General features: G+C 54.1%; 56 protein-coding genes and 1 riboswitch (1 of these 57 running past the window's edge). Of the genes, 26 read left to right on the plus strand and 30 right to left on the minus strand.

The features are described 5' to 3' along the window. Positions 1-288 precede the first annotated feature (288 nt). On the plus strand, positions 289-480 hold the full coding sequence (locus F3J30_RS06515) for a hypothetical protein (RefSeq protein ID WP_166716705.1): 192 nt from the start codon (positions 289-291) through the stop codon (positions 478-480). Positions 481-623: 143 nt separating this feature from the next. Here F3J30_RS06515 and dcp read toward each other — a convergent pair whose 3' ends face one another. Continuing rightward, the gene (gene dcp, locus F3J30_RS06520; protein WP_166716706.1) at positions 624-2,654 is read right to left on the minus strand and encodes a peptidyl-dipeptidase Dcp; all 2,031 of its coding nucleotides are present in this window, start codon (positions 2,652-2,654) and stop codon (positions 624-626) included. 143 nt (positions 2,655-2,797) lie between these two features. On the opposite strand from dcp, the gene ydfG reads away from it, so the two are divergent. Both ydfG and F3J30_RS06530 read left to right on the plus strand, forming a co-directional pair. Further along, entirely contained in the window at positions 2,798-3,544 is a 747-nt protein-coding gene (ydfG, locus tag F3J30_RS06525; protein WP_014070156.1) for a bifunctional NADP-dependent 3-hydroxy acid dehydrogenase/3-hydroxypropionate dehydrogenase YdfG, read from the plus strand. 92 nt (positions 3,545-3,636) lie between these two features. After that, positions 3,637-4,323, plus strand: a complete 687-nt coding sequence (locus tag F3J30_RS06530; protein ID WP_166716707.1) for a GntR family transcriptional regulator — start codon at positions 3,637-3,639, stop codon at positions 4,321-4,323. A 43-nt stretch (positions 4,324-4,366) separates the two neighbouring features. Here the strand turns inward: F3J30_RS06530 and F3J30_RS06535 are convergent, their stop codons facing one another. Further along, the gene (locus F3J30_RS06535) at positions 4,367-4,798 is read right to left on the minus strand and encodes a universal stress protein (RefSeq protein ID WP_014070154.1); all 432 of its coding nucleotides are present in this window, start codon (positions 4,796-4,798) and stop codon (positions 4,367-4,369) included. A gap of 286 nt (positions 4,799-5,084) precedes the next feature. Between F3J30_RS06535 and ydfZ the strand changes: the two genes are divergently transcribed. After that, on the plus strand, positions 5,085-5,288 hold the full coding sequence (gene ydfZ, locus F3J30_RS06540) for a putative selenium delivery protein YdfZ (protein ID WP_014070153.1): 204 nt from the start codon (positions 5,085-5,087) through the stop codon (positions 5,286-5,288). 42 nt (positions 5,289-5,330) lie between these two features. On the opposite strand, the gene F3J30_RS06545 is transcribed toward ydfZ, so the two are convergent. From F3J30_RS06545 to F3J30_RS06565, 5 genes are all read right to left on the minus strand, one after another. Continuing rightward, positions 5,331-6,794 (minus strand): mannitol dehydrogenase family protein, encoded by a 1,464-nt coding sequence (locus F3J30_RS06545; RefSeq protein ID WP_166716708.1) that lies wholly within the window; start codon positions 6,792-6,794, stop codon positions 5,331-5,333. A gap of 291 nt (positions 6,795-7,085) precedes the next feature. Further along, positions 7,086-8,462: an MFS transporter gene (locus tag F3J30_RS06550; RefSeq protein ID WP_166716709.1), complete on the minus strand. Its 1,377-nt coding sequence runs from the start codon at positions 8,460-8,462 to the stop codon at positions 7,086-7,088. Positions 8,463-8,535: 73 nt separating this feature from the next. Continuing rightward, entirely contained in the window at positions 8,536-9,555 is a 1,020-nt protein-coding gene (locus F3J30_RS06555; protein ID WP_166716710.1) for a Zn-dependent oxidoreductase, read from the minus strand. Positions 9,556-9,569: 14 nt separating this feature from the next. Further along, positions 9,570-10,784: a starvation-sensing protein RspA gene (gene rspA / locus F3J30_RS06560; RefSeq protein WP_166716711.1), complete on the minus strand. Its 1,215-nt coding sequence runs from the start codon at positions 10,782-10,784 to the stop codon at positions 9,570-9,572. Between the two features lie 111 nt (positions 10,785-10,895). Beyond that, positions 10,896-11,222, minus strand: coding sequence for a YnfA family protein (locus tag F3J30_RS06565; RefSeq protein WP_041162057.1), 327 nt, complete (start codon positions 11,220-11,222; stop codon positions 10,896-10,898). Positions 11,223-11,374: 152 nt separating this feature from the next. Between F3J30_RS06565 and F3J30_RS06570 the strand changes: the two genes are divergently transcribed. Then, the gene (locus tag F3J30_RS06570) at positions 11,375-11,713 is read left to right on the plus strand and encodes a DUF1283 family protein (protein ID WP_014070147.1); all 339 of its coding nucleotides are present in this window, start codon (positions 11,375-11,377) and stop codon (positions 11,711-11,713) included. A gap of 15 nt (positions 11,714-11,728) precedes the next feature. After that, positions 11,729-12,289 (plus strand): spermidine N1-acetyltransferase, encoded by a 561-nt coding sequence (gene speG / locus F3J30_RS06575; RefSeq protein WP_014070146.1) that lies wholly within the window; start codon positions 11,729-11,731, stop codon positions 12,287-12,289. A gap of 21 nt (positions 12,290-12,310) precedes the next feature. Here the strand turns inward: speG and F3J30_RS06580 are convergent, their stop codons facing one another. Further along, positions 12,311-13,021 (minus strand): YnfC family lipoprotein, encoded by a 711-nt coding sequence (locus tag F3J30_RS06580; RefSeq protein WP_166716712.1) that lies wholly within the window; start codon positions 13,019-13,021, stop codon positions 12,311-12,313. A gap of 110 nt (positions 13,022-13,131) precedes the next feature. Here F3J30_RS06580 and F3J30_RS06585 point away from each other — a divergent pair, with 110 nt between their 5' ends. The 5 genes from F3J30_RS06585 (at position 13,132) to dmsD (ending at position 18,151) form a co-directional block, all read left to right on the plus strand. Next, positions 13,132-13,425 carry a DUF1161 domain-containing protein gene (locus tag F3J30_RS06585; RefSeq protein WP_014070144.1) on the plus strand — a complete coding sequence of 98 codons (294 nt, stop codon included), beginning with the start codon at positions 13,132-13,134 and terminating at the stop codon, positions 13,423-13,425. A gap of 144 nt (positions 13,426-13,569) precedes the next feature. Further along, complete coding sequence (gene ynfE / locus F3J30_RS06590) at positions 13,570-16,008, plus strand: selenate/tellurate reductase subunit YnfE (protein WP_166716713.1); 2,439 nt, start codon at positions 13,570-13,572, stop codon at positions 16,006-16,008. A gap of 10 nt (positions 16,009-16,018) precedes the next feature. Next, positions 16,019-16,636 (plus strand): DMSO/selenate family reductase complex B subunit, encoded by a 618-nt coding sequence (locus tag F3J30_RS06595; RefSeq protein WP_166716714.1) that lies wholly within the window; start codon positions 16,019-16,021, stop codon positions 16,634-16,636. Position 16,637: 1 nt separating this feature from the next. Next, complete coding sequence (locus F3J30_RS06600; protein WP_166716715.1) at positions 16,638-17,492, plus strand: dimethyl sulfoxide reductase anchor subunit family protein; 855 nt, start codon at positions 16,638-16,640, stop codon at positions 17,490-17,492. A gap of 44 nt (positions 17,493-17,536) precedes the next feature. Then, entirely contained in the window at positions 17,537-18,151 is a 615-nt protein-coding gene (dmsD, locus tag F3J30_RS06605; RefSeq protein ID WP_166716716.1) for a Tat proofreading chaperone DmsD, read from the plus strand. A 43-nt stretch (positions 18,152-18,194) separates the two neighbouring features. Here the strand turns inward: dmsD and atzF are convergent, their stop codons facing one another. The 9 genes from atzF to F3J30_RS06650 all read right to left on the minus strand — a co-directional run bounded on the left by atzF (position 18,195) and on the right by F3J30_RS06650 (position 30,710). Next, positions 18,195-19,997: an allophanate hydrolase gene (atzF, locus tag F3J30_RS06610; protein WP_166716717.1), complete on the minus strand. Its 1,803-nt coding sequence runs from the start codon at positions 19,995-19,997 to the stop codon at positions 18,195-18,197. After that, positions 19,994-23,596 carry an urea carboxylase gene (gene uca / locus F3J30_RS06615; protein WP_166716718.1) on the minus strand — a complete coding sequence of 1,201 codons (3,603 nt, stop codon included), beginning with the start codon at positions 23,594-23,596 and terminating at the stop codon, positions 19,994-19,996. Before uca ends, atzF begins: the two co-directional genes overlap by 4 nt. 152 nt (positions 23,597-23,748) lie before the next feature. Beyond that, on the minus strand, positions 23,749-24,381 hold the full coding sequence (locus F3J30_RS06620) for an urea amidolyase associated protein UAAP2 (protein ID WP_166716719.1): 633 nt from the start codon (positions 24,379-24,381) through the stop codon (positions 23,749-23,751). Between the two features lie 10 nt (positions 24,382-24,391). Further along, positions 24,392-25,105, minus strand: a complete 714-nt coding sequence (locus tag F3J30_RS06625) for an urea amidolyase associated protein UAAP1 (RefSeq protein WP_166716720.1) — start codon at positions 25,103-25,105, stop codon at positions 24,392-24,394. A gap of 4 nt (positions 25,106-25,109) precedes the next feature. Beyond that, positions 25,110-25,886, minus strand: coding sequence for an ABC transporter ATP-binding protein (locus F3J30_RS06630; RefSeq protein WP_166716721.1), 777 nt, complete (start codon positions 25,884-25,886; stop codon positions 25,110-25,112). Next, positions 25,883-26,698: an ABC transporter permease subunit gene (locus F3J30_RS06635; RefSeq protein ID WP_014070135.1), complete on the minus strand. Its 816-nt coding sequence runs from the start codon at positions 26,696-26,698 to the stop codon at positions 25,883-25,885. The genes F3J30_RS06630 and F3J30_RS06635 overlap by 4 nt, the downstream gene beginning before the upstream one ends. Positions 26,699-26,716: 18 nt before the next feature. Next, positions 26,717-27,775, minus strand: coding sequence for a putative urea ABC transporter substrate-binding protein (locus tag F3J30_RS06640; RefSeq protein WP_166716722.1), 1,059 nt, complete (start codon positions 27,773-27,775; stop codon positions 26,717-26,719). A 56-nt stretch (positions 27,776-27,831) separates the two neighbouring features. Next, a riboswitch (guanidine-I (ykkC/yxkD leader) is annotated at positions 27,832-27,930 on the minus strand. Positions 27,931-28,123: 193 nt separating this feature from the next. Further along, on the minus strand, positions 28,124-28,714 hold the full coding sequence (locus F3J30_RS06645) for a hypothetical protein (RefSeq protein ID WP_166717137.1): 591 nt from the start codon (positions 28,712-28,714) through the stop codon (positions 28,124-28,126). 274 nt (positions 28,715-28,988) lie between these two features. Beyond that, positions 28,989-30,710 (minus strand): SulP family inorganic anion transporter, encoded by a 1,722-nt coding sequence (locus F3J30_RS06650; protein WP_166716723.1) that lies wholly within the window; start codon positions 30,708-30,710, stop codon positions 28,989-28,991. 282 nt (positions 30,711-30,992) lie between these two features. Between F3J30_RS06650 and F3J30_RS06655 the strand changes: the two genes are divergently transcribed. Next, positions 30,993-31,472 carry a hypothetical protein gene (locus tag F3J30_RS06655; RefSeq protein WP_166716724.1) on the plus strand — a complete coding sequence of 160 codons (480 nt, stop codon included), beginning with the start codon at positions 30,993-30,995 and terminating at the stop codon, positions 31,470-31,472. A gap of 1 nt (position 31,473) precedes the next feature. Here F3J30_RS06655 and F3J30_RS06660 read toward each other — a convergent pair whose 3' ends face one another. The 3 genes from F3J30_RS06660 to F3J30_RS06670 all read right to left on the minus strand — a co-directional run bounded on the left by F3J30_RS06660 (position 31,474) and on the right by F3J30_RS06670 (position 32,874). After that, positions 31,474-31,914, minus strand: a complete 441-nt coding sequence (locus tag F3J30_RS06660; RefSeq protein ID WP_166716725.1) for a GNAT family N-acetyltransferase — start codon at positions 31,912-31,914, stop codon at positions 31,474-31,476. A 59-nt stretch (positions 31,915-31,973) separates the two neighbouring features. Further along, positions 31,974-32,363 (minus strand): GFA family protein, encoded by a 390-nt coding sequence (locus F3J30_RS06665; RefSeq protein WP_166716726.1) that lies wholly within the window; start codon positions 32,361-32,363, stop codon positions 31,974-31,976. 76 nt (positions 32,364-32,439) lie between these two features. Next, positions 32,440-32,874, minus strand: a complete 435-nt coding sequence (locus F3J30_RS06670; RefSeq protein WP_166716727.1) for a VOC family protein — start codon at positions 32,872-32,874, stop codon at positions 32,440-32,442. Positions 32,875-33,292: 418 nt separating this feature from the next. Here F3J30_RS06670 and F3J30_RS06675 point away from each other — a divergent pair, with 418 nt between their 5' ends. After that, complete coding sequence (locus tag F3J30_RS06675; RefSeq protein WP_247650524.1) at positions 33,293-33,646, plus strand: hypothetical protein; 354 nt, start codon at positions 33,293-33,295, stop codon at positions 33,644-33,646. A 76-nt stretch (positions 33,647-33,722) separates the two neighbouring features. On the opposite strand, the gene F3J30_RS06680 is transcribed toward F3J30_RS06675, so the two are convergent. Together F3J30_RS06680 and F3J30_RS06685 are read right to left on the minus strand one after the other, a co-directional pair. Next, positions 33,723-34,343, minus strand: a complete 621-nt coding sequence (locus tag F3J30_RS06680) for a LysE family translocator (RefSeq protein WP_166716729.1) — start codon at positions 34,341-34,343, stop codon at positions 33,723-33,725. Between the two features lie 166 nt (positions 34,344-34,509). Beyond that, positions 34,510-35,034 carry a phosphoribosyltransferase family protein gene (locus F3J30_RS06685; protein ID WP_166716730.1) on the minus strand — a complete coding sequence of 175 codons (525 nt, stop codon included), beginning with the start codon at positions 35,032-35,034 and terminating at the stop codon, positions 34,510-34,512. Positions 35,035-35,542: 508 nt separating this feature from the next. On the opposite strand from F3J30_RS06685, the gene F3J30_RS06695 reads away from it, so the two are divergent. Further along, complete coding sequence (locus F3J30_RS06695; RefSeq protein WP_166716731.1) at positions 35,543-36,307, plus strand: DeoR/GlpR family DNA-binding transcription regulator; 765 nt, start codon at positions 35,543-35,545, stop codon at positions 36,305-36,307. Positions 36,308-36,359: 52 nt separating this feature from the next. Here the strand turns inward: F3J30_RS06695 and F3J30_RS06700 are convergent, their stop codons facing one another. Then, a complete protein-coding gene (locus tag F3J30_RS06700) occupies positions 36,360-37,160 on the minus strand; it encodes a Cof-type HAD-IIB family hydrolase (RefSeq protein WP_166716732.1) in 801 nt (266 codons plus the stop codon). Between the two features lie 256 nt (positions 37,161-37,416). Here F3J30_RS06700 and F3J30_RS06705 point away from each other — a divergent pair, with 256 nt between their 5' ends. Then, positions 37,417-38,076: a DUF1345 domain-containing protein gene (locus tag F3J30_RS06705; RefSeq protein WP_166716733.1), complete on the plus strand. Its 660-nt coding sequence runs from the start codon at positions 37,417-37,419 to the stop codon at positions 38,074-38,076. A gap of 195 nt (positions 38,077-38,271) precedes the next feature. Further along, positions 38,272-38,751, plus strand: coding sequence for an Rrf2 family transcriptional regulator (locus tag F3J30_RS06710; protein WP_014070110.1), 480 nt, complete (start codon positions 38,272-38,274; stop codon positions 38,749-38,751). A gap of 67 nt (positions 38,752-38,818) precedes the next feature. Here the strand turns inward: F3J30_RS06710 and oqxB are convergent, their stop codons facing one another. Further along, positions 38,819-41,971 carry a multidrug efflux RND transporter permease subunit OqxB gene (gene oqxB, locus F3J30_RS06715; protein WP_166716734.1) on the minus strand — a complete coding sequence of 1,051 codons (3,153 nt, stop codon included), beginning with the start codon at positions 41,969-41,971 and terminating at the stop codon, positions 38,819-38,821. Positions 41,972-41,994: 23 nt separating this feature from the next. Continuing rightward, entirely contained in the window at positions 41,995-43,170 is a 1,176-nt protein-coding gene (locus F3J30_RS06720; protein ID WP_166716735.1) for an efflux RND transporter periplasmic adaptor subunit, read from the minus strand. Between the two features lie 336 nt (positions 43,171-43,506). Between F3J30_RS06720 and F3J30_RS06725 the strand changes: the two genes are divergently transcribed. Beyond that, positions 43,507-43,860, plus strand: coding sequence for a helix-turn-helix domain-containing protein (locus F3J30_RS06725; RefSeq protein WP_166716736.1), 354 nt, complete (start codon positions 43,507-43,509; stop codon positions 43,858-43,860). A 34-nt stretch (positions 43,861-43,894) separates the two neighbouring features. Here F3J30_RS06725 and F3J30_RS06730 read toward each other — a convergent pair whose 3' ends face one another. Further along, positions 43,895-44,770: a LysR family transcriptional regulator gene (locus F3J30_RS06730; protein ID WP_166716737.1), complete on the minus strand. Its 876-nt coding sequence runs from the start codon at positions 44,768-44,770 to the stop codon at positions 43,895-43,897. Positions 44,771-44,870: 100 nt separating this feature from the next. Between F3J30_RS06730 and F3J30_RS06735 the strand changes: the two genes are divergently transcribed. Together F3J30_RS06735 and F3J30_RS06740 are read left to right on the plus strand one after the other, a co-directional pair. Continuing rightward, entirely contained in the window at positions 44,871-45,857 is a 987-nt protein-coding gene (locus F3J30_RS06735) for a nitrilase family protein (protein ID WP_166716738.1), read from the plus strand. Between the two features lie 71 nt (positions 45,858-45,928). Next, the gene (locus F3J30_RS06740; protein ID WP_166716739.1) at positions 45,929-46,246 is read left to right on the plus strand and encodes a YebG family protein; all 318 of its coding nucleotides are present in this window, start codon (positions 45,929-45,931) and stop codon (positions 46,244-46,246) included. Positions 46,247-46,345: 99 nt separating this feature from the next. Here the strand turns inward: F3J30_RS06740 and F3J30_RS06745 are convergent, their stop codons facing one another. The 4 genes from F3J30_RS06745 to F3J30_RS06760 all read right to left on the minus strand — a co-directional run bounded on the left by F3J30_RS06745 (position 46,346) and on the right by F3J30_RS06760 (position 49,064). After that, complete coding sequence (locus F3J30_RS06745; protein ID WP_166716740.1) at positions 46,346-46,930, minus strand: dihydrofolate reductase family protein; 585 nt, start codon at positions 46,928-46,930, stop codon at positions 46,346-46,348. Between the two features lie 44 nt (positions 46,931-46,974). After that, positions 46,975-47,925: a bifunctional helix-turn-helix transcriptional regulator/GNAT family N-acetyltransferase gene (locus F3J30_RS06750; RefSeq protein WP_166716741.1), complete on the minus strand. Its 951-nt coding sequence runs from the start codon at positions 47,923-47,925 to the stop codon at positions 46,975-46,977. 126 nt (positions 47,926-48,051) lie between these two features. After that, on the minus strand, positions 48,052-48,360 hold the full coding sequence (locus tag F3J30_RS06755) for an AzlD domain-containing protein (protein WP_166716742.1): 309 nt from the start codon (positions 48,358-48,360) through the stop codon (positions 48,052-48,054). Continuing rightward, positions 48,357-49,064, minus strand: a complete 708-nt coding sequence (locus tag F3J30_RS06760) for an AzlC family ABC transporter permease (RefSeq protein WP_166716743.1) — start codon at positions 49,062-49,064, stop codon at positions 48,357-48,359. The genes F3J30_RS06755 and F3J30_RS06760 overlap by 4 nt, the downstream gene beginning before the upstream one ends. 122 nt (positions 49,065-49,186) lie before the next feature. On the opposite strand from F3J30_RS06760, the gene F3J30_RS06765 reads away from it, so the two are divergent. The 7 genes from F3J30_RS06765 to fecD all read left to right on the plus strand — a co-directional run. After that, positions 49,187-50,053, plus strand: coding sequence for a LysR family transcriptional regulator (locus F3J30_RS06765; protein ID WP_166716744.1), 867 nt, complete (start codon positions 49,187-49,189; stop codon positions 50,051-50,053). 142 nt (positions 50,054-50,195) lie between these two features. Then, positions 50,196-50,717, plus strand: coding sequence for a ferric citrate uptake sigma factor FecI (gene fecI / locus F3J30_RS06770; RefSeq protein WP_166716745.1), 522 nt, complete (start codon positions 50,196-50,198; stop codon positions 50,715-50,717). Beyond that, entirely contained in the window at positions 50,714-51,667 is a 954-nt protein-coding gene (fecR, locus tag F3J30_RS06775) for a ferric citrate uptake sigma factor regulator FecR (RefSeq protein WP_166716746.1), read from the plus strand. Before fecI ends, fecR begins: the two co-directional genes overlap by 4 nt. Positions 51,668-51,753: 86 nt before the next feature. Continuing rightward, positions 51,754-54,078 (plus strand): TonB-dependent Fe(3+) dicitrate receptor FecA, encoded by a 2,325-nt coding sequence (fecA, locus tag F3J30_RS06780; protein WP_166716747.1) that lies wholly within the window; start codon positions 51,754-51,756, stop codon positions 54,076-54,078. A gap of 58 nt (positions 54,079-54,136) precedes the next feature. After that, positions 54,137-55,039: a Fe(3+) dicitrate ABC transporter substrate-binding protein FecB gene (locus F3J30_RS06785; RefSeq protein WP_166716748.1), complete on the plus strand. Its 903-nt coding sequence runs from the start codon at positions 54,137-54,139 to the stop codon at positions 55,037-55,039. Continuing rightward, positions 55,036-56,034 carry an iron-dicitrate ABC transporter permease FecC gene (fecC, locus tag F3J30_RS06790; protein WP_166716749.1) on the plus strand — a complete coding sequence of 333 codons (999 nt, stop codon included), beginning with the start codon at positions 55,036-55,038 and terminating at the stop codon, positions 56,032-56,034. The genes F3J30_RS06785 and fecC overlap by 4 nt, the downstream gene beginning before the upstream one ends. Next, positions 56,031-56,966: the 5' portion of a Fe(3+) dicitrate ABC transporter permease subunit FecD gene (gene fecD, locus F3J30_RS06795; RefSeq protein ID WP_166716750.1), read on the plus strand. The gene runs 21 nt beyond the window's last position; only the first 936 of its 957 coding nucleotides appear in the window; it begins with the start codon at positions 56,031-56,033; its stop codon lies beyond the right edge, outside the window. The genes fecC and fecD overlap by 4 nt, the downstream gene beginning before the upstream one ends.

The raw sequence follows: 56,966 nt of genomic DNA on the forward strand, positions 1-56,966 counted from the left end.
TATAACCTGTTACCCATGTGCCCGGTTTAAAGTGTTACCCATGTGACCGGTTCATACACGGCGGCTCCCTTATCCCGTTCACGTGTTCTGAACGAATTATTTTCTGCGGCTATTAAGGTGAACGGAACACTCCACCGTGCTTAGCTGACAAGCATTACAACCTATGAGTTGCCGTTTTACTGTATGCCCCTGACATTTCCCCTGCTTCCAGGCTCACTAAAAAGTTAAAGAAATTCCTCAGCTTGTCGATTTACAGCAATACTGCATTTTACTTAGCACGAGGAATAATTGTTAAAAGCACTGGCAACGATCTATGTCATCGGGTTCTTTGTTGTTGGGCTTTTTCTGACGTTTACATCAGAAATGACAGCCTATGAATCAATGGATATCGCAGCAGAGTGGCCTTACAGGCTTTATAAGTATGTTGACCTGTATTTGACGATGAAAGAATACAGTCAGGAGACAACGTTTGATAAATAACCGGCAGCCAGCTATAGCCCTGACGAACAGGTTCATGATGTGCGATCTCTACCCAGAAAAATAGACGAACACGCACGGCCCCTCTCCCCAAACAGGAGAGGGAGCGGATTGTGATCGTCTTTTTCGTAGTGTTCCCTCACCCCTTAACTCAACCCGCGATTCTTCAACATCGGTTCAATCTTCGGATTGTGCCCACGCCAGTCACGGTATAACGCTTCCAGGTCACTGCTGTTGCCACGCGACAAAATCGCATCGCGGAATATCTGCCCGTTCTCACGCGTTAACCCGCCCTGCTCAACAAACCACTGATAGCCATCATCCGCCAACATTTGTGTCCACAGATACGCATAATAGCCAGCCGCGTAACCGCCACCGAAGATATGGGCGAAATAGCTGCTGCGATAGCGCGGTGGAACAGCAGGAAGATCCAGGCCTTCTTTTTTGAGTGCGGCAGCTTCAAACGCATCAACATCGTCCACCGGTTCCGCGATCCCGTGCCAGTTCATGTCGAGCAGCGCAGCACTGAGCAGCTCCGTCATGTCGTAGCCTTTATTGAACTGGGTGGCGTTAAGCATCTTGTCCCGCAGCGCTTCCGGCATGGGTTCGCCCGTTTCGTAATGCCGCGCATAATGGGCAAACACCTGCGGATGGCTGGCCCAGTGCTCGTTAATTTGCGACGGGAACTCCACGAAATCACGCGGTGTATTGGTGCCAGAAAGCGTGGCGTACCGCTGGCTGGCAAACAGACCATGCAGAGTATGACCAAATTCATGGAACAGCGTGACCACGTCATCCCAGGAGATCAGCGCCGCCTGACCGTTAGCCGGTTTTTGATAATTGCAGACGTTATAAATGACCGGACGTGCGGCAAATTCGTAAGATTGCTCCACGAAATTGCCCATCCACGCCCCACCGCCTTTTGAGTCACGGGCAAAGAAATCACCGTAGAACAACGCCATCCCTTCGCCCGTGTGGTCGAAAATTTCCCACACGCGAACATCCGGGTGATACACAGGAATATCAAAACGTTCGACGAAGCTAATGCCAAACAGCTGGCTGGCGGCCCAGAACACGCCGTCTTGCAGGACAGTATTGAGCGCAAAGTAAGGTTTAATCTGCGACTCATCCAGGGCATATTTCCCCAAACGCACGCGCTCCGCATAAAGCGACCAGTCCCAGGCCTGCGCGGTGAATCCGCCCTGCTCGTCGTCGATCACTTTCTGGATATCCGCCAATTCTTGCTCTGCCCGGCCACGTGCCGCCGGGACAATACCGCGCATAAACGTCAGCGCTGCCTCCGGCGTTTTGGCCATTTGGTCGGCGGTGCTCCAGCTTGCGTAACTGTCGAACCCTAGCAGCTGAGCCTGACGTGCACGTAGCGCCGACAGACGACGTATGATCTCGCGGGTATCATTTTCATCACCCTTTTGCGTGCGCAGCCAACCAGCGTTGAACAGGTTTTCACGCGTCTGACGATTTTCAAGTGTTGAAAGCGCGGGCTGCTGTGTGGTGTTAAGCAACGGAATCAGCCAGCGATCGTTCAGCCCCTTTTCCGCCGCTGCCTGGGCGGCAGTGGCAATCTCATCGGCACTGAGCCCTTCCAGCTGGTGAACATAATCCACCACCAACCCACCCGTTTTATCCGCCGCCAGCAGACGCTGGTTAAACTGGCTTGTCAGAGAGGCTGACTCGGTGTTCAGGGATTTCAGTTCGGCTTTTTCGTCAGCATTCAGTCGCGCACCCGCCAGCACAAAGTGCTGATGGGTTTCTTCCACCAGGCGGCGGGATTCGGCATCCAGCGTTGCCCTTTCCTGCCAGACGGCCTCGACGCGGGAAAAGAGCGTTTCGTTCAGCCAGATATCGTTGGCAAGCCCTGCGAGCTCGGTTGAAAACGCCTCGTCCAGCTCCTGTAAATAATCATTGGTATGCGCGGACGTCATGGCGAAAAAAACGCTATTGACGCGAGACAGCATGGCACCGCTTTTTTCCAGCGCCAGCACGGTGTTGGTGAAATCAGGTGGTGCGGTTTGCGCGATGATAGCCTCAATGTCGGCGCGCTTCTGACGCATGGCTTCATCAAATGCCGGACGATAGTGGCTATCGTTAATTACATCGAATCGCGGAGCCTGGTAAGGTAAGAGGCTGATTTCAAAAAAAGGATTGCTGACCGACATCGTTGACTCCTGAGAACGGGATATCCCCCCAGAGTAGGTCAGCCGCTCCCCGCCTGCAATCCTGACATAGAAAAGTTGCCTTAACGCGCTCCCTGAGAGCGTGCTATGGTAGTACAACATAAAAAGCGTTGAGGAACAGTGAGATGATTATTTTAGTTACCGGGGCGACGGCAGGTTTTGGTGAAAGCATCACGCGCCGCTTTGTTGCCAACGGCCATAAAGTGATTGCGACCGGGCGCCGTCAGGAACGTTTGCAGGAGCTGAAAGACGAGCTCGGCGACAGCATCCTGACTGCGCAACTGGACGTCCGCAACCGCGCGGCGATCGAAGAGATGATTGCCAATTTGCCTGCTGAATGGCGTGCCATTGACGTGCTGGTCAACAATGCTGGTCTGGCGCTGGGTCTGGAGCCTGCGCACAAAGCCAGCGTTGAAGACTGGGAAAACATGATCGACACCAACAACAAAGGTCTGGTGTACATGACGCGCGCAGTTCTGCCTGGAATGGTTGAACGTAATCGCGGCCATGTGATTAACATCGGTTCCACCGCAGGCAGCTGGCCTTACGCGGGCGGTAACGTCTATGGCGCAACCAAAGCTTTTGTTCGCCAGTTCAGCCTCAACCTGCGCACCGACCTGCACGGCACGGCAATTCGCGTGACGGATATCGAGCCGGGTCTGGTAGGCGGCACTGAATTCTCCAACGTGCGTTTCAAAGGCGACGATAACAAAGCGGACAAAACCTATGAGAACGCCAATGCGTTAACGCCGGAAGACGTTACCGAAGCGGTGTGGTGGGTGGCGACGCTGCCAAAACACGTCAACATCAACACCGTTGAAATGATGCCGGTTAGCCAGAGCTTTGCCGGACTGAGTGTGCATCGCGGTTAATCAGCACCCTACCCGGCCTGCGGGCCGGGTCTGTGATGGCCGGCAAAAGAATGGTAGTATGTTCGCGTTAACTCTCTGAGAAATCACAACCCATGGCCGCTGAATCGCAACTCAATCCTACCCAGCCTGTTAATCAGCAAATCTATCGCATTTTGCGACGTGATATTGTGCATTGCCTGATCCCGCCGGGAACACCTCTTTCTGAAAAAGAAGTGTCGGTGCGTTTCGACGTTTCTCGTCAGCCCGTTCGCGAAGCCTTTATTAAACTCGCCGAAAACGGGTTGATTCAGATCCGTCCTCAGCGCGGCAGCTATGTGAATAAGATTTCACTTTCCCAGGTCCGTAACGGCTGCTTTGTACGCCAGGCCATTGAGTGCGCCGTCGCTCGCCGTGCCGCTTCGCTTATCGACGACAATCAGTGTTACCTGCTGGAACAAAACCTGCATCAGCAACGCATTGCTATCGATCGCAAGCAGCTGAATGACTTTTTCCAGCTCGACGATGAATTCCATCATAAACTGGCGCAAATTGCCGATTGTCAGCTCGCGTGGGACACCATCGAGAATATCAAAGCCACCATCGACCGTGTGCGCTATATGAGCCTGGATCACGTCTCGCCGCCGGAAATGCTGCTCCGTCAGCACCATGATATTTTTAAGGCTCTGGAAAAACGCGATCCTGATGGTGTGGAGAAAGCGATGACGCTGCATTTGCAAGAAATCAGCGAATCCGTGCAGTTAATTCGACAGGAAAATAGCGACTGGTTTAGCGAAGATTAATTTCTGCCGCATCCCACGACTATCGGGGGACGCGGCGGTGATATCAGCGAACCACTAATACCGGAATTCTGGCGTACCGTAATATCGATTCCGCATTTGAGCCAAGCAAGTGCGTGGTAATGCTTGGGTTTTTCGAACCGATAACAATGATGTCATATTCGCCCTCTTTACTCATGGCGATAATTTCATCACGCACGTTACCAAAACGTACCGTGCAATGGATATTCTCTGGCGCAATATCAAATAAGCGTTTTAATTCGCTCATCTTTTTTTCTGACTCATTCGTCATATATTCTTCAAACTTCTTGATATCCGCGTTGAAGCCGCGCAGAAGAGAACGACTGCTGCTGGGCAGGATGTTCACCAGCGTGATCGCTGCCCCTTCTTCCTTCGCCAGATTAGCTGCATGGCGAACCGCTTTATCGCTCAAATCCATTTCAAACACATCAACAGGCATCAAAATGTTTTTATACATAAGCCTGGCTCCTTATTCCGCTGAAGAGTTATTTTCTGAATACAGAGTGACATTCACCCTATAAACAAACCTTAAACGGTCACATGCAGAAACTATCAATAAAAGAAAATAACTGTCCGCTTTGTAAATACCTGTCGGGTTACGTCAACCCCTACGAAAATTAAGAAAAAAGTGTGAGTTTGATCAAAAACAAAAAAATGCGTGGCTGACAGGCGTATTTATAGTGCTCCGAAACGGCAAGAGATGAATATCGCCGTATCGGCTAAGCAAGAGAGGAGAAAATACCATGATGACTTACGATCGTAACCGCAACGCAATTACCACTGGCAGCCGTGTAATGATTAACGGCACAGGCCGCACCGGCATTATTAAAGCGATTCACAGCAACGGTCTGGATGCCGCACACGTGCGTCGTAGCAAAACGGTTGAAGTGGAAGGATGCGAAGGGAAATTTGAACCGATTGAACTGATTCGACTTGGTATGCACTAAAACGTGCGGAACATGCCGCCGCGAACGGCGGCATGTGATGGATTACAACTGCCCGGCGTATGCTTCAACCGAGGCTTTCGCGCCGTTCGCCAGTAATGACTGATAGGCTTTCATCACCGCATCAACAAAGACAGGCTCCTGCGGCAATTCCTTACCAAAGATGGTTTCAATGCCCAGCAGCGCTTTCACCCGACTTTCACCTTCAGCACTGCCCTTCACTGCGGCCTGAATCACCGCCAGCTGCGGATCGCTTACTTCAATGGCGTTACCCTGCTCATCCACACCACCGACATAGCGCATCCATCCTGCCACACCCAGCGCCAGCAGAGGGAAACTACGCTGATGCACCAGATGCCAGCGCACAGAATCCAGCATCCTCTGCGGCAGTTTCTGGCTACCGTCCATCGCAATTTGCCAGGTACGGTGGCGCAACGCCGGGTTGCTGTAGCGTGCAATCAGCAGGTCGGCATAATGTGCCAGATCAACCCCTTTTACTTTCAACGTCGGCGCCTGTTCTTTCAGCATCAGCGCATGTGCTGCCCGGCGATAGTGGGCATCTTCCATGCAGTCGTTGATGTGCTGATAACCGGCCAGATAGCCGAGATACGCCAGGAATGAGTGGCTGCCGTTCAGCATCCGCAACTTCATTTCTTCAAACGGGATGACGTCTGCAACCAGTTCTGCACCGGCTTTCTCCCACTGCGGGCGGCCAGCAACAAAGTTGTCTTCGATAACCCACTGACGGAACGGTTCGCAGGCCACACCTGCCGGGTCACGTACGCCGGTCAGTTGCTCAATTTTATCCAGCGTTTCAGCCGTAACCGCCGGAACAATACGATCCACCATGGTGGACGGGAATGTGACGTTTGCTTCAATCCACTCCGCCAGTTCGCTATCCAGCGCGCGGGCAAATGCGCAGGTGACATTGCGCATCACATGGCCGTTTTCAGGCATGTTATCGCAGGACATCACCGTAAAGGCCGGTAGTCCCGCCGCTTTACGGCGTGCCAGCGCTTCAACAATCACGCCAGGCGCGGATTTTGGCTGATGAGGGTTTTGCAGGTCAGCAACGATGAACGGATTGTCGAGCATCAATTGCCCGGTTGCCGGAGAATGGCAGTATCCTTTCTCCGTAATGGTCAGCGACACAATCGCGACCTGAGGTTCGCACATCGCCGCCAGCACGGTTTCCAGGCCATCAACCTGAACATGCAACGCCCTGTTCACCACGCCTACCACGCGTGAGGTCCACGCATCGGCAGACATTTCAGCCACGGTGTAGAGATTATCCTGAGCCTTGAGGTCGGCAATTTGCTGCTCGCCACCAATCAGGTTAACTTCGCAGTAACCCCAGTCGCTCCCCTGTTCAGCAGCAAGGATATCGGTATACACCGCCTGGTGCGCACGATGGAAGGCACCAAACCCTAAATGAACAATGCGCGTCTTCAGGCTGTCGCGATCGTACTGAGGAAGCGTAGCTTTCGCCTTTAATAACCGGTTTTCCATGATTGAGACTCGTTGTCGTAAATGAAAAATGTAACCCCGCAGCAGCAAGATCATCACCGCTGCGGATTTGCTGACTACACCAACTAGAATGGCAGTGTGTATAATTTTGGATGAGCCATAACCATACTGAATGCGCCGGGCCGAATATTGATTTACATTAACTTTGGTCTAATTGGTGTGATATAAAAATTAAGTTGTGTGACATCTAAGGCAGAAGATATAAACCACCCAGCCAACGCTGGGTGGTGTTTGCTGAAGGGTTATTGCCATTCAAAAGCGGTCATTTAAAACTCATGACTGCACCCCGTAGTTATGCGCTTTCACTTTTAACGCGTTAGCCTCAGCGGCATCTTCGGCTTCGCTCAAATCCCGGTCGCGCACTTCCGGCATTAAAATTGCGGACAACAAGCCTATCAGTGAGTACACCACCATCATCACCACAATAGGCCACCAGGAACCGGTCATGTTGCAGAAGATCCCCGCCAGTACCGGACCAAAGCCAACCGCTACCAGACCGCCCGCCTCTTTCGAAATAGCCATGCGGGTAAAGCGGTTACGCGAGCCGAACATTTCCGCCATGGTGATGTTTTCCAGCGCGAACAGCCCCAGTACGGCAAAGTTGTGGATAATAATGATGCACAGCATGACCACACCCGGGGTGTAGGTTTTGTCGACGATGATCGACAGCATCGGGTACGCCAGAATGATGGCCGAGATGTTAAGAACAATGTAAGGCAGACGACGCCCGATTTTGTCCGACAGCCAGCCCAGCAACGGAATGGTGATGAACCCCAGAATGGAACTGATCATCAGCGCATCGGTTGGAATGCTTTTATTAAACAGCAGCGTTTGTACCAGATAGCCCGCCAGGAAGGTCTGAATCAAGCCAGAGTTACCCGCCTGACCAAAACGCAGGCCGGTCGCCAGCCAGAAGGATTTGCTTTTGAACATCGCGCCCAGCGTCGTTTCCTGCTCAGGCACCGGCGCCGCGTTGTCTTCATCATTTACCTTCTCAAAGACCGGGCTTTCTTTCAGGTTCATTCGCAGCCAGATAGCAAAGATCATCACCACCACGCTTGCCAGGAACGGAATACGCCAGCCCCATGCCACCAGCTCTTCACGATCGAGAACAAAGAACATCAACGCCCAGATAGCCGTCGCGCTCAGCGTTCCGCAGTTAGTCCCCATCGCCACCAGTGAAGAGATAATGCCGCGCTTACCTTTCGGCGCATACTCGGCAAGCATGGTTCCCGCACCAGAGATTTCTGCCCCGGCGCCAAGCCCCTGGATAATGCGTAACGTGACGAGCAGAACCGGGGCAAAGATGCCAATCTGCGCGTAGGTGGGTAATACACCAATCAGGGTGGTACAGATCCCCATCATCGTGATGGTGACGAACAGAACTTTTTTACGACCGATTCTGTCGCCCATTCTGCCGAAAATAAACGCCCCGACGATGCGCGCAATATAGCCTGCACCGTAGGTTCCCATTGCCAGGATCAATGCCATCGCAGCGGATTGTTCCGGGAAAAAGATCTCATGGAAGACAAGGGCGGCACCCAGCGAATACAGCTGAAAATCCATAAACTCGAGCGCGGTGCCAAGCCAGCCGGAAACAGCGGCTTTCACCAGATCCGAGGTCGTTCTTTGAGGTTGTGTCTGAGTCATAATGGCTATCTCTGAAAGGTAAGATGCGTACCACGTAGAGCCTGTCTGCGCAGGCTCTTAACCGCACTCATTGTTATTGGTCGAATGTGAGCAAAACCTTGCAGCACTGCCGCTGGTCTTTCTCAAACAGTTCAATGGCGTCTGTTACGTGGTGATAGTCAAAGGTATGAGTAACCAGTTTTTCCGGATCGATGAGCCCTTTTTCCAGCCACTCAATAACAACCGGGAATTTGTGTGCATTCAGGCGCGACGAGAAAATCGACAGCTCTTTGCCGGTAATGCCCTGCTGCACAATCTGGCTCGGTTCACTGGAGAACCCCATCAGCACAATGCGGGCTGCCGGTGCGGCCAGGTTGATAGCCTCCTGTAAAATGGATGGATGACACGCGGCATCAATAATCAGCGTGGGTTTGATGCCTTTTTCTTCCAGTACGGACTGCACGGAGCGCTCTGCGTTGTTAAATACCCAATCCGCGCCGCTACGTTCGGCCATCGCCAGGCGTTCATCGATCCTGTCGACGACGATGACTTGCTTCACGTTGTAAACCCCTTTCAGGGCCTGCACAGTGACAAGCCCCATCGGGCCTGCGCCAAAGATCAAGGCCACATCCTGCTCCGTGGGTTTAGCCTGCCCGGTCACGTTCGCCGCAATGGTAAAAGGCTCGACCATTACCGCATGTTTATCGGGGATGGCATCGGGAATAACCCACGCATTTTTTGCCGGTACCACGGCGTACTCACTGAAGCCGCCGTCACGGTGCACGCCCAGCACCACAAGGGATGCACAGACGTTTGGTTTACCGACTGAGCACTGATAGCAGTGACCACAGCTAATGACCGGGTCAACCGACACGCGCTGTCCAACACGTGAGGCATCAATCTCCTCACCCACGGCATCAATCACGCCAAAGAACTCATGGCCGATCACTCGCGGATATTTGGCGAAGGGGTTGTGGCCGCGATAGATATGACTATCTGAACCACAGATCCCGGCAAGTTTGATTTTGACGCGGACTTCACCAGCTGCGGGAGCCGGGAGCGGGCGCTCTTCAATCACCAGTTCATTCGGTTTTTGAATCACTACGCTTTTCATTGTTCGCTCCTCTTTTACCAGTTCCACAGCGTGCCATCTTCAAGACGTGCAACCGGCAGGTAGGCCGGATCGTACGGATATTTCGCTGCCAGTTTTTCGTCGAACTCGATGCCCAGCCCTGGCTTTTCGCCCGGGTGCATATAGCCGTTATCAAAGCTCCAGCTATGCGGGAAGACTTCGAGCATCTGTTCGGAATAGCCCATATATTCCTGCACGCCAAAATTCGGCACCCACAGGTCGAAGTGCAGCGCGGCCGCGTGGCATATCGGTGACAAATCGGACGGGCCATGCGAGCCAGTACGCACCTGATACAGCGAGGCGAAATCAGCAATTCGACGCATCCCCGTGATCCCACCCGCATGGGTTATGGTGGTACGGATGTAGTCGATAAGCTGCTCTTCGATGAGCTGTTTGCAATCCCAGATGCTGTTGAACACTTCACCCACCGCAATCGGGGTAACGGTGTGCTGGCGAATCAGACGGAAGCATTCCTGATTTTCCGCAGGGGTTGGGTCTTCCATCCAGAACATGCGGAATTCTTCGATGCTCTTGCCGAAACGCGCCGCTTCAATTGGCGTCAGGCGGTGGTGCATGTCGTGTAGCAGGTGTTCATTGAAGCCATACTTGCTACGCACGGCATCAAACAATTTCGGCGTAAAATCGAGGTATTTCTCCGTTGACCACAACTGCTCTTCCGGCCAGTTGCCCTTGGTGGCAGGCTCGTAAGCCAACCCTTTCCCCTTAGACATACCGTAAGTGGTTTTCATTCCCGGCACGCCGCACTGGACGCGAATGGCTTTGAAACCCATCTCTTTATGACGCGCATAGTCTTCCAGCACATCATCAATGGTGTGGCCCGTGGTATGGCAATACACCATCACCCCTTCACGGGATGCGCCACCCAGCAGCTGGTATAACGGCATATTGGCCGCTTTCGCTTTGATGTCCCACAGCGCCATATCAACGGCAGAAATCGCCGACATGGTCACCGGCCCGCGACGCCAGTAGGCGCCTTTATAAAAGAACTGCCAGATATCTTCGATTCGGTGGGCATCGCGGCCAATCAGCTGCGGGCAGAGATGATCTTTCAGGTAAGAGGCAACGGACAGCTCACGCCCGTTAAGCGTGGCATCACCCAGACCGACAATTCCGTCATCGGTGGTGATTTTAAGGGTGACAAAGTTGCGCCCCGGACAGGTCACAAATACTTCAGCCCCGACAATCTTCATAATCCAGTTCCTTACATCGCTCGTTGTGATGCAGGAAATTTACCCAACTACACTACTACCATACAAGTATAATGATCATGAAATAAGTGCCTGGTCACAAAATTGGGGCACTTAGGTGCGCCCCCATCCGGCTACGATGATCAGCATTCCGCACAGCGCAACCAGCGCGCCAGCCCAGTCATACAGGCTCAGTTTTACGCCATCCACAACCCGCAGCCACAGCAGCGCAGTGCAAACATACACGCCACCGTAGGCCGCATAGACCCGGCCACTGGCGGCGGGATGCAACGTCAACAGCCAGACAAACAGGGCCAGCGCTATCCCGGCGGGAACCAGCAGGAATACCGAAGCCCCCTTTTTCAGCCAGAGCCAGGGTAAGAAACAACCGATGATTTCACACAGTGCGGTGGCAAAAAAAAGCAGCGTTGTTTTGATCATATCGAACATCTTGTGAGGATTGATTTAGACATCATACGCGATAATCTCCTTTACTTTTCCATACCTGACGCACGGGTATGCCGCCCTTTTGGATTGGTGTAGAATCCGGGTTGGGTAAAACGCTTATCTGCACCCATTAAAAAGGAAACGCGATGACTACATTAAGCAAACGGCTTTGTCTGTCAGCGATGCTCGCGCTGTCAACGTTCGCCTTCGCCGCCACGGCATCAGCCGAAACCAGCAAGCTCGTTATCGAGTCTGGTGATAGTGCGCAAAGCCGTCAGAACGCTGCTATGGACAAAGAACAATGGAACGACACCCGCAATCTTCGCCAGAAGGTAAACAAGCGGGCTGAAAAAGAGTGGGACAAAGAAGATGTCGCCTTTGATGCGCGTGACAAATGCCAGCAAAGTGCGAACGTCAACGCCTACTGGGAGCCTAACACGCTGCGCTGCCTGGATCGCCGTACCGGCCGCACCGTTGCCCCCTGATTTCGCGGAGTCACTATGGCCGATATGTTAGCCGTTAAACTTCGTCCGCTGGAACGCGAGGATCTGCGCTTCGTCCACCAGCTCGATAACAATGCCAGCGTGATGCGCTACTGGTTTGAAGAGCCTTATGAGGCGTTTGTCGAGCTGTCAGATCTTTACGATAAGCACATTCACGATCAGAGTGAGCGTCGCTTTGTGGTGGAGTGTGAAGGCGAAAAAGCCGGTCTGGTCGAACTGGTTGAAATCAACCACGTTCACCGTCGGGCGGAATTTCAGATCATTATTTCGCCAGAACACCAGGGCAAAGGGCTGGCGTCACGGGCGGCGAAGCTGGCGATGGATTACGGGTTTAACGTCCTGAATCTCTACAAGCTGTATCTCATCGTCGATAAAGAGAACGAAAAAGCGATCCATATCTACCGCAAGCTGGGCTTTATGGTGGAAGGCGAACTGATTCATGAATTCTTTATCAATGGTGAGTACCGCAACACCATTCGCATGTGCATCTTCCAGCATCAGCACCTGGCCGGACACAAAGCCTCTCCGGCAAGCCTGCTAAAACCAACCGCGCAATAACCTGCGCGGTTTTCATTTTCATCAATAGTAATCAATGCTGTTCTTGATGGTGTACTTGCGTTCAACGGCCGGTTTTACGCTGTCGTCGGTGATCAACAATTGGCAGGTAACCGGGTTGTTATGACGATCGTAATCGCAGCTCTGTTTTACGTGCCCGAGCGGTTTGTCGTTCAGCAGGCTGATGGCCGTGTAGTCCAGTTTTTTACGCACATCTTTTGACGGCGTGGCCTGAACAGACAAATGTTGCTCGCCGGATACCGTGGTTTTTCCCAGCGGATACCCTTCTGCATCATAGCGATACTTCACTTCCATCTCTTTGCCGTGCGCGGCCACCACAAATCCGTTGTCGTCGGTATCCCAGGTTACCCCTGCCGCAGGCAGTTCTGCCAGCTGACATTTGCCCTGCAACTTCACCTTACGCTGCTGCGTTTCCGCGTCAAGGTAGTAGTTGGCATCCAGTACCAGTGCGACACCGGTATTGGCCTCCAGGTCGTGTAATTCCAGCGTATCAAAGCACCCTTCTGTTGATACGGTTCCTGTTACCCGTTTCGAGACTTCGCCCTTATCGTTGAGCAACGTCTGGGTAAAGTCTTTTACCGGCCCGCGCAGGGGATCAAAATCAAACTCATTCGAGAAACTGGCCATCTCCGGCGAAAAAGACAACGGCGCAGAGGCGTTATCGCACCCCACCAGCACCGTAGCCAGAAGCGTCATCACTGCGTATTTCTTCACATTATTTACCGATACAGGGAGATAATTCCCAATCATATTAGCAAATACATATGTTTACGCGAACCCTGCTAAAATTATTCTACACACAGAGAAGAGAGAAGGAGCTACAGATGAAACGGTTACCCTGGATTACCGCCCTGCTGTTGATGAGTGTTTCCCCGGCCATTCTGGCTGCGCCGGACTCCTGCGAGCGAATTAAAAGCGACATCCAGCAGAAGATTATTAACAACGGCGTGCCTGAAACCGGCTTTACGCTGAACATCGTGCCGAACGATCAGGCCGACCAGCCGGATGCGCAGGTCGTTGGGCATTGTGCCAACGACACCTTCAAAATTTTGTACATCCGCACAGGAAGCGGTGCGGCAGCGGGCACTCAGGACAGCACACAAGGTGAGCCGCAGTGATTTTTATCCAATTTCGCCGCAACAATACCCATTGATTTGATGAGGATTAATATTTAGTACCTCCAAATAAGTAAAACTCACCCATCATTAGTCCGGTTGTAATAACGGGCGTAAATAATTCCCATTACAATGATGGAGTGAGTCATGTCCGAGGCAGATATCCACGGCGGGATTAGCCGTCGAACGCTGGTTAAATCCACCGCAATTGGCTCACTGGCGCTTGCCGCCGGTGGGCTTTCATTACCTTTCAGTTTAAAAAGCGCAGCCGCCGCGGTGAAAGATGCCGTGTCGCCCGCTGAAGATAAAGTGGTCTGGGGAGCCTGCTCCGTAAACTGTGGTAGCCGTTGTGCGCTACGCCTGCACGTGCGCGACAACGAAGTGTATTGGGTAGAAACCGATAACACCGGCGACGATATTTACGGTAATCATCAGGTTCGCGCCTGCCTTCGTGGACGCTCAATCCGTCGTCGTATCAACCACCCGGACCGCCTTAACTACCCGATGAAACGCGTGGGAAAACGCGGCGAAGGCAAGTTTGAACGCATCAGCTGGGATGAAGCCCTGGATACCCTGACCGCCAGCCTGAAAGGCGTGGTGGAAAAGTATGGTAATGAAGCGGTGTACATCAACTACTCCTCCGGCATTGTCGGCGGCAATATCACCCGCTCCTCCCCTTATGCCTCGCTGGTGGCGCGTCTGATGAACTGCTACGGCGGTTTCCTGAGCCATTACGGCACCTACAGTACGGCACAAATTGCCTGCGCAATGCCTTACACCTATGGCAGCAACGACGGCAACAGCACCTCCGATATCGAAAACACTAAACTGGTGGTGATGTTCGGCAATAACCCGGCGGAAACGCGCATGAGCGGCGGCGGGATCACTTACTATCTGGAACAGGCCCGTGAGCGTTCCAATGCCCGAATGATCGTTATCGATCCGCGCTACACTGACACCGCCGCCGGACGCGAAGACGAGTGGATACCGATTCGTCCAGGCACCGATGCCGCACTGGTCGCCGGGATTGCGTGGGTACTGATCGACGAAAATCTGGTTGACCAGCCGTTCCTGGATAAATACTGCGTCGGCTACGACGAAAAAACGCTGCCGGAAGACGCGCCAGCTAACGGCCACTACAAAGCCTACATCCTCGGCCAGGGCGATGATGCCACCGCCAAAACGCCGGAATGGGCGTCGCGGATTACGGGTATTCCCGCCGACCGAATCATCAAACTTGCCCGTGAAATCGGCTCAGCGAAACCGGCGTATATCTGCCAGGGCTGGGGCCCACAGCGTCAGGCGAACGGTGAGCAAACCTCACGTGCTATTGCCATGCTGCCGATTCTGACCGGCAACGTGGGGATCAACGGCGGCAACAGCGGCGCTCGCGAATCCACCTACACCATCACCATCGAACGTATGCCGCTGCCGGACAACCCGGTGAAAACGCAGATCTCCTGCTTTAGCTGGACGGACGCCATCGTGCGCGGCCCGGAAATGACGGCGCTCCGCGACGGCGTTCGCGGTAAAGATAAGCTCGATGTACCGATTAAATTTATCTGGAACTATGCCGGGAACACCATCACCAACCAGCATTCCGATATCAATAAAACCCACGACATTTTGCAGGATGAAAGCAAATGCGAAATGATCGTCGTGATCGACAACTTCATGACCTCGTCTGCGAAGTACGCCGACATCGTGTTGCCAGACCTGATGACTGTAGAGCAGGAAGACATTATTCCTAACGACTACGCCGGTAACATGGGCTACCTGATATTCCTTCAGCCTGTCACCGCACCGAAATTCGAACGTAAACCGATCTACTGGATCATGAGCGAAGTCGCAAAACGACTCGGCCCGGATATTTACCAGCAGTTTACTGAAGGGCGCACTCAGGAGCAGTGGTTACAGTATCTGTACGCCAAAATGCTGGAAAAAGATGCCAAACTGCCTTCGTATGATGAGCTGAAAAAGATGGGCATTTATAAGCGCAAAGATCCTGCCGGGCACTTTGTCGCCTACAAAAAATTCCGCGATGACCCTGCGGCGAACCCGCTCAAAACCCCTTCCGGTAAGATTGAAATTTACTCCAGCGCGCTGGCGAAAATCGCCTCGACCTGGGAGCTGGAAAAAGACGAAACCATCACCCCGCTGCCGGTGTATGCCTCCACATTTGACGGATGGGATGCACCAGAACGCAGCACCTACCCACTGCAACTGTTCGGCTTCCACTTTAAAGCCCGTACCCACTCCAGCTATGGCAACGTCGATGTCCTGAAAGCGGCGTGCCGTCAGGAAGTCTGGCTGAACCCGGTTGATGCCGCGCAACGCGGGATTAAAAACGGCGATATGGTGCGCGTTTTCAACGGCCGTGGCGAACTGCGCATTCCGGTCAAAGTCACGCCGCGCATCATGCCAGGTGTAAGTGCCATGGGCCAGGGGGCGTGGCACGATGCCAACATGAATGGCGATCGAATCGACCACGGCTCATGCATCAACACGCTGACCACGCACCGCCCTTCTCCGCTGGCGAAAGGTAACCCACAACACACCAACCTGGTGCAGATCGAGAAGGTATAAGGAGTAACCGATGACAACCCAGTATGGATTTTTTATTGATTCCAGCCGCTGCACCGGTTGCAAGACCTGCGAACTGGCCTGTAAGGATTACAAAGATTTAACTCCGGATGTCAGCTTCCGCCGTATTTACGAATACGCCGGCGGCGACTGGCAGGAGGATAACGGCGTCTGGCACCAGAACGTGTTTGCCTACTATCTGTCGATTGCCTGTAACCACTGTGAAGATCCGGCCTGCACCAAAGTGTGCCCGAGTGGCGCGATGCACAAGCGTGACGACGGTTTTGTGGTGGTGGATGAAGACGTCTGCATCGGCTGCCGCTACTGCCATATGGCCTGTCCGTATGGCGCGCCACAGTACAACGCCGCCAAAGGCCATATGACCAAGTGCGACGGCTGCCACAGCCGCGTGGCGGACGGCAAAAAGCCAATCTGCGTGGAGTCCTGCCCGCTGCGTGCGCTGGACTTTGGCCCGATTGAAGAGCTGCGCCAAAAGCACGGCCAGCTTGCGGCAGTAGCGCCCCTGCCGTCTGCGCACTTCACGAAGCCGAGCATTGTTATTAAACCTAACGCCAACAGCCGTCCGACGGGTGACACCACCGGCTACCTGGCAAATCCGAAGGAGGTGTGAGATGGGAAGTGGATGGCATGAATGGCCGTTGGTGATCTTCACCGTCTTTGGGCAGTGCGTGGCAGGTGCGTTAATTGTCAGTGGATTTGCCTGGTTCAAAGAGGAAGACGCGGCTGCAAAAGCGCGCATTGTGCGCAGCATGTTCTTTTTATGGGTTGTGATGGGGATTGGCTTTATCGCCTCTGTGCTGCATCTGGGTTCTCCGATGCGCGCCTTTAACTCGCTTAACCGCGTCGGCGCTTCCGCGCTCAGTAACGAAATCGCGGCCGGCTCGGTGTTCTTTGCCGTTGGCGGGTTCTGGTGGCTGGTGTCTGTAATCGGTAAAATGCCCCCGGCACTGGGCAAAATCTGGCTGGTGGTGAGCCAGATCCTCGGGCTGGTTTTTGTCTGGGCGATGACCCGGGTGTATCAGATAGATACCGTCCCCACCTGGTACACCGGCTACACCACACTGGCATTTTTCCTGACGTTAGTTCTTGGCGGCCCGCTGTTTGCCGCACTGTTGCTGCGTGCGGCAAAAATCCCCTTTAAGGGTTCTGCCGCCGCGGGATTGAGCGCCCTGGCCCTGCTGGCAAGCGTGGGTGTGATTGTGCTGCAAAGTAACGAATTAGCCACGATCCACAGTTCAGTCCAGCAGGCCAGCGCCCTGCTGCCGGAGTATGGTACATGGCAAATCTGGCGTATCCTGTTAGTAACAGCCGGATTAGGTTGCTGGCTGTGCCCGCTTATACGCCGCCAGGAGCCAAAAACGCTCGGCCTGTTCGCAGGGATCGTGCTGGTGGTATTCGGTGAGCTGATTGGTCGCGGGCTGTTTTATGGCCTGCACATGACCGCAGGTATGGCGATTGCCGGTTAATACACGCGTGCGGGGCAACCCGCGCGTGCGCAAGGAATGTCGTAATGAATGAATTATCACAACGCGAGTCTTTCGCTTTCAGCGCCCGGGTTCTGGGTGCATTGTTTGGTTTTGCCCCAGACAGCGAGCAGGCAGTACCGCTGGTGAGTGCGCTCACCTCAAGCGACTGGTATCAGGACTGGCCGTACGCGCATCAGTCGCTGGCGAGTATCGCGCAGACGTTTAAAACCCCTGCCGATGAACCGTTAACAGAGGCCTGGCAGCGCCTGTTTATTGGCCCTTATGCGCTCCCGGCTCCGCCGTGGGGTTCCGTCTGGCTGGATCGTGAGTCTGTGTTATTCGGTGAATCCACCCTGGCACTGCGCCAGTGGATGCGTGAAAACGCGATAGCTTTCGAGATGCAGCAAAACGAGCCAGAAGATCACATCGCGACGCTACTGATGCTGGCGGCCTGGCTTGCGGAGAATGGACGTGACGCGGAATGCGACCAACTGCTGGCCTGGCATCTTCTGCCGTGGAGCCATCGCTTTCTCTCGGTGTTTATCGACAACGCCAGCCACCCTTTCTACGTTGCGCTTGGCAAACTGGCACAACTTACTCTGGCTGACTGGCAATCCACATTGTTAATCCCGGTCGCAGAAAAGCCGCTTTACCGCTAATACCCCGCAGCCAGTGTTTCCACTGGCTGCCCTTTTTCACCTCTTACCCTTTACTGCTGGCAAGCCACGCGCGCCACCCGCCAAACTCCGTGATGTCCCGCGCATCCTGCAATCCATACTCTTCGCAGATAAACCCGGTTAACCAGCGCCCGTCCTCCAGCTCTATTTTGCCTAACCCCAGAGGAGCAGGAATACCGGCCAGAAACGATCCCACTTCGCTATGCGGCACGTCCCACACTTCAACTGCGATAGCAGCCCCCAGCTCCCGGGCACGCACCATGCCGGGCCGCTTACCATCGGCCAGCGCATACAGCCGGTAATGTGGCGCACTGCGTGTGGCTTTCAGTAAGGTTGCGCCACGCTGGCGCAGTTGGCTGTTCAGCGCCAGTCCGTCAAGATGCGCGCCGCAAACCACAATGGACATTTTGTCGTGGGTTGCACAGGTTGCCGGGGCTTCAGTGCGCATTTCACGCCCGCCAGGCAAGGTCAACGACTGAGTGCGTTGTAAGGCATCGGCAAGGCTCAGTAAATACTGATCGGTAAACGCGCGGCCAAACAGCGTCACGCCGGAAGGCAGTCCATTCGCCATCACACCCGCCGGGACCGCAACCGCCGCGTAGTCGAGCAGGTTCATAAAGTTGGCGTATACCCCAAGATCAGAGTTGCGTTTCACCGGCTCTGCCGCCAGCTCCGCCAGGGTCACAGGCCGTGGATAGGTTGGGGTTAACACACATGACACCCCGGCCAGAATGGCATCACACTGCATTTTGTAATGCTGCAATTTGTACTGGGCATCGAACGCCGCCACCGCATCCGTTGACGGTGCCTTTTGCAGGACATCGCGGATCACCGGCAGCACGGCATCCGGTTGCTGCTCAATCAGTTTACCCGCCACGTGGTAACGCTCTGCCACCCACGGGCCGTCATATAACAGCTTTGCCGCCGCCAGGAACGGCGAGAAATCAATGATTTCCGGCACGCCACCGAGTGCTATCAGACGCGTTTTGGCGGCATTAAATAGCGCCTCACTTTCGGCGCACCCCAGGAATTCCAGGGTGTCCGGGAGCCCAAAGCGGAAGCCGGGCTCAGGCGCGCCAAACGCCTGAGGACCATTCCAGGATGGGTTAGCGCGGCTGTAAGCATCACGTGGGTCTTGCACCGCCGTCAGCGCCAGCAAGCGGCTGGCCTCTGCGGCAGTAGCGGTAAAGAAGGTTACGCAGTCCAGGGTGCGACAGGCTGGCACCACGCCAGCCGTTGAAATTAACCCTTTGGTGGCTTTCAGCCCCACCAGGTTATTCAGCGAGGCCGGAACGCGGCCGCTGCCCGCGGTGTCCGTGCCAAGGGCGAAACTCGTTATTCCCAGTGCCACCGCCAGGGATGATCCGGCGCTGGAGCCACCCGACGGATAATCCGCATGAACGCTGTTGCGGCACAAGCCATACGGCGAACGGGTGCCGTTTAACCCGGTGGCAAACTGATCAAGATTGGTCTTTCCGAGCGGTACGGCACCTAACGCAATCAGCTGCGCGACAATGGTCGCATCGTCTTTCGCCTGATAGGCAAACGCCGGGCAGGCAGCGGTGGTGTCAATCCCCGCCAGATCGATGTTGTCCTTGATAGCAAAGGGAATGCCGTAGAGCGGTAACGACGCAGGATCAGCCTCTTCCAGTGCGGCGAGGTACGGCTCCAGCTCGGCTGACGTCAGGACATAAATAAAGGCGTTAAACTCCGGGTTTAACGCCAGCGCACGTTCACGCAGTGTGGTGATGACTTCTCGCGGCGTGTAACGCCCTTCGCTGTAGACCTGAGCCAGAAAATCAAGACGTAAATCAAACGGATGCATCATGCTGTTTTCTCCAGAACGACCACACACTGCCCCGCGCGAACCGATGATCCCGGCTGCACGCGCACCTGGCTGACCACACCGTCCCGCGTGGCGAGCAGCGGGATCTCCATCTTCATGGATTCCAGCACCACCAGCACATCGCCTTCCCGCACCGGCGTGCCGACTTCAACATTCACCTGCCACAGGTTGCCCGACACCGGGCTTTCTACGCCCTCCTGCCCGGGTTTGAGCGGCGCATCGTCCCCCTCATCCACCAGCACATCACTGCTGTCGAAATGGGCCTGACCATTGGCAATCCAGCGTTCGCGCTCGGCGTCAAACGCCCCCTGCTGATGGGTGCGAAACGCAGCAATTTCTTCGGTTTCATCAGTGAGGAACTGCTGATATTCCGCCAGCTTCAGGGTGGTGTGCTCGATGCGCAGCGGGTAACGTCCCAGCGGGAAATCACGCCGGATGGTCAGTAGCTCGTCAGCAGAGACAGGATAGAAACGGATCTGGTCGAAGAAGCGCAGCAGCCAGGGCTTACCGCCAAAGTCCTCAACTGCGTGATAGCGATTCCACATCTGCAACGTGCGCCCGACAAACTGATACCCGCCAGGCCCTTCCATCCCGTAAACACACAGATATGCCCCGCCGATACCCACCGAGTTTTCCGCCGTCCAGGTACGCGCCGGGTTATACTTGGTGGTCACCAGACGATGACGCGGGTCGAGCGGCGTGGCCACCGGTGCGCCGAGGTAAACATCCCCCAGCCCCATCACCAGATAACTGGCATCAAACACCGTTTTGTAGACCTGATCGATGTTCGCCAGGTCGTTAATACGGCGAATAAACTCCAGGTTGCTCGGGCACCACGGCGCATCACGACGCACGGTGGTCATATATTTATCGATAGCCTTCTGGCAGGCAGGATCGTCCCATGACAGCGGCAGCCAGACGATACGCGAAGGCACATCCAGATCCTCGCGCTCGCAGACGCTGTGCCACAAACCGGCAACCACATCCAGCAGGCTCGCCAGGCTCAGTGCCTCTGGCTGATAGTGAACCTGCAACGAACGAATACCCGGTGTCAGATCGATAACCCCGTCAAGCGCGCGGCTTTCCAGGGCCTGCATCAGCGCATGAGCGCGAAAACGCAGCACCAGATCCAGCTCCGGCTCGCCAATCTCCAGCAACAGGTGTGTATCACCCGAAAGTCTGGCCACCAGGCGTTTATCCGCATGGCCCTGTTCCAGAACAATGGGTGACGCAAGCTCTGCGGGTTTCCACACCACATCCTGAGGATGGAGGCTGTTGATTTGCGCCTCCTGCGCCTGCGCCAGCTGCCGCGCAGTGGCAATATCCACCGGGACAAAGCGTACTTTATCCCCCGCTTTCAACTGCCCGACGGCGTGTAGATCGGCTTCAATGATAGTGACCGGACACACAAACCCGCCCAGACTTGGGCCATCCGGGCCGAGGATCACCGGCATGTCGCCCGTAAAATCGACCGCGCCAATGGCGTACGGGTTATCGTGAATGTTCGACGGATGCAGCCCCGCTTCGCCGCCGCTTTCTCGCACCCATTCCGGTTTCGGGCCAATCAGGCGCACCCCGGTACGGCTGGAGTTGAAATGCACTTCCCACTCGGTCGCGAAAAAGGTCGCCACGTAAGCCGGGGTAAAATATTCCGGCGCGCCGTGCGGCCCGTAAATCACCCGCAGTTCACGCACGGGCGCAAACGTTGTACGCAGCGCCTGGGGTAAAACGGCCTCACTGCCCGCAGAGGAAAGCGGCGTAAGGTGCAGCACATCTCCGGTACGCAGTGCGCGCCCGGCGTGCCCGCCAAACTGGCCCAGGGTGAAGGTACTTTTGCTGCCCAGATAATCCGGCGCGTTCAACCCGCCGCGCAGGCACAGATAACTGCGTACACCGTCACCGCGAATATCGCCCATGCGTAGCGTCATCCCGGCACGCACCATAAAGACGCTGTTGTTTTCCAGCAGCTCACCGTCCAGCGTCAGGTCTATTTCTGCCCCGGTGACGACCAGTTGCGCGTCGCAGTTGAATTTCAGCGTAGGGCCGCTGAGGGTGATTTCCAGCGCGGCAGCGCGATCATCATTGCCGAGCAGGCGGTTGCCCAGACGCAAGGCTCGGCTGTCCATTGGCCCGGAAGGCGGCACGCCCACGGCCCAGTACCCCACACGCCCGGGATAATCCTGAACGGTGGTTTGTGTCCCGGCGCTAAGGACTTCCAGGGTGGATGCCTGATAGGTCAGCCCTTCCAGGCAACGCGTCCAGGGTTCGCCGCAGGCAAACGGCGTGAAGGTCAAAATCTGTCGCAGGTAGCTGCGATTCGTCTCCACGCCGTAGAGCCGCGTTTCACCAAGTGCGGTGTGCAGCGCGCGAATGGCCTCATCTCTTGTCGGTTGCCATGCGATAATCTTTGCCAGCATCGGGTCAAAAAACGGCGGTACCTCACAACCAGACTCCACCCAACGGTCGATACGCAACGTGGTGCGGTTATCTTTCGGAAAAACCACTTCGGTCAGCAGGCCCGGCGAAGGCTGAAACTGACGGCCAGGATCTTCCGCATACACACGCGCCTGAATGGCGTGCCCGCTGGCGGTAAGGCTTTCGCGCAGTGCGGCCAGCGGTGGCAAATCCCCGGCGGCAAGGGTAATCATCCAGCGCACCAGGTCGACACCCCAGACCTGCTCGGTCACGCCGTGCTCGACCTGCAAACGGGTATTCACTTCGAGGAAATAAAAGCGTGCGGCATCGCTGTCGTAGACGAACTCAACCGTGCCTGCGCTGCGATAATTCACCGCTTTGCCAAGCTTAATGGCCGCCTCGCACAATGCGCTTTCCATGCCCGCAGGCAGGTTCGGTGCGGGGGTTTCTTCCAGCACTTTCTGGTTACGGCGCTGCACCGAACAGTCACGCACACCCAGGGCAATCACCTCGCCCTTGCCGTCACCAAACAGTTGCACTTCCAGATGGCGGGCCCGCTCGATGTACTTCTCAATAAACACGCCCGCATCGCTGAAGTTGTTTTTACCCAGTCGCACCACAGCATCAAACGCCTCGCTGAGTTCGGCGGCGGAATAGCACACACGCATCCCGATACCACCGCCACCGGCTGTGCTTTTCAGCATTACCGGGTATCCCACATTTTCAGCGGCCTGGAGCGCCTCGCCGACATCCGCCAGCAGCTCTGTGCCCTCCAGCATCGGTACGCCATGCGCTTTTGCCAGCGCACGGGCGGTGTGTTTCAGGCCAAACAGACGAAGCTGTTCCGGCGTGGGGCCCACAAAGGCGATCCCTGCGGCTTCACAGGCTTCGGCAAAGGCGGCATTTTCCGAGAGAAAACCGTAGCCCGTATGAATAGCCTGTGCGCCGCTGGCTTTCGCCGCCGCGATGATTTTATCGGTGACCAGGTAAGTATTCGCGGCCGGGCCCTCGCCCAGGCTCAGAGCTTCATCGGCTTCACGAATGTGCAAACTGCTGATATCGGCTTCAGAATAAACGGCCACGCCGCTCACGCTCATGGTGCGCAGCGTACGAAGAATGCGGCAGGCAATGGCCCCGCGGTTAGCGATCAAGAGTTTAGTAAACATAGTTAAGACTCAATCGGGGCGGGTCGTCCCGCCGAAAATCGGCTCGCCGCATGGTCGTCCATGGGGAAAAAGCAATTACGGCAGGATGCGTCCGGCGCGTACTTCAAACAGGCGATAAATCATCTTTCGCAGGCGCTGCCAGCGCCCTGGCGTCATTTCCATACCAGCACCTCTGCAGGCGTCGGGTTCCAGCCGTTGCAGGGGTTGTTGAGCTGCGGGCAATTGGAAATCAGCACAATGACGTTGCACTCCGCACGCAGCTCCACGTATTTCCCCGGCGCGGAAATGCCGTCTTCGAAGGTTAATCCGCCCTGCGGCGTCACCGGCACGTTCATAAAGAAGTTGATGTTGGCGCCAATATCGCGCTTTTGCAGGCGGCCATCATGCAGGCAGGCGCACAAGAAATTGTCGCGGCAGCTGTGCATATGGCGCTTGTCGAGGGAGTAACGCACGGTGTTACTTTCCTGAGCACAGGCGCCTCCGAGGGTGTCGTGACGTCCGCAGGTATCGGCGACAATAGTCAGCAACGGGTTGCCGAGGTTGGAGTACAGCACGCTGCCGGTGGTGAGATAGGCATTATTCTGGCGGCGCAGCGTGCGCTGGGCATCGTAGCGTTCGCGCGGGCTGTCGGCGTTATAAAACAGCGTGTCGACGGCCTGGTTACCTTCCAGATCGAGCAGGCGCAGGGTCTGCCCTTTTTTCACTTCGAACAGGTAAGGTTCGCCCGCCGGGATCACATGGCGGAAGCTGGCGTGTTGGGCGTTTTTTTCGCTGGCAACGGTCATTTGCGGCTCCTTACAGGGCAAAAAGTTGAGTGTTGGTGAAGGCGCGGTCATTTTCCGGGCGCGTAAGCAGCGCGTGAATGGCCGCCTCCTCGTCCTGCGCCTGTCGCCAGCTCAGCGCAACCGGGCGCGGTGCATACTCGGTGGAAGGATCCATCGGATGCTGTAACGCCGTCATCACCACCAGCACGTCCATCGGCGCGAACAGTTCGACATAACTGCCGGGCTGCGAATGGCCGCTGTGGAAGCTGAACTGGCCGTTGTTGTCCACTGACACCTTGCTGAAGAAGTTCACCACCATCAGCAGGTCTTCCAGGTTGAGATCCCACTTGCCCATCTCTACCAGCAGGTTGTCCGTGCCGTTACGGAAGAAGCCGTTACGTAATTCCTGATAACGTCCCTGACCATATTTTTCCGCCACTTCAGCCGCGTTGAGCACGCCGCCAAACGGATCATGCCAGCCGCAGGTATCGGCGGTGATCCCCGCCAGCACACGCCCCATATCGGAATAGAAGCAGTGTCCCGCCGTCAGGCGCGCGGTGTGCTGGCCTTTCAGGGTGTCAGGCAGGTTCAGGCGTTCACTTTTTTGGTGGGCGTTGAGCATCATCAGGCTGACGTTTGCCCCACCGTCGGTGTCTGTCATGCGCAGGATCTGCCCGCGTTTGAGGATAAAAGAGAGATGGCCGCCACCGGGCAGGATCTCTTCACGTAATGTCGTTGTATTCACAGGATTAACCCCTTAATGCGTAAACGTTATCTTGTGCAGTACCGCTCAGCGCGGAAAGGCGCGTCTCGTTGAGCGGGATGTCGTAAGTAATGCGCGCGCCGTAGGCGTTAGGTGCCTGTGGGTCAATGCGCACTTTGTCGAACACCAGCAAACGGGTGCCAAGGTTGAAGCCTTCAGAAAGATCGTGCGTGACCATAAAGACTGTCATGCGGGTTTCCCCCCACAGTTGCAGCAGCAAGGCGTGCATGTCTTTACGAATTCCCGGGTCGAGTGCACCGAAAGGTTCATCAAGCAACAACACGCGCGGCTGCATAATGAAGGCCTGGGCAATGGCCAGACGCTGCTGCATCCCGCCGGAGAGCTGTGAGGGATACTTGTGCAACGCGTGGCCAAGACCCACTTTTTCCAGCATCTGTGTTGCCCGTTCCCGCGCCGCGCGCTTTTTCGCGCCAAACAGCCGCCCGAACAGCGGGGATTGCGGCAGTTCAAGACCGATGGCAACGTTATCCAGCACGCTAAGGTGCGGGAAAACGGAGTAGCGCTGAAACACCACACCACGGCTGCTGTCCGGCTCTGCGCTCAGCACATTGCCGTCCAGCATGATGGAGCCCCGGCTTGGGGACTCCTGGCCCAGCAGCAGGCGTAAGAATGTCGATTTACCGCAGCCGGACGCCCCCACCATCGAGCAGAACTCACCCTCTTTCACCGTTAAATTCAGGTTCTCCAGCACCACGTGGTCGCCGTACTCCTGCCAGATATTGTTGATGGTGATAAAACTCATGCTTTTCCTCCTTCCGCCCACGGGAAACAGGTCTTGTGAAGCTTGCGCAGCGCCAGATCCATCAGCCATGCCAGCAGCGTGATCCACAGGACATAAGGGATGATGACATCCATGGCCATATAGCGGCGCACGAGGAAAATACGGTAGCCAAGCCCGGCAGTAGACGAGATTGCCTCCGCCGAAATCAGGAACAGCCACGCCGAGCCCAGCAGCAGACGCAGCGAGGTCAGCAAGCGGGATAGCAGCTGCGGCAGCACCACCCGCAGTACCAGCGTCCAGCTGTTTGCCCCCAGCGTCTGGGCTTTGATCAGGATCTCCGGCGGGATTTCACAGGCGCGATGTTCAAGGTCACGAGCCAGCATCGGGGTGATGCCGATAACAATCAGCATCACTTTTGATAGCTCGTCCAGCCCGAAAACGATAAACAGCACCGGTAAAATCGCCAGCGGTGGGATCATCGACAACACCGTCATCAGCGGTGACAGTGACGCCCGCCACAGCGGGAATACGCCGGAGGTGATGCCAATGCACAGGCCAATCAGCGACGCGATCGCCAGCCCGGTCAGCAGACGGGCCAGGCTCACCAGGGTATCCACCCAGAACAGGTACTCACCGCTGCGTTTATCCGGGCTAAACGCCATCCGTGAAAGTGCATCCAGCATCTGTTGCAGACCGGGCAAAAGTTTGTCCTGCGGGTTGGCTTCCAGCCGTACTGCGGAGCCAAAAAAGTAGGCGGCCAGCAGCAGGACGAAAGGCAACATCACAAGCATCAGCCTCATGCCCGAGGTGGGATGGCGGTTAATTTGTCGCATGGCGAACTCCGTCAGTTATCACAGCTTGCCGGCAGCGGCCATTTTCACGAAGCTGTCGTCAAAGCGCAGTTTCACGTTATTCGCATCACCCTGGATGACGTTGCCCGGGAAACTCATGCCGATAAAATCAGCACTCTGCGCCCCATCGCCCAACAGCCCTTTCTCGAAGGAGAATGACGCCACGCGCTGCATGGTTTTCGCCAGGTCTGCCGAGGTGACAAAGGCGATGTTGTCCTGCGGGGTGTAGAACAGGTGCGTCGTTTTCAGCTGCGCCTGATAACCCGCCAGATCGGTGCCGGAGGCAGCGGCCATCGCGTTCAGGGCGTTTGCGTCCTGCGCTTTCATCAGCACCATCATTTCGTACCATGCGCCGGTCAGTGCTTTGCCCAGTGCCGGGTTGTCTTTCAGGGTTTCACTGTTGACGACCATCATGTCGATGAGCTCGCCCGGTACCTGAGAGGAGCTAAAGACTTCAGTGGTTTTCGGTGTGGCTTTGATAACGGAAAGCTGCGGGTTCCAGGCCACGGCGGCCTGCACACTTGCCGTGCCAAACGCCGAGACGATATCCGCATCAGAGGTATTCACCACGGTGACGTCTTTCTCGGCCAGCCCGGCTTTTTCCAGGCCGCGCACCAGCAGGTAGTGGGAAACGGACAGCTCCGGCAGGTAGACCTTCATCCCTTTCAGGTCCTTGAGGGTTTTGCCCTCACCTTTCATCACTACGCCGTCGTTGCCTTCCGAGTAACTGCCGAGGATCAACGCCGTGGTATCGACCCCGCCCGCCGCCGGGATGGTCAGCGCGTCCATGTTGGTCATGGTGCAGCCGTCGAACTGGCCTGCGGTGTACTGGTTGATGGATTCGATATAGTCGTTGAGTTGTACGACATTGATTTTGATGCCGTATTTACTGGCCCATTTATCGATGATTTTGCTACTGCTGATGGTGCCCCAGGGCATCCAGCCGGCGTAGATGGTCCAGCAGACGTTGAATTCTTTTTTAACAGCAGCAAACGTGGGGAGACTGACCAGCATCGCCAGCGACAGTACAAGAGAGCGGAGTAATGGCGTTTTCTTCATTCTTGACCTCTGAGTGGCACAAAATTAGGGGGCAGCGCGACACCGTTGGTGCTGCTGTCTCCCGGGTTTTTGTCCCGCCGTGTAACCTCTCAGAGGTCGCCAGCTCTTGGACCAGCCATTCACCGTAGTGAACCGGAACCCTAGCCAGCTATTGTTCAAATTGTGTGGTGCTGCCCTTCAGTGAAAGAGTTTGCAAAGGATATGCCAGAATTTTTTATGTTTTTTATTAATGACTTAGAAATTATTACGGGTTGAGTTTCACTGTTTTGGGGAGGCGCGCGCAGGTGGTGCACTGTGGTGGGGCGTTGAGGCAGTTCTGGTTTCGGGGAGAGATTTCTCGCCAGCAGCTCACCCCAGCGCTTCAAGATTCGACTTAACAGCCTTTAACATCCTTTTGCGGATCCAGCCGCTTCCCGCCCGTATTGCGAGCCAGTAGGCAGCCATTTTTAGCTGAGTCGCTCTGTCAGGACAATAGATGAAGGTTTCTGTACTGAGTTCATGTTGGTCTGTCGTCAGTTCCGATACCTGATAGCGCAGTAAAAGCTTTGCGCTACCCGGCGCGATCGGTGCCTGAAAAGCGCGAGCATCCGGCACATCTTCCAGACCGAAATCCGCACGCCAGAACTGCCCTCTTAAGCCATAGCAGAGCTCAGTTGCAGAACTTTTCAACAGGGTAAAACTGTGCAACCCAAAGTCACTGGTCGCATGAGCTTGCTGGTTGGGCATAAATTTCTGCGGAATTTTCCGCAACGACATTAATCGCCGGATAACGGCGTCTTGCTGGACGTCAAATTGTGCAATTAACGGCAGAATAATTTCAGGACTCGTAGTGTGTATGATGGTGCGATGTTTTTCATGGAACTGAAACTGGGGTAAGAAGACAGGCGCATCCTGCCATTCAGCAAGCGCTTTGCGGGTAATGAATCCTGGGTTTAGCATTTTCATCCTGGTCATCCTTTCAACCCAGCCAGATTAACAGATACACCACCCCACGCAATTACCAGGAAAATGGAGTACTGGGGAATATAGCCATTGAACATTTACAGATGGTCTTAATATTCCCGTGTTGCTCATGAGGGGCAACCCTACTCACATCTCCTGTATTGCAGGAGGTGTGAGCTGGCGATATGGGTATGGGTTAACGGAACTCCATAGTGCTGCAATAACCCGGAGGCTAAAAAGCCGGTATTACACGCCTTTAGCCCGGTTTTGGCTATTCATCACCGGCTGGTTCACCCTCACTCACACTCTCTTTGCTTTGGATAAACCGGAGTGCCAGATAGAGGTCTGGTGCCAGAATCATGTCATCATCATTCATTGTTGGCCGGCTTTCTTTAAACCAACGTGTTAATTCTGTTTTCCTGCCCGCAAGGATCAATGTGATCTGTCGCCCTTTCAGATCGCGCTTTAATTCATTTATCGTTGCCAGGACGCTTATATCTGAATAGGTGAAGCAAGCAACGGCATCAATGACCACCCATTTAGGTTGTAATGCTGTACCATCAACTAAGTTTAATACCCGACGTTTAAAATAAGCCACGTTAAAATAAGTCAATGGGGAGTTAAATCGATACATCAGAACACCCGGGACCATTTTTATATCGGTTGTATTACCTAATGAGTGAATCATTCCATTTTCGTCGGTTCCCAGTAAGTGTTCAGAGGGACGAAAGACGGTACGCAGAAACTGTAACAGACCCAGCAACACCGCAAGCCCGATCCCCTGGATAACACCGATAATTAAAACACAGCCAAACGTGAAGAAGGCCAGGCGAAATGCCTGTTTATTTCTTCGTCTCAGATTCCATAACCCGCGTAAATCAATCAATGACCAGGATGCATACATTAAAACAATGCCTAATGCAGAGACTGGAATAAACTGTAATGGCTGAGTGAAAAAAACGATCACGATACCGATGAGTAAGGCTGCGACAATGGAAACCAGCTGGCTTTTTCCCCCTGTTGAATCATTAACTGCGGTTCGGGAATCGGCGCCGCTGATAGCAAAACCCTGAGATAATCCAGACATCAGATTCGCAATACCCAGAGCCCTGAACTCCGCATCAGCATTAATGTCATAGCCATTTTTGGCGGCGAAACTGCGAGCGGTCAGCATCAGACTGACAAAACTGACCAACGCCAGGTTCAGCGCCGGGATCACTAAATCACGCATCGGGCCTGGCTGGAATGTCGCCCAGTTAACGACAGGTAAACCCGGCTGAAAACCGTCTCCTCCAATAGTGGCAATCCCATAATTTTGTGCATGGGTTCCCCATACCAGGGCCGTTGTTATCACAATGGCAATTAACGGTGCTGGCCAGTGGCTGCGATACGTTTTGATAACCATCAAAATAGCTAACGTTAAAAGTGATAACCCAAAGGTTAATAAATGGCTGTCTGCAATTCGGCCTGGCAAGGCCATTATTTTCTCAATAACCTGCGCCTCATCAAGCGAGATCCCCAAGACCTTGCCTAATTGCCCGACAATAATCGTCACGGCGACACCATTAAGCAAACCCGTAAGAATGGGATGAGAAAGCAAGTCAGCAAGCGCGCCGAGGCGAAATTTACTGGCAAGCAGGCACCAGCCGCCCATCATCAATGTCATGATGATCGTCAGTTGCCAGTGCAGTTCAGGATTTCCTGATGAAAGGGGAAACACGACGGCCGCAATCACCGCGCAGGTTGTTGCATCAGGGCCAACAATGAGCTGACGTGAAGAACCAAACAGTGCATAAGCTATCATCGGTAAAACGCAGGAATACAACCCTACGATGGCCCCAACTCCCGCCAACTCAGCGTAAGCAATAGCAACGGGTAGTGCGACAGCCGCAACAGATAACCCGGCTTTAACATCATGTTTTAGCCAGCTTTTATCGTAGGCTAATAAATTTTGTAAACCAGGCATGTAATTTAATAATAATTTCCCGAACACGCTATTCTCCGGATATTGTTCTTACCCACGCAATGTTGGCACACTTCTGAGTGAGGTTCTGGTTTTCAAATGCTTCCGGAATGAGAAAGTCGCTGCTCAGGCCACAATGACACTGCAACCAACTTATTATTCTGACTGGTGTTAAACATAGTTCAAAAACCACTACTTAGTCGGAGTGGACTTTTTGGTAGTTGTCAGCGGGGAGGTATTTCAGCAGAATGAAACCGCCTTTAATACTGACCACGAGTTGTACACAAAAGTAAGGATGCAGGAGATCGCGCTATGCGTACTCATCAACTGAACAAGCCCCGCAAACTGTATCGCCGCGAGAACACGACGACGCGGCACCATTCTTCTAATCCGGGTGCGGAGTATCGCTGGGAGCGCAATCGTAAAAAGGTCTGTGATGAACTGCTGGCAACGCGCGAGACAATGCACAGCGAGCAGAAGCGTGGCCGGGACTACACGCCTTTGTTTTACTTTCTGATCAAACAGATTGGCCAGCCGTGGGATGACATATTTAGCGAAGTATGTGGACGCCTTGATACCACAGAGCCCGTATTCTGGCTGGTGGCACTCCATGAACATCATCAACAGGATTTAGTCCGCATTGGTGAAAGCAGTTTTTATCCGGGTCTGTTTGTTGATGAGAATGGAATTCTGCAACAGGTAAACCCGTCAATTAGCGGGAAGGACGTTGTGGTGACTTGCCGCTGTTGCACACACACTTATATGGGTGAACCTGTACCCTCGATGGATTGAGTCAAACGTCGCGGGATTTCTCTAATCTGATATCCGTGCCATCGATGTTCTTTTTTTTAACCCAGCCGAGTTGCATATAGAATTGCGCCGCACGACTATTTTTATCCGTTTCCAGCCAGGCCGTTTCATGGTGCTTAAATAATTCATGCTCGGCTAGTTCGACAAGGCGACGACCAATCCCCCTGCCCTCATATTCTGGCAAAACAAACGCCGCAAAGAGACAGCCTTCATCCGGCAAAATCATCGAGAAGCCAATGACGTTGTCGTTTAGGATCGCAACCCATGCACATTGGCTCTGCTCAATCATATCGGCAACGGCGCTTTCGGTAATCCCTATCAGTCGCATTTCTTCACGGCTCAAATGATTCTCAGTAACCGACGTTCTGACGTCGAAAATACTATTAACATCAGAAGGTTGAGCTGTTCTTATAAAGATTGTCATAGGACTTAATCCATATAGGGCAAAGATTCATATTGAGGATCTGCTCGCAACCTCCTCGTTCAGGAGGCGGTATCAGGCATGATTTTTCTCCACCAGTCTGGTTTCATATCCTGAAACGAGTGGGACTGGGGCGAAAATATGAGGCATTCGTTGTGATCAAAGGCACCGCTGAGTAAAGCCGTCACCGGAGCGTCATCGATAGCACCCATTGAGCTACCACAGCTGGGGCAGAACGCTCTGGATGACGTCTCAGATGAGCGATACAGAGAAGGTATGCCCCCTTCTCCAGTCCATTCAACATCCGCCGAGTGGAATTCAAGCCATACCGCGGTCTGACAACCAGAATGTTTCTGGCATATATCGCAGGAGCAGGAATGAGTGGAAACAGGGTTAATTGCTGTGAATCGGATCAATCCACATAAACATCCGCCTGACAATTTTATATCCATATGAGTTGATACCTTATCAACGCTCAGGGAATGGCAACGATAGCATCGTCCGCTTCGAGCCTGGAACGGTCCGTGTTTACCCGCGAAGCCATGGGGTTATTGTAAGCCCTGTAAGCAACCCTTCAGGGCTAAGCAGACGCGTAACGGTTTGCCCCCAGGGCTCTGTGCGATTAGCCACCAGCAGACGGTACCCCTTCTCACTCAGGATACGGGTAGCAACGTCGAGATCCTGAACCTCATATTCAATCCATCCCTGCGGTATTGGGTGTTCGGTTGGCCACTGCTCCGTGCCAAAACATGAATTTGCGGCCTGTGATAACGGCCAGACAGCAAAATGCTTAACGCCCTTCAGCCTGTTTTCCGATAGCAGATAATCGCAGTTACCTTCCATGGGCTTAAGCGGCAAACCGAGTACCTGTACATAAAACTCGGAACTGTCTTCAGCGTTCTGCGAAATGGGCCCAAACCCAGCGACAAACAAGACGTCAATTTCCGGTAAATTCTGCGACATACCTGCTTCCTTGATTCTCTGAAATTGAATCCTGAATATATCCTACGGCCCACTGAATCACCACGCCCAATATTGGCATTTGAGTGCCCTGTAAGCGGCAACAATAACCTTCGCTTCTCGCTCAGATAGTTCGTCCGCACCTTGTCAGAAGCGAACATTAATAGCTAATGAATCACCGCGAGTAAGCCTGCATTCGGAAAAGGACTTATCTCAATAGCGATGAATCCGCAGTTGATAGCGAGTGATTTTTCATTTCTGAGCCGGTTTGTTTCATGTCGGCTGCTACCGCAGAGCTTTCTTACAGGACACACAGCGAACGCTTAAAACGGTATTGATCTTTCGCAGTGAACATTTTAGTTTCACAAAATCAGTCTTTCTCACCTCTCAACTCAAGTTAAGGATAACCATGCTTTGTCGAATGATTGTTGTATTGACAGGGATACTGAATTTAACAAGTTGCGTAGTGGCGGATATGGATTCTACAAACCATACCTCGGTCCCCTGGATACAGGTCTTTCAAAAAGTGGATTCGACAGGACAAACCAATAGTCATGAACGGAAGGAGGCGCTCTATAGTTGCGGCGTTGATCGACGTGAAAATCTCGACGACAAAAATTGGGGGTTAAATACTGTTTATAAAAATCAGACTATTGAAGAAATGATGGAAAGAAAAGACAGAGTTATCTCCTGCATGAAAAGTAAAGGCTATCAGGTTTATGGTTTCGAACAGTGCGGGCCGTTAAAAGCGCCCAGCGGGTTATGCCCAAATTAATACGTTCCTCACTGCGGGCGTACTTGTGCCCCCATCAGTTTTGTGCCGGAAGCGGGCATTTACAACCAGCCCAGGGCTATCTCGTGCTCATAGCGAGTTTAGCCGCGAAGCATAAAAATAAGCCGCCTGTGGCTCTATCCATCACCCGAACAACGCGACGTTTCTTCAATACGGCTGATGCAAAATGCGTGGATAAGATCAGTGTGAGTGACCAAATAGTCCCAATCGCAACGTGGATGCTGACCAGGATAAATGTCCATATAAAAGGAGAGTGACCGGCAGGTATGAACTGCGGCAAGAAAGAGACATAGAAAATGCCCATTTTAGGATTGAGCACATTCCCCAACATTCCTCTGATAAACCAGCTCCCCTGAGAACCGCTGTCGTCATCGCCATCACTGAAAGATGATCGGGGACGCAGCAGCAGTTGTAAGCCCAGCCAGCTCAGGTAGATCGCACCGCAAACTTTGAGCACAGTGTAAGCCATCTCTGAAACCGCCAGAAGAGCACCAAGACCTAACGCAACCAGCGCCCCCCATACAAAACAGCCAGCATCAATGCCAAGCGCAGCATGAAAAGCCTTTTTGCCGCCCTCAGCACAAGCGGTGCGCAGAATAAGTGCCGTATCGAGGCCGGGAGTAAGGGTAAGTAACAGTGCTGCGAGAGAGAATGCGAAGAGGGAATCGTTAACTGTCATTTTCTTTATCCGAAAGAGCAGATGCTAATCATTTAGTTCCCAACAATCAATCCAACAAATATTATTTGTTAAGGATCCGCTCTTCGCCCGGAGCGGATCTACCGCTTAGTTAGCGCGTCCGCTCCGTGCCATGAGCGGACGTTGCTAGTTTTAACCAGAAAATTGCTCAGTTATCTTTGATCAACTGAGATACGCAGGGCAAATTACGGAACTTGTTCTGCCAGGGCATGCCGTAGCCTATCAGCAGATCATCATTCTCCATTTCATAAGCGTAATAACAGCGCGCAGGAATGGATATGCGGCCGGGTTTAACGAAAAGCACGGCAACCGAGACTGACTGTGGGTTATATTTTTCGTTAAGATGTTCAACAAGCCGTTTCATTGTCCCCCCGGATTCGATCGCGTCATCGATAACAATCACATTTCGTCCTTCAATGCCGATGTTATTATGGAAGACAATCTCTGACGCGTTATTGCGCTCCCCAGGTGTGTGCGGGCAAGAAATATAATCCATTTCAACATCAAATTTCAGCTTTCTGGTTAAGTCAGCGGTGAGGAATATCCCTCCTGGTGTAACGGTAATAATCACCGCATCACTGAAGTCAGAATTAAGCCTGTCGGCAACAAGATTGACACCTTCCGCGATTGCGGATTCGTTGAGTATGATTTTTCCTGCATACGAATGATTCATTTTAGTCACTCTCCTTTACTGAATCTATTTTGACACTCTGGCGGGCCCCCACCGGCTATAGCCCTGTCCGGAATATCACGGGTCACAACGCTCCCTGCGGCAATAACAACATCATTGCCGATCTTCACTCCCGGAAGAATGACCGATTTACCTCCAACCTGGACGCGGTCGCCGATTGGTTTCCTCTGTATTCAATGTATCATCGGCGGGCGATGCTTCGTGAAAATATCAGTTCAATCGCTTAGTGCCTCTTTGAGATAGAGAACAAGCATTGCTGATAATGCGTTATGTTTATGAGTCTCAAACCACGCGGAACTGAGTTTTTCCATATTCACAGCGTATTGCTCAAGTCTTTTCATACATACTGGCGCACACATTTTTTCTGCTCTCCTGATCAACATGGTCAAAAGATACCTGCCCGGTACATCACACGTGTATGATATTCACAGAACCACTATGCTTCACTGTGTACACTTATGCAATGTTATGTTTATTCTGAGAGTGTAGAATGATTGATTATGACGCCCTGCCTGAACAGAGACAGGAAGTGATTTACCAGATGCTGCAGCAGACCGGTCGGGTGATTGGCGCTGATATTGCCCGCCAGTTGGGCGTGTCTGAACACACGATACGCAGAGATTTGCAGGCGATGGTCCGCAAGGGCATGTGTAAAAAGGTCTACGGGGGGGCTGTCAGCCAGTTCAAACAATCTGCAAGCTTTGAAACGCGGGTAATGCACAGCATTGAGGAAAAGTCAGGGGTAGCAAGGCGTTGTGCGGAACTGATCAGACCCGGAACCTGTATCTTTATAGATGGGGGGTCGACGTATCTTGCTATGGTCAGCTTCATTCCTGAGGATTACGATCTCACTATCGTGACAAATTCCCCACAAATAGCAGCGGCCCTGAGCGGACGCAAGCAGGGGGAAGTTATTATGCTGGGCGGAAAACTCAATTCACAGACCGGAAGCATTTTGGGGTCAGAGCCGCTTAATCACGTCAGGGAGATGTTGTTTGATCAGATGTTTATCGGCGTCTGCGGATTAGACCTTCAGGCAGGGCTGACGGCTGTTTACTATGAGGATGCCTGCTTCAAAAAAGAAGTGATGCGCCAGAGCAATGAGGTTATCGCCGCTGTCATTGCGGATAAAATGCCTCAGGTCGCCCGGTATAAAGTCGCTTCATGTGAGGATCTTGATGTCGTCGTGGCAAGCAGCCAAACGGATACAAGCTCTCTTGCGCATACAAATATACGGCTGGAAATTGCAGGCTGATATGCACCCAATCTTCGGGAAGGCATGTGTTAAGCCTTCCCTTTCATTCCCGTCAGGATTGTAGTGCAAGCAGGCGGTTGATGGTTTCCATTACCGCACTGTCATCGTTGGTTCCGGTGACAAAACGCGCCGCGTGCTTTACCTCTTCAAAAGCGTTTCGCATGGCAAAGCTATATTCTGCCTGGGCCAGAAGCTCCAGATCGTTGTAGCCGTCACCAAAGGCCATTGTTTCTGCCGGACTGACATTCAGGATTTCCTGAAGTTTTTGTACGGTGCTTCCCTTGTGCACGCCATAACCGGCAATATCTATCCATGAGGCTTCAGACACCACGATGTACACATCATCCTCAAACGGACTCAAGTGCGGGCGAGTTTGCGGGCAATTTCCTTCCTCATCAAAAACAGTGATTTTGACAAAATCACTGTCGACCCTGTCAAAGTCCACGGTCTCTAGCATGCGGGCGTAGGAGCGTCTGACTTTATCCTTAAGATGCTGCGGAACATCAGAGCGAACAATCGCGCCTTCCGGAGTACAGGCAATAATGACATGCGTGGAGCTCACTTCCTCTAGCGTGTTAATGATTGCCTTGCCTGTAGCATTATCTATCAGTGACTGAAAGGCAAAATTACCCTTATGTTTGATGCGTGTAGCGCTATCGCCCACTATCCAGATGTCTTTACTTAATTCCCCGAAAAGCTCTTCCACCCGCTCGCATTGCTTGCCGGTACATGCAGCAAAATGCACCCCGTTGGACAACATATTCGCCCACGTTTTGGCAAATAAATCACGGTCATAGTCCCCATGGCTGTTTAAAAATGTGCCATCAAGATCCGTAATAATCAGTTTTATCATGCTTCCTCCTGACTGCCTGGTCATCAATAGTCGTTTTGAACACATAAATCTGAGCGCTTACACGTATGTAATTCAAAGTATCACCGCATGATAGATCATGCAAAGTTATGTTTATTTGTGTTCATTTTATTGATGGGTAAGCAAGAGATAATGGCCGTCCTGTGCCTGGAAGCGGATTTGTGCCGCCGCGGGACGTTCAAATCGTCAACGGGTGTCTATAGTTAATCTATCGTCCCTTCGCTAATACACTCACATCATGCTCTTTTCTTTCAGAACGTATTTTCACGGGCGCATGCGTTTGCTGGTTGCTATTTTGGCCGGAGTCATCTGCTTTTTAGCCCTTCCCCCCGAGCAGGGATATCTGCAACGGTTGCTGATAGGCTGGAATGTGCTGGCGTGGCTATATTTGTTCTTTCTGTGGTTTCGTATGTTACGCACTGATGTGAAGGATATTCCGCATATTGCCAGAATGCAGGATGAGAGCGCAGGGCTGGTGCTGGGCATGATGATTCTTGGCTGCCTGGTCAGTATCCTGGCGATCCTGATTGAGTTGACCTCACTAAAGCACCTCACCGGAACACCGCGCGTGCTGCATCTGCTGTTGACCGGTACCACGCTGGCGGTTTCCTGGGCCTTATTGCCCACTTCATTTGCCATGCATTACGCTCACCACCATTACCTACACCGAAGTAAAAACGTCACGCCGATGATCTTTCCGGAAAAACCGGAAGAACCCGGTTACTGGGATTTCCTCTATTTTTCCTTCACTATCGCTGTCGCGTCACAAACCGCCGATGTGGCGACCGGTACCACCGACATACGACAAATTACGTTGCTCCAGTCCGTGATTTCTTTTGTATTCAATCTGGCGATCCTTGGTCTGTCGGTGAACGTCGGCGCCGGGCTTCTGAGTTGAACTTCCGCAGAAGGTGGCTCATGGTGATGGTTGACGTCTCGCATCGCGCGTTCGCATGAAAAGAATATGATGTTCGATCACGAATGCCGCAGATTGCTTCAAAATAATTACCGTATTTGTTATATTGTTGTTTATTGCTTATTCACCTCTGCGGTGCCAAAAAGAACAAGATTCACCGCAACCCAGGACATAAAAATGTTAGATTACCGCTTCCCGACAGCTTTGCAGATGGTTCTCAGCGTAGCGATGGCGGAGCAATTGGGTGAACGTTCGACGAGTGCAATTCTGGCCTACGGCCTGGAAGCGAATCCGAGCTTCATCCGCAAATTGATGGTTCCGCTCACGCGTGACGGCATTATCGTCTCAACGCTTGGCCGTAACGGCTCAATTCATCTTGGTCGCCCGCCGGAAGAGATCACCCTGCGCGACATCTACCTTTCCGTTATCGAAGATAAAAAGCTGTGGGCGTCGCGCCCTGATGTACCGCCCCGCTGCGTGGTCAGCGCTAACGCCTGCTGGTACTTTAAATCGATTTCTGAAGAAGCTGAGCAGGCGTCGTTAGAGGTTTTAGCCCGCCATACCGTGGCGAGCGCCCTGGAAGCGGTGAAAAACGCCGACAGCAGCGGATGTGATCCGCTCCCCGAGCTTATGGCTCAGTATCAAAAATCCTCTTAACGCTCTCCTTGTTACGAAAAAAAACCGCCTTCATTGTGAAGGCGGTTTTTTATTATCTGCAACGTTCCTACGCAGGCAGAACTTCCCTTTCCACTTTGCCGCGCGTCACGAATTTACGCAGCGTCACGTAGAACACCGGCGTCAGGAACAGACCAAACAGCGTCACGCCCAGCATCCCGGAGAATACGGTGATCCCGGTAACGCCGCGCACTTCCGCCCCCGCGCCGTGGCCGAGGATCAGTGGAATGGTCCCGGCAATAAAGGCGATGGAGGTCATCACAATCGGACGTAATCGCAGGCGGCAGGCCTCCAGCGCGGCTTCCATAATGCCTTTGCCCTGAATTTCCAGCTCGCGGGCAAACTCCACGATAAGGATCGCGTTTTTACACGCCAGCCCCATCAGCACCACCAGCCCCACCTGCACGAACACGTTGTTATCGCCGCCGGTCAGCCAGACGCCAAACAGCGCGGACAGCATGGTCATCGGAACGATCAGGATCACCGCCAGCGGCAGCGTCCAGCTCTCATACAGCGCCGCCAGCACCAGGAACGCCAGCAGCACCGCGACCGGGAAGACGATCAGCGCCGTATTACCCTGCGTGGCCTGCTGGAAGCTCAGGTCCGTCCATTCAATATTCATCCCGTTTGGCAGGATTTGCTTAGACATCGCATCCAGCTGCGTCATCGCCTGCGCGGACGAGAGCACGCGCGGGTCGGCATCGCCAATCAGATCCGCTGCCGGGTAGCCATTGTAGCGGATAACCGGATCCGGCCCGTAGGTGGTCGTGATTTTCACCATGCTGCCAATCGGCACCATTTCGCCCTGGTTATTACGGGTGCGTAAATTCGCAATATCTTCCACGCTGTCGCGGAACGGCCCGTCTGCCTGGGCCATCACGCGCCAGGTGCGCCCGAACTGGTTGAAATCATTCACGTACGACGAGCCCAGATAGGTTTGCAGCGTACCGAAGAGATCGGTCAGCGATACGCCCTGCGCTTTCGCCTTATCACGATCGACCTGTACGTCCAGCTGAGGAACGTTAGCCTGATAGGTTGAGATCGGGAAATGCATCCCCGGCGTCTGCATAATCGCACCGGACATGGTGTTCACCGCGTTTTGCAACGCGCCATAGCCCAGACCCGCGCGATCCTGAATGTACAGGGAATAACCCGACCCCTGACCCAGCCCTAAAATCGGCGGTGGCAGGATGGAGAAGCCAAAGCCCTCCTGAATTTGCGCAATCTTGGCGTTGATCTCAGCATTAATTTCCGCCGCAGTATGTTTACGCTGATCGAACGGTTTCAGGCCAAAGAAGACTGTCCCGGTGTTCGGCGTGTTGGTGAACTGCAACGCATTCAGCCCCGGAAACGCGACCGCATAGTCCACGCCTTCGGTGTTCATCCCGATTTCGCTCATTTTGCGGATCACCGCATCGGTGCGCGCCAGAGATGAACCTTCCGGCATTTTCACGCCGCCAATCAGATACAGCTTATCCTGCGTTGGAATAAACCCGCCGGGTACCGCTTTAAACATCACGCCTGCCGCGCAAAGCAGCAGCAGATAAACTGCAAACACCGCGCCGCGTCGCCCGAGCGTTTTACCCACCAGCCCCTGATAGCCGTTCGAGCTACGATGGAAAAAGCGGTTAAACGGACGGAAGATCCAGCCGAACAGACGGTCGATAAGCCGGGTCGGAAAATCTTTCGGCGCGCCGTGTGGTTTTAGCAGCAGTGCCGCCAGCGCCGGAGAGAGCGTCAGCGAGTTAATGGCGGAGATCACCGTTGAAATCGCAATCGTCACCGCAAACTGCTTGTAGAATTGACCGGTAACGCCGGAAAGAAACGCCATCGGCACAAACACCGCGCACAGCACCAGCGCAATCGCGATGATCGGCCCGGACACTTCTCGCATCGCCTGATGCGCCGCCGCAAGCGGTGCAAGACCCTCTTCGATATTTCGCTCGACGTTCTCCACCACCACGATGGCATCATCCACCACGATACCAATGGCGAGAACCAGCCCGAACAGGCTCAGGGTATTCAGTGAAAAGCCCAGCAGGTAGAGAATACTGAAAGTCCCCACCACGGATACCGGCACCGCGATCAGCGGAATGATTGACGCGCGCCAGGTTTGCAGGAACAGAATCACCACCAGCACGACCAGCACCACCGCTTCCAGCAGCGTTTGCACGACCGCACGGATGGAGTCGCGCACAAACACCGTCGGATCGTAAGGTGCGGCCCACTTCATGTCTGCCGGGAAGCGCGTGGACAGTTCATCCATTTTGCCGCGCACCGCGTTAGACAAATCGATGGCGTTCGCCCCCGGAGACTGGAAGATACCAATCCCAACCGCGTCTTTATTGTTCAGCTGGGAACGCAGCGCATAGCTGCCGGAGCCCATTTCGATACGTGCCACGTCGCGCAGGCGGACGACTGAGCCGTCCTGCGCCGTTTTCAGCACAATATTGCCGAACTCCTCTTCGGTATGCAGGCGGCCCTGGGCGTTAATAGAAATCAGGAAATCGCTCTCTTTCGGCAGTGGCTCAGCACCAAGCTGCCCGGCAGAAACCTGCACGTTCTGCTCCTGCATCGCCGTGACCACATCCGAGGCGGTTAACCCGCGTGACGCCACCTTGTTGGGATCCAGCCAGATGCGCATCGCGTATTCACCCGAGCCGAAAATCTGGATCTGACCGACACCGGGCAGACGCGCCAGCTCATCCTTCACTTTCAGCGTGGCGTAGTTACGCATATACAGGGAGTCGTATTTCCCGTTGGGCGAAAACAGATGCACCACCAGCGTCAGCGTCGGCGACTGTTTCTGGGTGGTAATGCCCAGACGTCGCACATCCTCCGGCAGGCGCGCTTCAGCTTGCGCGACCCGGTTTTGCACCTGAACCTGCGCCTGATCCGGGTCGGTTCCTGGACGGAAGGTTACGGTGGTCACCAGCACGCCGTCCGAGCCCGCAACGGATTTCATGTACATCATGTTTTCAACGCCGTTGATCGCCTCTTCCAGTGGCGTCGCCACGGTCTCGGCAATCACTTTCGGGTTGGCGCCCGGGTACTCCGCGCGTACCTGCACGCTTGGCGGCACGACGTCAGGATATTCGCTCACCGGCAACAGCGGGATGGCGATCAATCCTGTGATAAAAATCAGGATCGACAGTACGGCGGCAAAAATCGGCCTGTCGATGAAAAAACGGGAAAAGTCCATGGGTTGGATTCTCAGGTAAGGGATCAGTTAAGGGCGGCGTTGGCAGTCATGGCAACGGTTTTCGCGTTAACCGGCATCCCCGGCATAAACACTTTTTGCAACCCCTCGACGATGACTTTATCGCCAGGATTTAGCCCCAGCCGCACGATGCGTAAACCGTCGGCCAGACGCCCTGGCGTAATGTCGCGGCGCTGCGCTTTCCCCTCTTTATCCACGATATACACGTATTTACGATCCTGATCGGTCAGCACGGCTTTGTCGTCGATAAGCGTGGCTTTGAATTCCGCGCTGCCCGGCAGGCGTACGCGGGCAAACAGACCCGGCGTGAACTGCCGCTGCGCGTTATCCAGCAGTGCGCGCATACGGATCGTGCCGGTACTTGGCGTGAGCTGATTATCAAGGAAGTCCACTTTGCCCTGATGGGGATAGCCCTCTTCGCCCGTCAGGCCAATCTCAACCGGAAGCGCCATGTGATTACTGGACGCCCCTTGCCCGCTGCGGGCCAGATTTTGATAGTGAAGGTAGGTCGACTCATCCACGTCAAAGTAAACGTAAACCGTTTTCTGCGAGACCAGCGTGGTCAGCACGCTGGCAGTGTCGCCCGCAGTGACCAGGTTGCCGCTGGTGATCAGCGCACGGCTGGCGCGGCCGTCGATAGGTGCGGTGACTTTGGTGAAATCCAGGTTGAGCTGTGCGGCATCAACCGCCGCCTGTGCGGCGCGAATATCGGCCTGCGCCTGAGTGGCGGCCGAACGACGCTGCTCCCACTCTTCACGGGAAACCACGTTGGTATTGACCAGTTTATCGGTACGGTTTGCCTCACTTTGCGCCAGGCTGGCCTGGGTTTTGGCTCTCGCCAGGTTCGCCTGTGCCTGTTCCAGCGCCGCACGATAGGTTCGGTCATCAATGGTGAACAGCACCTCGCCCTTTTTCACTTCCTGGCCGTCGGCATAATTCACTTTATCGATATAACCGGAAACGCGCGGACGCAGCTGAACGCTTTCCACCGCTTCAATCCGGCCATTAAAACTATCCCACTGGCTAATAGATTTCACGACCACGTCAGCGGCGCTGACAGCGGGCGCAGGTGGCGCGGCGTTTTGCGCGACGCTGTTATCACATCCGACGAGCAGCAGGGAGAGCACTATCGCCCCCAGCGCGCTCGGATAAACGTTACCCCAGGTTTTTTGCAGGCTCATTATTTTTATTCCGGTATTGGTAGCCGCCGGGCAAGACGCTGCGGGAGACGCCGCGCCACTTCCTTTGTCCGGTAGCTGGCTTAAGGCCATTTGTGCCGTTCATCGCCACAAAACTGTAACAGTTGCGAATACACTATTCGCGGCGATTGTAGGAAGGCGCTTAATTAAGTGCAAGAATAATTGTTGCACTTTATGTGCTATTTGTATCGATGTGAAAAGACCCGTTTCGGGCAAGGAATTAAATGCAACAATAAAACTTGCAATTAACGCAAAAACACGCCACCTTTAAATGCAACAAACAAAGATACTTTTAGATATACTGCGTGGGGTAACCAGATGAACACTGGCGCATTTATGCATGATTTACTTGACTGGATCGACAACAACCTGGATAGCCGTCTGGACATTGAGTCCGTCGCCAGGCGATCCGGCTACTCGAAATGGCACCTCCAGCGCCTGTTCAAGGAACATACAGGCTATCCTCTCGCCGGGTATATTCGCGCGCAAAAGCTGCAAAAATCGGTTGAGCGCTTAACCCGCAGCGATGAACCCATTCTGAACGTGGCGATCGCACTGGGCTTTGACTCCCAACAGTCCTTCAACCGCAGCTTTAAGCGTCAGTATGGTCAGGCACCTGGGGCATGGCGGCGCAGTATGGGTGGCCCACAAGCGCAGCAACTACGCCAGTAATCCAGGGTGTGCCGGGTAACTTACTCAGGAATCATCACCCGCAATCGACGGAAATGCTCTTTCGTATGCTGGCAATAAAATTGTCACGGATGACATCCTCCTTGCTTGTGTCCCACGCGATGCCCACCTTCCAGCTTATCGACTCCCCCGTTAACGGGATAATCACCAGTTCCGGCGGCGCGATATGTGTAACGCTGGTGGGCAGAATGGCAACACCGATACCCGCAATCACCATCGCGACGATAGTCTGGATATCGTCAGTCAGTTGAGTTGATGAGATGAAAAGATCGTTGTCGTGCAGATAACGGTCGATCTGCGTATTTAAACCCCGTCCTCGCTCATCATAAAGGCGTAACAAGGAACGTTTTGCTAGCCACTGTGCAGCAGACATTTTCGCAGACGTTGCGGGCGCCACCAGTACCAGCCGATCGGTAAATAACGGCAAGTATTCAAGCGCCACAGGGGCTGGAACCCTGACAAAGCCGACCTGAAGCTCATCATTTTGCAAAAGCTCGTACTGCTGGAATGAGGGAAGATCCGTCAATGACATCTCTACGCCAGGATAGTCCCGGCGAAAGTCAGCAATACAGCGTGGTGCCAGATAAAAGCTTGAGAGACCGAACCCAACGGCGATATGCCCCTCCATTCCTTTTGATACCCACTCAGCATGTTGCATGAATGACTGGGTTTGCCTGACCACTTTTTCAGCCTCTGGCAGCAAACGCCTGCCAGAGGCCGTCAGTATTGCGCCGTGACGACCACGTGAAAAAAGAGACATATTCACCTGTGATTCGAGGAGATTAATCTGTTTGGTCAGTGCCGGTTGCGAGATAAACAACGCCCGCGCCGCATCAGCATAATTTCCTTTTTCAGCCAGTACCAAAAAGGCTTTGAGCAAACGGATGTTCAATTTTACATTCCAGATGGTTATCGAAATCAGAAATCATTTGATTATACAGTTATTGGTTATCGTTATGTAATTCAGTTTCGATGACAACTGGAGACACATCATGAACGAATCTCAATCCTTAAAGGCGGCAACCGTACAATTTCAGCACCAGGCCAATAACAAAAAACACAACCTGCTGATAATGGAGAAATTTATTCAACAGGCGGCGCTTGAGCAGGTGAAAATCCTCACGTTCCCTGAAATGTGTATCACCGGGTATTGGCACGTACCCAAACTCACCGAAACTGAAGTATCTGCTCTGGCAGAGCCGATTGCTGATAGCCCTTCCCTGACGTTAATTCGCGCTCTGGCGATAAAACATCAAATGCTGATTGGCGCCGGTCTTATTGAAAGAGCCGACGATGGCCGCCTTTATAATGCCTATGTTGCCTGTATGCCGGACGGCTCAATGCATACGCATCGTAAACTCCATGCTTTTGAACATCCGGCCATCAGCAGCGGGGACAGCTTTACCGTTTTTGATACCCCCTGGGGAGTGAAAGTCGGTATCCTGATTTGCTGGGACAATAATCTGGTCGAAAATGTGCGTGCTACGGCGTTGCTGGGGGCAGATATTCTTCTCGCGCCGCATCAAACAGGCGGTACCGATTCCCGCAGCCCTCACGCGATGAAGCGTATTCCGCTGGCACTCTGGGAAGAACGGGAAACGCGCAAGGAAGAAATTACAGCTGCATTTAAAGGGGCAAGCGGTCGGGAATGGCTCATGCGCTGGCTGCCTGCCCGTGCCCATGACAACGGATTATTTCTTCTTTTCAGCAACGGTGTCGGTGCAGATGATGACGAAGTGCGCACAGGGAATGCCATGATCCTCGATCCTTATGGAAGGATCATCGATGAAACCTGGGCAGCGGAAGATGCTATGGTGAGCGCTGAACTGGATTTAAGCCTGCTCGCAATGTGCACCGGACGCCGCTGGATCCATGGTCGCCGCCCTGATTTATACCAGATACTGACACAACCGCAGGGCTATGAACGTGATGCGATCAGTGCGCGGTTTTCGAATGTGATCCCTGCTCGCCGGGAGTGAATGGATTTTTTAGCTGCAACATAACCCTGGGATTGTTATACTGTTTATAATTACAGTGTGAGGTGCGCATAATGGCTGTTGAAACAAAATTCGTTGTCGTAAGAAAAGGTGAAGAGAAAATGACATTTGCCAGTAAGAAAGAGGCTGACGCTTACGACAAACTGCTCGATATGGCAGACGCGTTCACCGACTGGCTGCTGCAAAGCGGAATGCAGATGGATGAAACGCAGGCTGAAAATCTTGGCCTGTATCTCGCCGAGCACAAAGAGACCGTGCAGCATATCCTGCGTACCAGCAAGCTTCCCGATCTCAATGCTCCAGCTGCAGCGGATAAAACAGAATCCGATGCGGCTGACACGAAAAAAATCAAAGCCGTAAAAGCGGCCTGATTGTCTGAAAAATCATCCCCTGCCCTGGGCCGTAAGCAGACAGCTGCTTACGGCTTTTTTGCTGTCTGAAGAGAGGGATGGCAGCGTTAGAACCCTGCATTATTGATTTCGTTTCACTTCGTATTGCAAGCACACTACGCCCGACGGAAACACGTTACTCTTCACCAGCATGAGTGAGGTTCTGTCTTTTACGTTTTTGAACAAGGGAATACCTTGCCCCAGCAGCACCGGATTGACGAACAGCCAGTACTCATCGATAAGATTTGCCGCCATCAGCGAGTGAGTCGCAGAGGGACTGCCAAATATTAAGATTTCGCTGCCCGCGTTATGCTTAAGCTTGCTGATTTCGTCGCTTAAATTGCCACTGATAATGTGCGCATTAGGGTGATCTTTTTGCAACAGCGTTTTCGACAACACCACTTTGAAGGCTGATTTATACCAACGCGAATGCGCATGGTCATGCGGGCTGGCGTCAGGCTTATCGGCAGCCGTTGGCCAGTACGATTCCATCATCTGGTAGGTGTTGCGCCCATATAAGGCGGTGTCGGTCTGCTGAATTCGCTGCTCCACGTATTCAAACAAATCAGGGCTGATGCTTATCCAGTCCAGGCCCGCCGGGCCCTCGGCGGTAGAAGCGACAAAACCATCCAGCGACACATGTACAAACGACACGAGTTTTCTCATGATTTTCTCCAGGGCCATCTTGATACCTGACCGGTGAGGGCTGTTTAACGGGCTTTTCGGGTGAACTGTTGCTCAGTAATGGTACTGCCCCACTGATCGCCTTCCCATTCTTTCGACAATTCAAATCCAAATGATTCGTACAACCGCCTTGCCGCCTTAAGCTTATTAAACGTCCATAACTGAACTGACGAGAACTTTTGCTCATCACAAAATTTCATCGCCTCGGCAATGAGTTTTCTGCCCACCCCGCTGCCGCGACATCCATCGTCAAGGATAAACCAGCGCAGATGTGCCTCATTATTTCCCAGGTCTTCCCCGTCAATCGCAACGGAGCCGACGACGCGATCGTTCACCATTGCCAGCCAGATCTGATTACAGGGCTTATCCAGGCGGTCAGAAAAATCAACAAGACCTGCGGCAACCTTCCTTTCAAAAAATGAACCGAAGTTATGCTCTCGGGCGTAATAGCTGCCATGCATTTCAGTAATTCGGCCAATCATACCGGGATGATATCCCGTGACGATGTTGACGCTGTTTCGCACTTTGCCTTCGCCGTTTTCGCGGCTGGCTTTCAACGCGCTGGCATAAGAAGAAAGGCCTTGTGATACAGTGTCCTGGGTAAAGGGATCCAGTTTCCCGAGTGCTGCTGCGACCCGTTCGTCAGCATAAGTATTAATGTTCCGCACGGTCTCTCTGCCCTTCCGTGTGAGGCTTAGCAGCTTCGTCCTCGCATCTTCGGCGGATGGGGTTTCTTCGAGTTCTCCGGCTTTGACAAGTTTAGCAAGCATCCGGCTGACGCTGGATTTCTCTAGCCCCAGAATCTGAACCAATTGCGCGGCAGTCATTGACCCATGCGCGTCAACTTCCAGCATGGAGTGAACGGCTGAGGGCGGATAATCCGTTGTCGCCAGATTTTGGTTCATAAACCCCAGCTCTCGCACCATTAAGCGCGATGCCGCACGTATCGTTTGTATGTTCTTCAGTTCAGAAATCATCTGTATTACTCTGCAATAATAGTTGTACTATACAACCATTATTGCAGAGAACGTGTCAATCATTTCATGTCTGCTTCGTGCCAGGTTGATTTTTGGTGTCAGCCCGCCGCCCTTTTTGGCAAACGGTTAAAACGATCTGACCATGGCTGAAACGACAATCCCGGCGGTGATAGCAATCAAAGGTCTTTTAAAAACTAACATCACGACTGCTGTGGTCAATAATGCCAACTGCGCGCCTTTGTCGCCTGTGAGGGCAACGGGGGCTAATATCGCCACAAGAACCGAGCCTGACATACCCTGAATAAAGGCTTTTATGCGGTGATTAAAAGGAACAAAAGACATAATCCAGACGCCGCCCCACCGGGTAGCGAGTGTCACCAGCGCCATCACTAAAATAATAATCAGTGGTCCCGCACCTACCGTCTCAATACTCATTTTTTCTCTCTCATGATAATTCCAGTAATACCTCCGGCGAGGGCCCCGGCGATCACATGACTATTTTCTGGTAACCATTTAAACGCTATCAGCGAAGCACCGGCCGCTACGGCCCAGATAATAAACATCCTCAGGTTTCTTTCCCCTTCGAACACCATAGAAAGGAGAAAACACCCCATGACCATATCCAGACCAAAGCTTTTGGGATCCTGTATAGCACTCCCGAGATAAAGTCCTGCGATGGTTCCTAGTCCCCAAAAAAGCCATAACGCAAGACCGCCGCCAAAGAGTAATCCCAGCCCCGCTCTTCCCCGGCTGAATGCCTGAATGGACATAGCCCAGTTAGCATCGGAGACGACCATCATGATCCCGTAGCGTTTCGCAGGAGTTAACGATCGCAACCACGGGTATAAGGTGGCCCCCATTAACAAATGTCGGGCATTAATGGCAAAAACGGTGGCGATGAGCGTGACGACGGGCACGTGGGACGTCCAAAGTTCTAACGCGGCAAACTGCGCATAACCGGCAAAAACCAGCACACTCATCATTGTCGCCGACATCTGGTCAATCCCTTTCTGTGATGCGGCCAGGCCAAAGGCAGCACCAAAAATAGCGACAAACAGAGAAACCGGGATAAGTTGCCGAAAACCCGCCCATACCAGTGAATGACTAAGTTGAGATAATTCGGGCTCGTGATACGTCATCTGTGACCTCATGCTCGTTGAAACGGTGAAAGCGATGAGGGCCACTATGGCAGTATTGTTGAATCGATAAAAACGCATAATAATTGACGCTACTATTTGATAATCGAATACAAGGATCACCGGTGCATTATCAAGACCTCCAGATGGACTGGCTCAAATGTTTTGTTGCGGTAGTGGATGCAGGATCGCTTTCGGCTGCGGCACCTGAGGTCCATCGCTCACAGTCTGCGGTCAGTATGCAGCTTAAAAAGCTGGAATCTGCATTAGGGTGTCAGCTTTTGCTGCGCGGCCCACGGCAGCATCAACTCACCCCTGAAGGACAAAAACTGCTGGGGTATGCCCGAAGGATGCTCGACCTTCATGCTGAAGCGCAGGCGGCATTCCACGGTAAGGAGCTAACGGGGCGTATTCGCCTGGGTGTCCCGGATGACTATGCAGCAAAATACCTGACACCGGCTCTGAAGAGATTTGCCCCAAACTTTGGGTCAGTCGAGATCGAACTGAGTTGCGAGCAGTCAACGTCATTAATTCCTCGCGTTGAGGCCGGCGATCTTGATTTGGCGCTGGTCTCCAGGGAACATCCTGGTCAGGGAGCGTTATTATTTTATGAACCGATGGTGTGGGTCGGTTCTCCACAGTTTGAAGTCTGGAGGCGCGACCCATTACCCATTGCGGTGTATGAAAGCACAAGCCTTGCTAAGCGTAGTGCTATCAACGCATTAGCCCTACAGGGGCGGAGATATAAGGTGGTGTATAACAGCTCCAGCCTGTCAGGGCAGATCACAGCAGTGGAAAGTGGCCTGGCTGTTGCGGTTCTGACCCAGTGCAGCGTACCGCCTCACCTGCACGTTCTTGGCAGCGAACATCTTTTGGGCCCCCTTGAACCTATGGAGGTCGCATTGTTCAGAAGCCGTGCTTCGCAGGGGTCTTCTGCTGTGGATAGTTTGTATGATTTGCTACTGCGAACGTTACGGGTCAGAAAAGTGTAACGGTGAGACGATTTTTAGATGTATCAACGTCTGCACCTTGCTCACAGTGGATTGAGACCAACAAGGTGAAATTACCAATTGTAATGATAACTATTCTCATATTAATATGGCCGCGTGATAATTAACTTTTGATACACTTCGCATGTCTGACCGCGCCACTACCACTGCCTCATTAACGCTCGAGTCGCTTTATGGCTCACATCACGGCTGGCTGAAAAGCTGGCTGATGCACAAGCTCCGGTCTGCTTTTGATGCAGATGACATTGCCCAGGACACTTTTCTGCGGGTAATGGGCAGCGACACGCTCTCGACGATCCGCGATCCTCGCTCATTCCTGTGCACTATCGCCAAACGCGTGATGGTCGATTTATTCCGCCGAAACGCGCTGGAAAAAACGTATCTGGAGATGCTGGCGCTTATGCCGGAGGGGATGGCACCTTCTCCCGAGGAGCGCGAAAGCCAGCTCGAAACCCTGCAACTCATCGACACCATGCTTGATGGGCTAAGCGGAAAAACACGCGAAGCATTTCTGCTTTCGCAACTGGATGGTCTGAAATACAGCGAGATCGCGCTGCAACTGGGTGTTTCCGTCAGCTCGGTGAAAAAGTATGTGGCGAAGGCTATCGAGCATTGTCTGCTGTTTCGTCTGGAGCACGGCCTGTGAGCGCGTCTATCACCGATTCTCGCCGCCAGGCATTGCGATCGGCCTCACACTGGTATGCCGTATTGAGCGGCGAGCGCGTCAGTCCACAGCAGGAGGCGCGCTGGCAACAATGGTATGAAGAGGACAACGATCATCAGTGGGCCTGGCAACAGGTTGAAAATCTGCGCAGCCAGCTCAGCCACGTACCGGCCGATGTCGCCAGCCGGGCGCTGCACGATACACGCCTTACCCGTCGTCACGTGATGAAAGGACTGCTGTTGCTGCTCGGCGTGGGCGGCGGCTGGCAGATCTGGCAATCTGAAACCGGTGAAGGTCTGCGTGCAGACTACCGCACGGCCAAAGGCGCAGTGAGCCATCAGCGGCTGGAAGATGGCTCGCAGCTGACGCTCAACACCCAAAGCGCAGCTGACGTTCGTTTTGATGCGCATCAGCGCGCTGTCCACCTCTGGTACGGCGAAATTGCCATTACCACCGCAAAAGACACTCAGTCGCGACCTTTCCGCGTGATGACCCGTCAGGGCCAGCTCACCGCGTTAGGCACAGAATTTACCGTCTATCAGCAGGACAACATCACTCGCGTTGCCGTTCAACGACACGCTGTTGAAGTCTTACTGGCAAGCCATCCGCAGGAAAAACGCATTGTAAACGCTGGCGAGAGTCTGGAGTTTAGCGCGTCGGAATTTGGTGCGATAACCCCAACGGATGATGAAAGCACCAGTTGGACGCAGGGTGTTCTGAGCTTTAGTGATAAACCGCTCGGTGAGGTGATCGCCGCGCTCAGCCGCTATCGCAACGGCGTGCTGCGCTGTGATCCGGCGGTGGCCGGGCTGCGCCTGAGTGGGACCTTCCCGCTGAACAATACCGATGCCATCCTGAATGTTATCGCTCAGACTCTTCCAGTCAAAATTCAGTCAGTTACGCGATACTGGGTAAATATTTCAGCATTGTAAGAAAAATAATTCTCATTTCCATTGTCCCTTTTCCCCTTCTCGTTCGACTCATAGATGAACACAACAAAAATGATGATGGAGAAGGTATGACGCCTTTACGCGTTTTTCGCAATACAACACCTTTGGTTAACGCCATTCGCCTGAGCCTGCTGCCGCTGGCCGGGCTGTCTTTATCCGCCTTCGCAGCACAGGTTGATATCGCACCGGGTTCTCTCGACAAAGCCCTTAACCAGTATGCCGCGCAAAGCGGAATTACCCTGTCGGTTGACGCCAGCCTGACGCGCGACAAACAGAGTGAAGGTCTTCACGGTGACTACGACATCGAAACCGGCCTGCAACATCTGCTGAACGGTAGCGGCCTGCAGGTGAAACCGCTGGGGAATAACAGCTGGACGCTGGAGCACGCCCCCACACCGAAAGAAGATGTCCTGACCGTGGTGGGAGACTGGTTAGGAGAAGCGCGCGAGAACGATGTATTCGAACACGCTGGCGCGCGTGACGTTATCCGCCGTGAGGATTTCGCCAAAACCGGCGCGACGACCATGCGCGATGTGCTAAACCGCATCCCTGGCGTCACTGCCCCGGAAAATAACGGCACCGGCAGTCACGATCTGGCGATGAACTTTGGTATTCGCGGCCTGAACCCGCGCCTCGCCAGCCGTTCAACCGTGCTGATGGACGGTATTCCCGTGCCGTTTGCCCCTTACGGCCAGCCGCAGCTTTCACTGGCGCCCGTCTCGCTCGGAAATATGGACGCCATTGATGTGGTTCGCGGCGGTGGTGCGGTGCGTTACGGGCCGCAGAGCGTGGGCGGCGTGGTGAACTTTGTCACCCGCGCCATTCCGCAAGACTTCGGTATCGAAGCCGGCGTGGAAGGCCAGCTCAGCCCAACGTCCTCACAAAATAACCCAAAAGAGACGCACAATCTGATGGTGGGCGGCACGGCGGATAACGGTTTTGGTACCGCCCTGCTTTACTCCGGCACCCGAGGTAGCGACTGGCGCGAGCACAGCGCGACGCGCATCGACGACCTGATGCTGAAAAGCAAATATGCGCCGAACGAAGTGCATATCTTCAACAGCCTGCTGCAATACTACGACGGCGAAGCCGACATGCCCGGCGGCCTGTCTCGCGCGGATTATAACGCCGATCGCTGGCAGTCCACGCGCCCTTACGATCGCTTCTGGGGGCGTCGCAAGCTGGCAAGCCTCGGTTATCAGTTCCAGCCGGACACTCAGCATAAATTCAATATTCAGGGCTTCTACACCGAAACCCTGCGCAGCGGCTACCTGGAACAGGGCAAACGCATCACCCTTTCACCGCGTAACTACTGGGTACGCGGCATTGAACCGCGCTACAGCCAGAGCTTTATGCTTGGCTCTTCCGCGCACGAAGTCGGCGTGGGGTATCGCTATGTGAGCGAGTCGACGCATGAAATGCGTTATTACACCGCCACCAGCAGCGGGCAGTTGCCGTCCAACTCCAGCCCTTACGATCGCGACACCCGTTCAGGTACCGAAGCGCACGCCTGGTATCTGGATGACAAAATCGACGTAGGCAACTGGACGATCACACCGGGTATGCGCTTTGAACATATCGAGTCATACCAGAACAACGCCATCAAAGGCACGCATGAGGAAGTGAGCTATAACGCCCCACTTCCGGCGCTCAACGTGCTCTATCACCTTACTGACAGCTGGAATCTTTATGCAAACACCGAAGGCTCGTTCGGCACCGTACAGTACAGCCAAATTGGCAAGGCTGTGCAAAGCGGCAATGTGGAACCGGAAAAAGCGCGAACCTGGGAGCTCGGAACCCGATACGACGATGGCGCGCTGACGGCAGAAATGGGGTTGTTCCTGATTAACTTTAATAATCAGTACGACTCAAACCAGACCAACGACACCGTTACCGCACGGGGTAAAACGCGCCATACCGGGCTGGAAACCCAGGCCCGCTATGACCTCGGCACGCTGACACCCACGCTGGACAACGTTTCGGTCTACGCAAGCTATGCGTATGTGAACGCCGAGATCCGCGAGAAAGGCGACACCTACGGCAACCAGGTACCGTTCTCGCCGAAACACAAAGGCACATTGGGCGTGGACTATAAACCGGGTAGCTGGACGTTCAACCTGAACAGCGATTTCCAGTCCAGCCAGTTTGCGGATAACGCCAACACCGTTAAAGAGAGTGCCGACGGCAGCACCGGCCGCATCCCGGGCTTCATGCTCTGGGGCGCACGCGTCGCCTATGACTTTGGTCCGCAGATGGCAGACCTGAACCTTGCGTTCGGTGTGAAAAACATCTTCGACCAGGCGTACTTCACCCGCTCTTATGACGACAACAACAAAGGCATCTACGCAGGCCAGCCGCGCACGCTGTATATGCAGGGGTCGTTGAAGTTCTAATTCACACCGATTTCGTAGGCCGGGTAAGCGCAGCGCCGCCCGGCTTTCAGGAGCACCGATGTTCACATTTATCCGCACACTTTTCGCCGCTCTGCTGCTGGTCACCAGCCACGCTTTTGCCGCCACGGTTCAGGACGAACATGGCACCTTTACGCTTGATAAAACACCACAGCGGATAGTGGTACTGGAGCTGTCATTCGCGGACGCGCTGGCTGCTGTCGATGTCAGTCCGGTCGGCATTGCCGACGATAACGATGCCACGCGCATTCTTCCTGAAGTTCGCGCACATCTCAAACCCTGGCAGTCTGTCGGCACGCGTGCGCAGCCGAGTTTAGAAGCCATCAGCGCGCTGAAACCGGACCTGATCATTGCCGACAGCAGCCGTCATGCAGGTATTTTCAGCGCCTTACAGCAAATCGCACCGGTGCTGCTGCTGAAATCTCGCAATGAAACCTACGCTGAAAATCTACAGTCTGCGGCCATCATCGGCGAGATTGTGGGCAAAAAGGCACAGATGCAGTCACGTCTGGCGCAACACAAACAACAGATGTCAGCGTGGGCCAGCCAGTTACCAAAAGGCACGCTGGTGTTGTTTGGTACGTCCCGGGAGCAGCAGTTCAACCTGCACACGCAGGAGACCTGGACCGGGGGCGTCCTGACCTCTCTGGGGCTGAAGGTACCTGCGGCGATGGCGGGTGCGTCTATGCCGTCCATCGGCCTGGAACAGCTGCTGGCGCTCAATCCTGCATGGCTGCTGGTCGCACATTATCGCGAAGAGAGCATCGTGAAACGCTGGCAGCAAGACCCGCTGTGGCAGATGTTAACAGCTGCGCAAAAACAGCAGACGGCGTCGGTCGACAGTAACGCCTGGGCGCGGATGCGCGGCATTTTTGCGGCCGAACGTATTGCCAGCGACACGGTAAAAATCTTCCATCACCAGCCTTTATCCGATGTGAAATGACAGTTCTCAGACATCCGGCGTTGCAATGGGGGCTCCCCATTGCCGCGCTTATCGCAATTTTCTGGCTGAGTCTGTTTTGCTACTCGGCCATTCCTGTTTCTGGCGTTGAGGCTATTCGCGCCCTGCTGCCGGGCCACGTGCCGACGCTTCCACAAGCGCTGGTGCAAAACCTACGTCTGCCGCGAAGCCTGGTCGCCATTCTGATCGGCGCAAGCCTGGCTCTCGCGGGCACGCTGCTGCAAACCCTGACGCATAATTCAATGGCCTCCCCTTCGCTGCTCGGCATTAACAGCGGCGCGGCGCTGGCTATGGCGCTCACCAGCGCCATCAGCCCTGTGCCCGTTTCGGGTTACTCCATCTCCTTTATCGCCGCCTGTGGTGGCGGCGTAAGCTGGCTGCTGGTGATGACCGCAGGCGGCGGATTTCGCCATACTCAGGACAGAAACAAACTGATCCTCGCGGGTATCGCTTTCTCGGCTTTTTGTATGGCTCTGACCCGCATCACCCTGCTGCTGACGGAAGATCACGCCTACGGCATTTTTTACTGGCTCGCAGGGGGCGTATCTCACGCACGCTGGCAGGAGTTCTGGCAGCTTTTTCCGGTGGTGGCGGTTGCTGTACCGGTGGTGTTGCTGCTGGCCAATCAACTGAACCTGCTTAACGTCAGCGACAGCACCGCCCGCACGCTGGGGGTGAATCTGCCGAAGCTGCGTTTGATCATCAACATTCTGGTGCTGCTTCTGGTCGGTACCTGCGTCAGCGTGGCTGGCCCGGTGGCGTTTATCGGCCTGCTGATGCCGCATCTGGCTCGCTTCTGGGTAGGATTCGACCAGCGCAAGGTCCTGCCGATGAGCATACTGATGGGCGCCACGCTAATGCTGGTGGCGGATGTTCTGGCCCGCGCGCTGGCCTTTCCTGGCGAATTGCCCGCTGGGGCCGTGGTGGCTCTGATTGGTGCGCCCTGCTTTGTCTGGCTGGTCAGGAGGCGTGGATGAAAATTACGCTAGTCATTTTCATCGCCCTCGCACTGGCAGGATTTTCGCTGCTGTCGCTGCAAATGGGGGTGATCTCCGTTCCCTGGCGCGCCCTGTTGACCGACTGGCAGGCCGGGCGTGAATATCATTACGTCTTAACAGCGTACCGCCTGCCGCGACTGCTGCTGGCGCTGTTTGTCGGTGCAGCCCTCGCGGTTGCAGGCGTTCTGGTACAGGGGATAGTGCGTAACCCTCTGGCGTCACCGGATATTCTCGGCGTAAACCATGCCGCCAGCCTTGCCTCTGTGGGCGCACTGCTTCTCTTACCGTCACTGCCGGTGATTGTTCTGCCGCTGCTGGCCTTTGCCGGTGGCATGGCGGGCCTGATCCTGCTGCGAATACTGACGAACACCAGCCAGCCGATGAAGCTGGCACTCACGGGTGTCGCGCTGTCTGCCTGCTGGGCCAGCCTGACGGACTGGCTGATGCTCTCGCGCCCGCAGGATGTGAACAGCGCCCTGCTGTGGCTGACCGGTAGCTTATGGGGCCGCGACTGGAGCTTTGTGAAGATTGCCGTCCCGCTGCTGCTGTTGTTTCTGCCGCTGAGCCTGGTTTTTTGCCGCGATCTCGACCTTCTGGCACTGGGCGATGCGCGCGCCACCACGCTCGGTATGGCAGTTTCGCGTACCCGATTCCGGGGTTTGCTACTGGCTGTCGCCATGACATCGACCGGCGTGGCCGTCTGCGGCCCGATTAGTTTTATTGGTCTTGTGGTGCCGCATATGGTGCGAAGTATCACCGGTGGACGTCACCGCTGGCTGCTGCCCGTTTCGGCGCTGGCAGGTGCGTTGCTGTTGGTGGTTGCCGATCTGCTGGCGCGAATTATTCATCCCCCGCTGGAACTTCCGGCTGGCGTGCTGACCGCCATTATCGGCGCGCCGTGGTTTGTCTGG

Origin of the sequence: Enterobacter sp. Tr-810 (assembly GCF_011752765.1) — a bacterium.
Classification (GTDB): Bacteria; Pseudomonadota; Gammaproteobacteria; order Enterobacterales; family Enterobacteriaceae; genus Enterobacter; species Enterobacter soli.

Excerpts from the sequence above, each read along its gene's own strand:
- F3J30_RS06660 (WP_166716725.1), bottom strand. The coding sequence starts at position 31,914 with ATGACAATCTTTATAAGAACAGCTCAACCTTCTGATGTTAATAGTATT.
- fecC (WP_166716749.1), top strand. The coding sequence starts at position 55,036 with ATGACAGTTCTCAGACATCCGGCGTTGCAATGGGGGCTCCCCATTGCC.
- F3J30_RS06600 (WP_166716715.1), top strand. The coding sequence starts at position 16,638 with ATGGGAAGTGGATGGCATGAATGGCCGTTGGTGATCTTCACCGTCTTT.
- F3J30_RS06675 (WP_247650524.1), top strand. The coding sequence starts at position 33,293 with ATGATTGTTGTATTGACAGGGATACTGAATTTAACAAGTTGCGTAGTG.
- F3J30_RS06670 (WP_166716727.1), bottom strand. The coding sequence starts at position 32,874 with ATGTCGCAGAATTTACCGGAAATTGACGTCTTGTTTGTCGCTGGGTTT.
- F3J30_RS06635 (WP_014070135.1), bottom strand. The coding sequence starts at position 26,698 with ATGCGACAAATTAACCGCCATCCCACCTCGGGCATGAGGCTGATGCTT.
- F3J30_RS06640 (WP_166716722.1), bottom strand. The coding sequence starts at position 27,775 with ATGAAGAAAACGCCATTACTCCGCTCTCTTGTACTGTCGCTGGCGATG.
- F3J30_RS06550 (WP_166716709.1), bottom strand. The coding sequence starts at position 8,462 with ATGACTCAGACACAACCTCAAAGAACGACCTCGGATCTGGTGAAAGCC.
- F3J30_RS06570 (WP_014070147.1), top strand. The coding sequence starts at position 11,375 with ATGACTACATTAAGCAAACGGCTTTGTCTGTCAGCGATGCTCGCGCTG.
- F3J30_RS06695 (WP_166716731.1), top strand. The coding sequence starts at position 35,543 with ATGATTGATTATGACGCCCTGCCTGAACAGAGACAGGAAGTGATTTAC.
- F3J30_RS06655 (WP_166716724.1), top strand. The coding sequence starts at position 30,993 with ATGCGTACTCATCAACTGAACAAGCCCCGCAAACTGTATCGCCGCGAG.
- F3J30_RS06755 (WP_166716742.1), bottom strand. The coding sequence starts at position 48,360 with ATGAGTATTGAGACGGTAGGTGCGGGACCACTGATTATTATTTTAGTG.
- F3J30_RS06630 (WP_166716721.1), bottom strand. The coding sequence starts at position 25,886 with ATGAGTTTTATCACCATCAACAATATCTGGCAGGAGTACGGCGACCAC.
- rspA (WP_166716711.1), bottom strand. The coding sequence starts at position 10,784 with ATGAAGATTGTCGGGGCTGAAGTATTTGTGACCTGTCCGGGGCGCAAC.
- F3J30_RS06745 (WP_166716740.1), bottom strand. The coding sequence starts at position 46,930 with ATGAGAAAACTCGTGTCGTTTGTACATGTGTCGCTGGATGGTTTTGTC.
- F3J30_RS06645 (WP_166717137.1), bottom strand. The coding sequence starts at position 28,714 with ATGCTAAACCCAGGATTCATTACCCGCAAAGCGCTTGCTGAATGGCAG.
- F3J30_RS06700 (WP_166716732.1), bottom strand. The coding sequence starts at position 37,160 with ATGATAAAACTGATTATTACGGATCTTGATGGCACATTTTTAAACAGC.
- fecI (WP_166716745.1), top strand. The coding sequence starts at position 50,196 with ATGTCTGACCGCGCCACTACCACTGCCTCATTAACGCTCGAGTCGCTT.
- F3J30_RS06725 (WP_166716736.1), top strand. The coding sequence starts at position 43,507 with ATGAACACTGGCGCATTTATGCATGATTTACTTGACTGGATCGACAAC.
- F3J30_RS06685 (WP_166716730.1), bottom strand. The coding sequence starts at position 35,034 with ATGAATCATTCGTATGCAGGAAAAATCATACTCAACGAATCCGCAATC.
- ydfZ (WP_014070153.1), top strand. The coding sequence starts at position 5,085 with ATGATGACTTACGATCGTAACCGCAACGCAATTACCACTGGCAGCCGT.
- F3J30_RS06785 (WP_166716748.1), top strand. The coding sequence starts at position 54,137 with ATGTTCACATTTATCCGCACACTTTTCGCCGCTCTGCTGCTGGTCACC.
- F3J30_RS06740 (WP_166716739.1), top strand. The coding sequence starts at position 45,929 with ATGGCTGTTGAAACAAAATTCGTTGTCGTAAGAAAAGGTGAAGAGAAA.
- ynfE (WP_166716713.1), top strand. The coding sequence starts at position 13,570 with ATGTCCGAGGCAGATATCCACGGCGGGATTAGCCGTCGAACGCTGGTT.
- uca (WP_166716718.1), bottom strand. The coding sequence starts at position 23,596 with ATGTTTACTAAACTCTTGATCGCTAACCGCGGGGCCATTGCCTGCCGC.
- F3J30_RS06555 (WP_166716710.1), bottom strand. The coding sequence starts at position 9,555 with ATGAAAAGCGTAGTGATTCAAAAACCGAATGAACTGGTGATTGAAGAG.
- F3J30_RS06565 (WP_041162057.1), bottom strand. The coding sequence starts at position 11,222 with ATGATCAAAACAACGCTGCTTTTTTTTGCCACCGCACTGTGTGAAATC.
- F3J30_RS06620 (WP_166716719.1), bottom strand. The coding sequence starts at position 24,381 with ATGACCGTTGCCAGCGAAAAAAACGCCCAACACGCCAGCTTCCGCCAT.
- fecA (WP_166716747.1), top strand. The coding sequence starts at position 51,754 with ATGACGCCTTTACGCGTTTTTCGCAATACAACACCTTTGGTTAACGCC.
- oqxB (WP_166716734.1), bottom strand. The coding sequence starts at position 41,971 with ATGGACTTTTCCCGTTTTTTCATCGACAGGCCGATTTTTGCCGCCGTA.
- F3J30_RS06545 (WP_166716708.1), bottom strand. The coding sequence starts at position 6,794 with ATGGAAAACCGGTTATTAAAGGCGAAAGCTACGCTTCCTCAGTACGAT.
- F3J30_RS06535 (WP_014070154.1), bottom strand. The coding sequence starts at position 4,798 with ATGTATAAAAACATTTTGATGCCTGTTGATGTGTTTGAAATGGATTTG.
- F3J30_RS06705 (WP_166716733.1), top strand. The coding sequence starts at position 37,417 with ATGCTCTTTTCTTTCAGAACGTATTTTCACGGGCGCATGCGTTTGCTG.
- F3J30_RS06585 (WP_014070144.1), top strand. The coding sequence starts at position 13,132 with ATGAAACGGTTACCCTGGATTACCGCCCTGCTGTTGATGAGTGTTTCC.
- F3J30_RS06710 (WP_014070110.1), top strand. The coding sequence starts at position 38,272 with ATGTTAGATTACCGCTTCCCGACAGCTTTGCAGATGGTTCTCAGCGTA.
- F3J30_RS06735 (WP_166716738.1), top strand. The coding sequence starts at position 44,871 with ATGAACGAATCTCAATCCTTAAAGGCGGCAACCGTACAATTTCAGCAC.
- F3J30_RS06530 (WP_166716707.1), top strand. The coding sequence starts at position 3,637 with ATGGCCGCTGAATCGCAACTCAATCCTACCCAGCCTGTTAATCAGCAA.
- F3J30_RS06750 (WP_166716741.1), bottom strand. The coding sequence starts at position 47,925 with ATGATTTCTGAACTGAAGAACATACAAACGATACGTGCGGCATCGCGC.
- dmsD (WP_166716716.1), top strand. The coding sequence starts at position 17,537 with ATGAATGAATTATCACAACGCGAGTCTTTCGCTTTCAGCGCCCGGGTT.
- F3J30_RS06595 (WP_166716714.1), top strand. The coding sequence starts at position 16,019 with ATGACAACCCAGTATGGATTTTTTATTGATTCCAGCCGCTGCACCGGT.
- speG (WP_014070146.1), top strand. The coding sequence starts at position 11,729 with ATGGCCGATATGTTAGCCGTTAAACTTCGTCCGCTGGAACGCGAGGAT.
- F3J30_RS06720 (WP_166716735.1), bottom strand. The coding sequence starts at position 43,170 with ATGAGCCTGCAAAAAACCTGGGGTAACGTTTATCCGAGCGCGCTGGGG.
- ydfG (WP_014070156.1), top strand. The coding sequence starts at position 2,798 with ATGATTATTTTAGTTACCGGGGCGACGGCAGGTTTTGGTGAAAGCATC.
- F3J30_RS06760 (WP_166716743.1), bottom strand. The coding sequence starts at position 49,064 with ATGACGTATCACGAGCCCGAATTATCTCAACTTAGTCATTCACTGGTA.
- F3J30_RS06665 (WP_166716726.1), bottom strand. The coding sequence starts at position 32,363 with ATGGATATAAAATTGTCAGGCGGATGTTTATGTGGATTGATCCGATTC.
- atzF (WP_166716717.1), bottom strand. The coding sequence starts at position 19,997 with ATGATGCATCCGTTTGATTTACGTCTTGATTTTCTGGCTCAGGTCTAC.
- dcp (WP_166716706.1), bottom strand. The coding sequence starts at position 2,654 with ATGTCGGTCAGCAATCCTTTTTTTGAAATCAGCCTCTTACCTTACCAG.
- F3J30_RS06680 (WP_166716729.1), bottom strand. The coding sequence starts at position 34,343 with ATGACAGTTAACGATTCCCTCTTCGCATTCTCTCTCGCAGCACTGTTA.